The organism is Bacteroidales bacterium, from assembly GCA_023229505.1.
Taxonomy (GTDB): Bacteria; Bacteroidota; Bacteroidia; order Bacteroidales; family JAGOPY01; genus JAGOPY01.
Genome location: JALNZD010000003.1, coordinates 115,344 through 173,014, shown reverse-complemented (window position 1 = coordinate 173,014; position 57,671 = coordinate 115,344). Strand labels below are relative to the sequence as shown.

Here is a 57,671-nt window from a genome sequence, read left to right as displayed (position 1 = left end):
AAACGATCATCTGCTTTTTTGCCGGGTATCATAGCCTGCTTCCAGCCCTGTTCGGGAGGATTTTCAGTAAACCCGTACTGATCTTCCTCGGAGGTGCGGATGCATACCGTTATCCTTCATTTAATTATGGCCATTTCAATAAATTTCTCATAGGCAAATTCACCTGCCTTTCTGCAAGGCTGGCGGATTTGCTTATCCCGGTTGATGATAGCCTGATGTACTCGGAATCTGACTATTATGACGCGGAATATGCCAAACAGGGGATCAGGCATTTTTGCCGGGATCTTAAGACTCCATCTCAAACCATTAGCCTGGAATATGATCCTGATCTTTTTTACAGAAAATCTGAGAATGTAGCCGGCAATACTTTCATTACCGCGGGATTTGGCATTGAAGGCTCATCTTTTGTCAGAAAAGGAATAGATATCATTATTGAAGTTGCTAAATTGCTGCCCGATTGTGAATTTACTGTCCTGGGCTGCTCCCCGGACGTCATCAAAGTGCCATTTACCGCCAATGTGAAATTCATCCCTCCGGTGCCGTATGAAAAACTGGCCGGAATATATTCACAGAACCGTTTTTACCTCCAGTTATCTATTGCTGAAGGATTTCCCAGCGCTATTTGCGAAGCCATGCTGTGCGAATGCATCCCGATCGGTTCTAAAGTGGCTGCCATTCCTTTAATCGTGGGAGATACCGGTTTCATCCTTGAAAAAAGGGATGTAAACCAGCTTAAAGGAATCATAGAAATCGCGCTGGCAAGAGAAGATCTACCTGAACTGGGCAGGAAAGCAAGGCAAAGGATCTCTGAAAAATTTCATCCCGGCGCCAGGAGTGAAAAGATTTACGAAATCCTGTCATGATAGCCATTCAGTTATTATCCGGACAATCCTTTCTGAGGTTTTTCCGTCCCATAAATCGGGTATCCTTCCTTTTTTAATTTTTCCACCAAGGATTTCGGCAGTTTTGCTGTAAATAGCCGAAGGATCGGTGCCGACAAGGTGGTTGGTGCCAATTTCAACTGTAACGGGCCTTTCGGTGTTTTCTCTGCAAGTGATGCATTGAACACCCAGAAAAGTGCTTTCTTCCTGGATTCCTCCGCTGTCTGTGATAATTAATGAAGCATTCTTTATCAAAGCAATGAAATCGATGTAACCTACCGGATCAATGATCTGAAGTGCAGGATTCAATTGCCGGTTCAGGTTAAATGTATCAATATTGGCGCGTGTGCGCGGATGGACCGGGAAAATTACAGGCTGGATGGCTGCAATCCTGTTTAAAATATCAAGGTAATTCTTCAGCTTTTCTGTATCGTCAACATTGCTGGGACGGTGCAGGGTCACAAGGGTGTAATGGCCCGGTTTTAATTTGAATGATTCAGCGATATTGATTTTATTGATTAATGGTAAATAATTTACCAGGCTGTCAATCATGACATTACCGACCAAAAAGACGTGTTTTTCATCAATGCCTTCGTGAGACAGATTTATAATGCCTCTTGATTCGGACACAAAGAGAAGGTCGGCTATTATATCGGTCAGGATCCTGTTGATTTCTTCGGGCATACTGCGGTCAAAACTTCTTAAGCCTGATTCTACGTGAGCAACGGGAATAGATAGTTTTGTTGCAACAAGGCTTGCAGCCAGGGTTGAATTTACATCTCCCGGGACAATTACCAGGTCGGGTTTTTCCTTTATTAGTACCTTTTCAAACTCGATCATGATCTGGGCTGTCTGAACAGCATGGCTTCCTCCACTTATGCCCAGGTTATAATCAGGTTGAGGTATCTTCAACTCTTTGAAAAAAACATCAGACATATTTTTATCAAAGTGCTGTCCCGTATGACATATCAAGTGTTTGATTTTATCCTTGTATGGTTGAAATGCGCGGTGAACAGGTGCGATCTTTATAAAATTAGGCCGGGCACCTACAACGGATATTACTTTCATCACTTTATTCATCCTGTCTTTATAAAAATTTGATTAGGACAAAAATAGCTCACTTTATGATTTGCTCAATCGTTTTGGCCAATTGTACCGTGAGCTCCTGCCTTGAGTATTTATTTATCTCTAAATTTTTTAAAACTAACTTATTATTAAGATACATCTGGTAGTACTCATCAATAATTTGCCGTAATCCGGCCCTGTCATTTAAACCTGCAACTTTTCCGGCGCCGGTCTCAATTATTATCCTGGCCGCATCCCCGTCATTTGGTCCGATAACAATGATCGGGCGTTTTGCAGCAAGGTATTCAAACAGTTTGCCGGGAATAATCCCGGAGATATTAGGGGCATCATTTAACGGAAGGAGTAGTACCTGCGATAGTCCCAGTATTTCAAGGCTTTTTTTATGGCCCACAAAACCGAAATCTTCAGCAATTTCCTTCAGTTCATTTTTTTCCAATGATTGAAAAATGCTACGGTCTGTCTGCCCGACAAACCTTAACCGGAGATTTTTTCGAAAGCCGTCATCCGACTTTGCTTTGCTGTCCAGGGCTTCCCAGAACATCTCAGGATTCCTGTCTTTGTTGAATGATCCGATATGGGTAATGCTGAAGTATTGATCAGAAATACCTGGCTCAGCCTGAAAATCCTCGGGATCAAAGCCATTGGTGATCACTTCGATGTCCCTGGGAACAATACGTTTAAAATCAGCCGCCCAGCTCCATGAAACGGTAGTGACCAGATCTGCTGCCTGCAAAACCTGTTTTTCCAGTGATTTATGCTTCTTGTTCGCCCAGCTGGTAAGGCGAAGCCTGTCATAAAAATCGATGTTGGTCCAGGGATCGCGAAAATCTGCCAGCCAGGGAATGTTTAATTTTCGCCTGAGCTCCATTCCTATCAGATGCATACTGTGAGGCGGCCCGGTCGAAACGATGACATCAACCGGGTTGTCCTCCAGGTATTTGACCAGGAATTTCACTGCCGGCCTGACCCAGAATTTCCTGGGATCGGGGATCATCAGGTTGCCCCGGATAAATACGGAGAGCTTATCTTTCCATCCTTTGGAAGAGGCTTCGGCAATATACCCGGCCTTAAACTTTTCTTCCTTTTTCTTACCTGTCAGTTTCCGGTAAACATCATAAGGCTCCCAGATCGGGAGTTTAATGACAACGGCTTCAGATGGGATTTCCTGGATAAGGCTTTCATCTTTAGCGGAGGGATCAGGGTTTTCAGGCGTAAATATGACAGGCTGCCAACCCGTGGATGGGAGATATTTGGCAAATTTAAGCCATCTCATGACCCCGCCACCCCCGCTGGGAGGCCAGTAGTAGGTGATGATCAAAACTTTTCTCATTGATTTTTCCTGATCAGGTAATAAACGGACGTGGTAAACAGATTTCTGATGAAAGGCAATGTTGCTATGAACCGCGACTGCTTCCTGGGTGATAAACCGAACTTGATTTCGTAATTGGGATTAATAAAATATAAAGTCTCCTGTATAATATGGTAATCGTGTTTTTTGACGATTTTGCGGAATCGTTCGATGCTGAGGCCGGTTTGCTTGATTTCAAGCAATTCAGCAATGGTTCCCTCACTTTCGCCCCCTGTCCTGAGAACGAATCGGTATAACCACCCTGGAAGTAAATGGAAATAGGGTAATTTACTTAATATCCGATGCCTGCCTATTTGCTGGTGCCCGCCGAACGGGTTGTACCAGGGAGGAAATATCAGCAGAAATAAGCCTTCAGGTTTAAGAAACCGTTTCGCGTAACCCATAAATCTGTCCTGGTCATGAATATGCTCGATGACATCCTGCATCATAATCAGATCAAAATCCTGGCCCAGGTCTTCCGAAGAGTCATAGATATCCTTTGCCAGTAAGGTCAGGTTCTTAGCCCCCGGATGAGTTTTCAAAAATACAGCCGCATGTGATATTTTGCTTTCGGAAATATCCACTCCCGTCACACGGCATTTTTTATCAAGAAATGGAATGAGGTTCCCGCCTTCCCCGCAACCGATCTCCAGCACTTTACAACTTGCATTGAGAGGCAGAAATTTTTCGATAAAAGGAATGACATATTCCCGCGTGGTATGGATCTGTTCTTCGAAATAGGCTTTTTTATTTTGGTGTCTCTTCTGCATAGACAGAATATTGTGTTACCCTCCGGTAAAATACTTTTTAAAGGTTTTTCTTTTTTATAAAAGGATACACTAAAGCGCCCAAAAATAAAAGGATTACAATAAGGGAAGCGGCCATAGATACTTTTTGTCCCGTAAAGTAAGACCTGGGTTCAAACCTGAATTCAAGCTGATGGCTGCCTGCAGGGACAACCATTGCCCGAAGCACATAATTGACCCTGAAATATGGCATTTTCTTGCCGTCGATATAGGCATTCCAGCCTTTGTCATAATAAATCTCGGAGAATACGGCCAATTCATCCGTTTTGGCTGAGTATGTATACACCAGGTGATTAGGCGCATAGGAATTTAACTTGATAACCGCATCGCTCGTGTTAAATGATGTGAACCCTTCGAGAAAATTTTCAAAACGTTTATCAATAATCGCTATGCTATCAGGTCTGAAATCCCCAATTGCCGCAATCTCGTCATCAGCATTATCGACTATCCGGTAATCTTTCACGAACCACGCATTTCCTAAGGCAAAAGGGTTCTTCAAAGGCTCAGCATTGGCATTGACAATAAAATATCGCGTGTTAAGCATATTAAATGCTGATGACCGTTGCAGGGCTTCTTCCGGGGCTATCGTGTTCCCGTTAAATGCTTCCGCTATTTGTTGCCTTTCTTTTAAAAGACTATGGTCGATCAGTTCCTGGTACCTTCTCATTTTGGCACCATGATAACCGCCAATATTCTTATGAAAATAAGAAGTCCGGGCAGAAGCTTCAAATGCTTCACTGAAGTTATAAACCCTGTAATCGGGATCGGTATCTTTTAAAATGGAAAGGTCAGCTTTTGTAGGTTGGTAAGGGTTATTAACCTGGGACTTGCGTATGAAATCATCATCATTGAGATAACGCTTGTTTACCGGCCACATATCCGCGAGGACGAGCAGCGGGACCAGTACCAGGACATAGGTCAGTTTCAGCTTGCCTTTGGCATAAGCCCAGAGTAAGCCAAAAGTCAGCAGGATAAAAATCAGTGAACGGATGGCATCGGTTCGTAATAGTTTTAAACGGTCGGCCTGAATGGCGGATATCAGCCAGTCAGGCAGTCCGGACTGAGAATCGGTAGCTCCTGCGAAGGAAAAAATTGAGCCGGCAAACAGGATGAAAAATATTAAGATTCCTCCAACTATGTAAAGACTGAATTTCAGATATTTAAATATATTTTGGCTTGCCGGTTTATTCAGTACCTGGTTCAATGCAATAAAAGCAAGCAGTGGTATGGTCAATTCCGCCATAGTCAGTGTCATGGCCACTGCCCTGAATTTATTATAAAGAGGGAAGTAATCGAGGAAGAAATTTGTAAGTGGCATAAAATGCTTTCCCCAGGCAAGCATGACCGAAAGCACGGTAACAGATATGCCCCACCATTTTAACGGTCCTTTCAGAGAAAAAAGGGAAAACACGAAAAGGAAAAATACCAGGGCGCCGACATATACAGGACCCGAGGTAAATGGCTGGGGACCCCAGTACAGCGGAAGCGCTTTCATTACCTGATCCGTATTAGGTACGCGTTTTTGAGTCAAAACATCGTAAGTTTCGGAATTCTTTGACAGAGCTCCATGGGAAGAACCTCCCTGGAAATCCGGAATAAGCAAAGTCATGGTTTCCGGTACGCCGTAACTCCAGTCAGTGGCATAGTCCTTATCAAGCCCGCTCGTCCGGTTTTCTTTATCCGAAGTGAGCTCTGTTTTTCCCCGCAGGGAGTATTTACTGTATTCATAGGTGTTCAATAAGCTTGCAGTATTGGTCAGCACTGCAAGCAATGCTGCAGCAATGAGCAAACCGGTGGCTTTTGAGAAATCCGCCAACCGTTTTTGCTTGTAATGATCGATAAATTCAACTATTCCGTAGACCAACACCATTAAAAGAAGATAGTAGGTGATCTGGGGATGTCCGCTGATGATTTCCAGTGATAGAAAAAATGCCGTTAATATGGCGCCAAGGAAATATTTCCCCCGGTAGGTCAGGATAATACCGGCCAAAACTGGTGCCATATATCCTATGGCATAAGCTTTGGAAGTATGACCGGCCTCAAAGATGATGAAAAAGTAAGATGAAAAAGCGAAAGCAATCGCCCCTGCTATACTTAACCAGGGATTGATCTTAAGCACAAGAAGAAGGAAATAAAATCCGAACAGGTATATGATTACCATGCCTATGGGAAGATGGAAACCCAACCTGATTATTCTATGCACGTAAGTCATCAGGTTTTTCCCGTAATAAACGGATATCTGGTAGGCCGGCATCCCGCCGAACATATTATTTGTCCATAAGGCTTCATCCCCGGTTTTCTCGCGGTAATCGACGATCTCTTTCGACATCCCTTTAAAATGGACCATGTCACTGGCGGCTAATTTTTTGCCTTCCAGTATAGGGTAGAAGTAAACAGCGATGATAATGAAGAAAACCGCCAATGCAGCGGCATATGGCAGCGTTTTGCTGAAACCAGCGGACCTATGCTTATCCATGAGGAGAAGTTTTATGACTTAATGGAGATTATAGGGGCGAAATTAAGGAAAATCGACGAATCTTAATGGCTAATAATGATTTTACTGGTCTCTGTGATACTTCCTGATGTAATCCTGGCGAAATAGATACCTGCCGGGAGGTGGTTCACACCTATCTTAACACATTCTGCCGAAGCAAAATCTGCCATAGAATTTATCAATATATGGCCGCTCAGATCAAAAATAGTCAATTCAGCTCTATCATTCAGGTTGGTTGAGATGGTGAACTGGTCGCTGGCTGGATTAGGATAAATTAAAAATGAAGGAGGATAATTTTCTGAAATTGCTGCGGTTAGTGAAGAAATTATTTGACAAACCGAATCAGATCCATTTTTATTCCAGGTCATCAGGCATACTGAATAATCGCCGGCGACAGTGTAAGTGTGCCATGGATTGGTAAGATCGGAATAGTAACCGTCTCCGAAATCCCAGAAATAGTCATCGGCATTGATAGAACTGTTTTCGAAAAATACGTTTAAGCCTTCGGTTATATAAGTGAATCCTGCCACCGGCAGCATTTGATAGTTTGTGTATGTTATTTCCAGTCTGGGCCTGAATCCTGCCGTATCCATATAATCACTGGAGGCAAAAAGCAGGCAGGTATATGGATATTCATTTATTAACTTCAACATCAGCCCGTGGTAATTATCTGGATCATTAAATAATTTGCGAATGGGAATAGTTACATCGATATCAGTATAATCCTGGTAAGGATCTGTGCTGCGTGGTAAAAAAACCTGGTCCTCTTCCGTGGTCATGGGTTGCTCATTCCAGGTAACGTATTCCTCTTCCCATGGTTCGGTGATCAGTTGGAGATAAGCTTCATTTTCGCCGGTATGTCCGAAAAATGTCGGTTCAAGGCAGACAAAATATAAGTTTAATCTGGCATCCAGGATTTCTGCACCTTCAGGGATTGATGAAAGATCAAAGTCGATTATCCCCCTGTTTATTCCAGGCTCACCATAATGGGTCCACCCTGAGCAATCAAATTTTGGGATATTTCCGTAATTATTATTGGGCATAATACTCCATAATTGCGCATCTTTACCTTCAGCTCCCGGCTGAATTACAATAGTAGTCGGGGCTTCAATATATGTTATTTCCAACTTCGGCCTGAATTCGATCGTGTCATTGTAATCACTGGAAGCAAAAAGCAGGCAATTATAGGGGTATTCATTTAATAACTTCAGCATGAGCCCATGGTAATCACCGGGCTCTGCATATAATTTGCCAATAAGTGCGGTTACATCGATACCGGTATAATCCTGGTAAGGATCTGTGCTGGGCGGCAAAAAAACCTGGCAATCTTCGGTAGTCATGGGTTGTTCGTTCCACGTAACATAATCCTCTTCCCAGGGTTCGGTGACCAGTTGAAGATAGGCCTCGTTTTCGCCCGTATGCCCGAAATACGTAGGCTCAAGGTTGACAAAGCAAAAGCTTAGCCTGGCATCAATGATTTGAACATTTTCAGGGACCGAAGAAAGATCAAAGTCAATTAAAGCCCGGTTCACTCCAGGCACGCCATAATGGGTCCAGCCCATACAGACAAATTTTGGCGTATTGCCATAGTTATTATCTGGCATTATACTCCAAAGTTGTGCATCCTTGCCTTCAGCTCCCGGCTGAATTACAATAGTAGTCGGGGCTTCAATATATGTTATTTCCAACTTCGGCCTGAATTCGATCGTGTCATTGTAATCACTGGAAGCAAAAAGCAGGCAATTATAGGGGTATTCATTTAATAACTTCAGCATGAGCCCATGGTAATCATCGGGCTCTGCATATAATTTGCCAATAAGTGCGGTTACATCGATATCGGTGTAATCCTGGTAAGGATCGGTGCTGGGAGGCAGATAAAGCTGGTCAGCTTCGGTCGTCATGGGCTGTGTGTTCCAGGTAACACTATCCTCTTCCCATGTTTCAGTTATCAATTGAAGATAGGCTTCATTATTGCCTGTGTGCCCGAAATAAGTCGGCTCAAGGCAGACAAAGTAAAAGCTCAGTTTGGCGTCGGTGATTACTGCATTTTCAGGGATCACGGAAAGATCAAAGTCGATCAGGCTCCTGTTCACACCGGGTTCACCATAATGGGTCCATCCCGAACAAACAAATTTTGGTGAATTGCCGTAATTATTATTTGGCATTATTGTCCAAAGCTGGGCATCCTTGCTTTCCGGACCTGGTTGAAGCACAACAGTAGTCTGGGAATCAGCATTTTTCAAAAACGAAAACATGATGAAACCAATTAAAAAGATAGTCTTTTTCATGGCGATTTTGTTTGCTATTGGTTTGGTTTGCTAATATAGACAATCATTCGATGTAAATAGTTGCCTGGCGAAAGAATTTTTTTAACTGTTTAAGGATGATAAGCAAAAAAAAAGAAGATAACCGAAATTATCTTCTTTTTAGTCAGTATTTTATACGTAAACCGTATCTGTTTACTTATTCTCGTCGGAAACAGTCAGCTTCTTTCTTCCGGTTGCTCTCCTGTTGGATAAAACTTTTCGGCCGTTCTTGGTCGACATTCTTTCCCTGAAGCCGTGCTTATTCTTGCGTTTTCTTACCGATGGCTGGAATGTTCTTTTCATCGTCTTTTAATTTTGGAGGTGCAAAAGTACAACTATTTTTATAAATTCCAAATTCCAAATTCCAAATTCCAAACAAATTCAAAAATTTCAAATCTTAAACAACAACCTTATTACCACTTAATGACTTCTTAATGTCCATAAATAACCTTCCCGAACTTAACCCTTAACCCTCAAAACTTAACACTACCTCGCAGGGCAATGCTTAAGCGTCTCGACCAGGTACTCCCAGAATAAACCTACAGAAACGATGTGCACTTTTTCATCAGGGGAATGTGGCCCGCGGATGGTAGGTCCGAATGAGATCATATCCCAGTGAGGATATTGAGCCCCCAGGATGCCGCATTCCAGCCCGGCGTGAATGACTTTCACAGCAGGCACTTTGCCGAAATGTACCCGGTATACATCCTTCATTGCTTCAAGGATAGGCGAATGGATATCAGGTTTCCATCCGGGGTATTCACCTTCGACCATAGTTTTTGCTCCTGCTTTATTGAAAATCGCGGACATCTGATCCGAAAGCTTCATTTTGTTTGCATTTACCGAACTCCTTAGCAGGCAGGCAATGAATATCTTCCCGTCCTTCGATTTCACAATGGCGAGATTGGTTGATGTTTCAACAACTTCAGGCATGTCTTTTATCATCGAGATCATGCCGTTAGGGACTTCAGCCAGTGACTTGAATAAGCGTTTTTGTGTATCCTCATCAATCAGGTGGAAGGGCATTTTAGTTGCGTTGACCGTTATCATTAGCCCGGGATCAGCTTGATGGAACATGGTCCTGGCATTTTCTTCGAAACTGGTTACATAATCCTTGAATTCAGATTTCCTGGATTCAGGGACCACCACGGTGGCAAAAGATTCTCTCGGGATCGCATTACGCAGGTTACCGCCTTCGAAGTGGGCCAACCTGGCGCCGAATTTATCCGAAACCTCGATCAGCAGCTGGTTTAAGATCTTGTTTGCATTGCCGCGGCCCAGGTTGATATCGAGTCCGGAATGGCCTCCTTTAAGGCCGGTAAGGCTAATACGGTAGGGGACGTAAAACGGCGGTACTTCCACCTCCTTATAGGTGAATTCAGCCGTAACATCAATACCACCTGCGCAACCGATATAAAGTTCTCCTTCATCTTCAGAATCGAGATTCAGTAAAATGTCGCCTTTAAGGATAGCTGGTTTTATACCATTAGCCCCTGTCATTCCTGTTTCTTCGTCACAGGTAAAAAGGGCTTCAATCGGACCGTGCGGAATGTCTTTCGATGCCAGGATAGTCATGATGGCAGCTACCCCGATTCCATTGTCGGAGCCGAGGGTGGTTCCTTTGGCTTTCACCCATTCCCCGTCGATGACGGTCAATATCGGGTCCGTTTCAAAATCGTGCTTGGTGGCAGTATTCTTCTGAGGTACCATATCAAGGTGGGCTTGCAGGATGATGCCTTTCCGGTCTTCCATCCCTGGTGTAGCCGCCTTCCGGACGATGATGTTCCCGACCTTATCCCTGAATGTTTCCAGGCCAAGGTCATCACCAAACTGTAGCATGAAATCCTGTATTTTCTCTTCGTGCTTTGAAGGCCGCGGAACTTGAGTGAGGGAATAAAAATTCTTCCAGACAGCCTTTGGTTCTAAATTGACAATTTCATTACTCATGTGTATCTTTTTTTATGTTTAAATTCAGTTTGCCCGTTTGACAGGTTAAAATTACAACAATTTATGATTATGCATAAAAAAAGGGCTACCGAAAGACAACCCTTTTAAGTGATTTATAGTTAAACTATTTCTGGATATTTGGCTTTTCAAGGCCATATCCTTTTTTCTTGTCTTCGGCTTTTAAAAGAAAAGCAAATATCAGGGCGAGGATTCCCAGTGATGTAAAAATTATCATTGGTATAGTGTAATTGTAAAATGAGGCAACGTTATTATATTTAGTCACATTTTCACCTTTATTTGTAATAAAATGATCAATGCGCCCTTTATCTTCATAAGAATATAAAGGCACCTTTACCTCTTTTCTTTTTTCAACTTTTTTGAAAGCTTTGTCAGAAATATGAATACGTTGTATTGTGTCACCTGTAGAGACAACAATACTTGTAACGTTGCCATTTGCATCTTGAATAAATCGGTTGACCTGAACAGTTGTGTCTTTACGGCTTATTGATCCAACGGTTGTCAGGTCATAAACATTTTGGTCAAAAGTGGCGAGCTTTACAACATTATCTCCCTGATGTGTAATAAACCCAGTGCCCATTATTGCAAAATATCCAAAAAAGCAATATTTGTTTAAAACCCAGCCGATAAGAGCAGGTACACCCATCAATCCCCAGTTCTGAACCCAAAATATCAATGCATAAGCTGTACCAAGTTGTTTTTCAGGTATAATCTTTGGAACTGAAGGCCACATTGCGGAAGGTACAAGTGAAAATCCAACTCCGAGTACAAGAATTAACAATATTGCAATAAACCATTGATTTATAAAAGGAATTGCAAACATAGTATGAACGAATATTAGCAATATTGAACCAATTATCATAATCGTAGCGCCTTTACCTTTACGATCATATAAGTTGCCAAAAAGAGGTGTTAATAAAATTGTTCCGAAGGGAAGCATAGCTGGAATTATTCCAGCCACATCCTCATTTATATTAAATCTTTGAACCATTAAATCTGTGGCATATTTCAGGAAAGGGAAAACGGCAGAGTAGAAAAGCACACAGAGGATTGCAATATACCACCAGCCTTTATTACCGACAATTTTCCAAATATCTGATATGCGAAATGCCTCTTCTGTATCTACAGTCTTATTAGCTGCATCATAAACGGCTTGTGATGCATCTAATTTTTTATCCATAAATGTGTAAATGATAAATGCAATTAAACCGATACAGAGCATAATTAAGCATACCAAAATGGGCGCAGACACATTGTTGAAAGCTTTGGCAATAGGAACTGATGTACTTAGAGCAAGAGCTGTACCTAAACGTGCAGTAGCCATTTCAAGTCCCATAGCTAGAGCTAATTCTTTTCCTTTAAACCATTTTACAATTATTTTTGAAACGGTAATACCTGCAACCTCCACTCCAACACCAAAAATTGCAAAACCAAGTCCGGCCATGAATACCTGTGCCTTTGCCTCCCAAAATAAGATATGCCATGTTGTTCCGTCAAGTGAATGTGTGGATACTGCCCAATATTTAATGGCAGTACCTGCAACCATGATCATTGCCGCCATTAATCCAGTAAAACGCACACCCATTTTATCCAGAATAATCCCACCAATAATCAGCATTAAAAGAAATACATTAAACCATCCGTAAGCACTAGTAAAAAAACCAAATTCTGAGCTATCCCATTGTAATTGCCCTTCAAGAAGTCCTTTCAGGGGAGCCATTACATCCGTTAAATAATAACCGGTTAGCATAGTGAAAGCTACCACCGCAAGTGCTGTCCAGCGGGCAACTTTTGAATCACGCAACGTTTTTCTGATTGCTTCTACCATAATCGTAACTTTTAAGTTTTTCGTAAGTATTTTTAAAAGATCAGCGAAGATAAATAAATTCAAAAAGAACATAAAAAAATTATTCCGGCAGGCAGAAATAATATTAATAGATATGAATAACCTTTTTTGTCAGGAAAAATTCTTCTGTAAAGAAATCAGATAGCGGGTAGATGCTATGCTTCCCCGCTTCCATGCCTCCATGCCCCCATGCCTCCATGCTCTTCAATTCTTTATCGATATCACCGCCTTTCAGATAAAGGATCCCATTGGAGATTGCATTATTACTTACATCTGAAAGAAGGTGCGAAACCAGCCTGGAGAATTCAGGAAGTGATGTGACAGCCCGGCTGACGATAAAATCATATACACCACGGTGATCTTCCAGGCGGCTGTGTTCCGTCGTGATATTATTCAACCCGGTCTCGCCCGCAATATTTTGAACTACTGTCAACTTTTTGGCAGTGCTGTCGATAAGATGAAAATGGGCTTGCGGGAAAAGAATAGCCAGCGGGATGCCCGGGAATCCACCTCCGGTGCCAGCATCAAGGATTTTTGTCCGGGGTTTGAAATCAATGACTTTAGCAATGCCCAGGGAATGAAGTACATGTCTTTCATAAAGGTTGTCAATATCCTGCCTGGAGATGACGTTGATCAGGGCGTTCCATTCCTGATAAAGCGGCCCGAGTTGCTCAAACTGATTGATTTGATGAGTGCTCAGATCAGGAAAATAGCGAATGATTAGGTCTGAATTCAAAATTCAAAATTCAAAATTCAAAATTAACATCTTTTAATAATCCGCGGTCATCCGTTGCATTCGTGTCATCCGTGTTCTATTAAATGATAATATTCGATAAACAATGCTTTGTGAATAAAAGCAATAAATCAACTGAAATCCGTTACTAATGACCTGTATTTTTGCTGATGATTTTCATTCTATGAAGAGGTCTTATTTAATTATATTGTTTATTCTCTGTGCCGTCAGTTTTACAGGGCATGCTCAGGCTAAGCATACCGTTGAGGAATATATTGAACTTTACAAAGACATGGCCATTGAAGAGATGAAGAAGTATAATATTCCTGCCAGTATCACCCTGGCGCAGGGAATTCTCGAATCGGAAAATGGCAACAGCCAGCTGGCTCTGAAAGCGAATAACCACTTCGGCATCAAATGTCATAAGGAATGGACGGGCAAAACCTATCATCAGGATGATGACATAAAAGATGAATGTTTTCGTAAATACGGGAATGTGGAAGATTCTTACCGCGACCATTCCGAATTCCTGACCACCCGCGACCGTTATAAAACTCTTTTCGATCTTGACATAACCGATTACAAGGGTTGGGCTTATGGCCTGAAGCAGGCCGGTTATGCCACCAACCCGAGGTATCCTGAGATATTGATCCGGATTATTGAGGAGAATGACTTGTGGGAGCTCGACAAAGTCGGCAGTCGGCAGTCGGCAGTCAACAGTCAGAACTCAGAACTCAGAACTCAGAACTCAGAACTTCCATCTGTACCGCCCCAGGTATTTGAATTATCCGGACAAGGCGGGAACGACCGGTTCATTTTTATTAATAATGGAGTTAAATTTATTTTAGCCAGGGAAGGCGATGATTTTTTCAGGATTTCCGGGGAGTTTAATATTTATTCATGGCAGATCCGGGAGTATAATGATTTATCAGGCAAGGATATATTGCAGCCGGGGCAAAAAGTTTACCTGGAAAAGAAAAAGAGGAAAGCAATATATGATTTTCATAAAGTCCAGCCAGGGGAGAGCTTACATTCGATCTCCCAGGATTATGGTATCCGTCTCAAAGCGCTCTGCCGGCTCAATAACCTGAAAACAAGTGATAAATTAAAAGGCGGATTGAGACTAAGTTTGAAATAATGGATTTCAGGATTAGTTTTGCAGTATAAATTAACGAACTACTGAGCAAATAATTATCGATGAATTGAACAATACACTACCCGAAAAGACAGCAACAATATGCCTATCCTTCCTTACCAGGAGGGATAGGTTTTTATTTGGAGGGACCTAACCGGCTGACCATTACCTTAGCCCATATAAACTGCTGCTTAACCTGCAGTCGCACGACGTAAATACCTGCAGAAAGTGAGGATAGGTCAATTGTCAACAACCTGGAATCCTGGTCGGGAAATTCTTTCTCAAGTACTTTCTGGCCTATAATATTAAAGACCTCTGCCTTTATTACTACCGGTAATTCTGCCTCCAGGTAAATGTTTACAAAATCAGAAACGGGATTTGGAAAGACTTTTCCGACAACATGGATGTAATCTGTTAAAAGGAGGGTATCGTAATCGGCACCATCCGATACGATAAGTTTTGTATCAAACATGCCGCCGGCCAGATACTTTATTTCCGGCGGTTCTGCACCCGAATAAGATTCCGGATCACCACCTTCAAAGGTCCATTCCCAGGATACCGGTAAGCCGGAAGATAAATTGCTGTATTTTACTGTGTTACCGATCAGCAGAAGTGTTTTATCGGCCAGAAATGCTGCTGTTAAACTGGCATTCATACCGGTCAGGGAAGTCACCCCTGAGTTAAGAGGATCCAGCCAGTATTTTAATTGCCGGGAGGGTTCACTGCCATTCTGATCCCAGGAATAAGAGAACTTTCCATAATAGTCGGGCTGGTCCGGGCCAGTGCCGGCACCGCCGCCGTCAGAATCGCAAGCTGCCTGTCCACCAGTCAGCGTGCCGACAATCTTCCCTGCATAATCGAACAATGGTGAACCTGATGAACCACCCTCTGTGACACCCCAGCCACTCTCTGTTTCCGACCAATAAACCAGCCAATGTGTCCCTAAAGTGCCTGACCATTGGGAAGATTGAAGGGGAACCGTATAGGTGGATATCTTTTTGATATCTCCGGCAGGATGATGAATGGTAACCCCATTCGGGCTTGCCTGGTTATCAATATTCCAGCCATTGAAATAGGGTTCATAATTCTCCGGGACTTCATTATCAAAGCGGAGGAGCAAAAAGTCAGAACCATTGGTATTGGCGTTGGCCAGTTTGACCGCTCCGTCCAGGCTGTTCGGGGTGGGATTGAATGTAGGGTTTTCACAACCTGGCGCTTCGAAATTGAAATAAAATATCCATTCCGAAAGCTCTGCGGGTGTGACATCCGGTGCGCAATGATCGGCAGTCAGAAAATACGGCTCCCGGTTTTTTAGTATATTGTTAAGCAACGAACCTGTGCACCAGAAGAACCCGCCGTCATGCTTGACATAAATCCTGGCTACACCGCGTTTCTGGTTTTGCCAGTTATCACCCTCAGGGCAATTGATATTTACTTCACAGTCATCTGCGGTCCCCCGGTTTCTAACGAAATCAGGCAAATCACGGTAAACATAAGAGATTTCTGAAACCACGCAGGAAGGAAGCGCTGTAATCGCCGGGTCGGCGTTAATTTCAATGACCAGGTGGTCGCCGGGAACCAATTCGGTTGAAAATAAACGGTTTTCTTTATTATTAAAGAAAGTATATGCCCCCAGTATGACTTTTTTTGATTCATCATACACAAACATCCGGCATCCGCCAATCAGGCTAAAATCATCAAAATAAGGGCTTATAGCAAGCGCCCCATTGCATGAAACCGAAATCCGCCATATGTGGGTACCATCTGGCAGTACGTCCAATTTGCCATCGCGGATCACGTCAATACCGGCTTTGACTGCCACGCCAACACGCCTGGGAAAACCCTGCTTTTCAGCTTCATCATCTTCAGCCCTGATTTTATCAAATGCAGGAACCGGTAAAGAAACTTCAGGGATGTCAACCAGGAGTGACCTATTGAAACTGGCCGGCATCCCGCCCTGGGATATCTGGGGGAAGAGGGGAAGAGGGGAAGAGGTTAAAAAAAGAATGAATATTATAAAAGATAACTTCATTGATTAAAATCGATCTTTCCTATTTAAAGAGGGATAATTTCTTCTGAACCGAACGATCATCTGACATGATCCGGATAATGTAAAGCCCGTCTGGTTGGTCACCCAGGTCAATGGCCAGTTCACGGTCTGACAAATCATTGTTTATGGTCATGATCACATTTCCTATGGAATTAATCACAGATACCTCAACCATGCCCCCATGCCCCCATGCCTCCATGCCTCCCAACAATCTGACTCTTACTTCACCATGGCTCGGGTTGGGATATATTACCGCACCCTGGTTATGGCTCATTTCTTTCACACTGACATTACCCACAGCGATGTAGTCTTCTTTTAACATAGTGTTATTACCGAAAGTATTTTTAGTTCTGAGCTGGACATTAAAGGCACCTTCTGTCGGATAAACTATATCTATCGGGTTTTGTTGTCCTGATCCCCCGGGCGTTGCACCCTCAAAAGTCCAGGTCCACTGAGTGGGACCGCCTATGGACAGATCGAAGAAATTAACCGTATCTCCGACCTCAATTTCCGTCACATCAGCGTAGAAATCGGAAGTTGGCGGCAGACCGGCATTCACGGTGATATAATTTTCCTTGAGTTCAGTATCAGAGCCAGCGTTGTTGGCAGATGTAAGGGTTACATCAAACACGCCGGGCGTGCTGTAGACGACCGAATCAGGATTTTGGTCATTTGAAGTGATAGGCTCCCCGCCTTCGAAAACCCAGGTCCAGGCGATGGGGTTATTCACGGAAAAGTCAGTAAAATCAATCATTTCACCTTCAGTAATCTCTACCTGGCTGGCTATAAAATCAGCTTCAGGTGCTAAAACCTGGTCGACTGTCATGTAACCGGTCTTGGTTTCGGTATCAGTGCCATCAGGGTTTTCGACCGTCAGCGAAACATCGAACACACCGTATTCATTATAAGTGACGGATGGATTTTGCTCGTTGGAAGAGTCAGGTGTAGCGCCGGGAAAGGACCATGTCCATGATGTCGCCGGGTTTCCTGTCGTCAGGTCGGTGAACTGTACGGGTGTATACTGGTTTACGTGGGTGGTATCCGAAGTGAAATCGACGACCGGAGGTAAGATCTGGGAAGAAAGGCCTGGTTGTTTGGAGATTCCCGTGTTAGTCGGATCGAGCCAGTCTTTGAGCCGTGTAGCAGGTGTATTCCCGTTCTGATCCCAACCGTACCAAACCTTTCCATACCAGGCAGGGGAAGGGGTATCGCAAGAATTAGTTTCATATCCGCCAGAGAGGTCGCCCATGATATAATGATCCTGATCAAATATCGGTGAACCGGAGGAACCTGGCTGCATAATGGAACGGCCATGCTCGGTCGCCGACCATGTGATCCTCCAATGGGATGGAGTCCCGTTCCACGATGTGGAAGAGATCATCGGAGTGAGATAGGTCGAAATCTTTTTAATATCACCATTAGGATGATGAAGGCAAACCCCACTGTCAGCCGGGATATTGGTGCGGTTCCATCCATTGTAGTATACATTATAAGAGGAAGGAGGGGTGCCGTTGAGTTGTACAAGTTCGAAGTCTCCACCATCAAATCCGGTGGTGAGCGGATCTTTTGCCTTAAGTGCACATCCGGTTACAGTATTGCCGGAAGAACCATAATTTCCGGTACAGGTGGCGGACTGGTAATTAAAATAAAACATCCATTGGTTAAGATCTGATGTACTGGCACCTGTACCGCAATGCTCAGCAGTGAGCAAGTATGGAATCCGGTTGTTGCTGGTGTTATTGATTAATGAACCGGAGCACCAGTAATAATTATAGCCGATCTTGGTCAATAACCTGGCGATACCTTTGATCTGATCTCCCCAGCCATCTCCTTCTGAACAAGCCACATTGATCATACATGGCCATGATTGATCGCGCCCGTTGTTTGAGAATTCAATGAAACGATAGGCATAGGCAACCTCTGAAATGCTGATTACAGCCTCTTCAATTGTTCCTGCCGGCTCAGTGTATTCCAGTGTGACAGTTTCTCCCTGGATGAATTCGGTAGCAAATAAGCCAGACTCATGATTGTTTTGAGATGTGAAAGCTCCAATAACCTGGGTTTTAGCTTCATTGTAAAGGAACAATTTGCTTCCTTCAGGCATGTGGAAATGATCATAATATACCCCAAGTGCAAGGGCACCGGGAACTGTGATCTTTAACCGCCATATAAGTAAACCATCTGCCAGGGTTTCCCAGCTTCCGGCAGTTTTTAAATCCAAATTAACAGGAACGGAAACGGCCATCCTTTCAGGCGACGGGAATTTGGATTCAGCATTAAGCTGGTCTTCAAGGACTAACTGCGCCATGTCTGGTTTAGCAAATTCTTTCTGATCGAACTGAAAAGCCAGGTTATTCGTTGTAAAGCTCAGCGGGATTCCACCTTCACTGATCTGGGCCCATGAAGAGAATCCAAACAGGACCATGGTTATAAGAAGAGCGATAGTAAAACGTAAATGATTCAGGTTCATTTTAAAAATGATTTATAAGTTTATTGATTATTTGTCTTATTTATTTAAGGTATGGAGGGTGCAAAGATAAATAATAAATCCTCAGATGGATTCAAAAAAGTGGAGGTAGAGATAAGGATTTAGCAGATTAATTGTAATTTTGAGTATCGTTCATAACAGAGTCGAAAATGAGCAAGATCGTTGTTACAGGAGCCGCAGGATTTATCGGAAGTTGCCTTGTGGGCAAGCTGAATAACAAGGGATATAAGGATATCATCCTTGTTGATGATTTTTCGCATCCTGAAAAAGAGAACAATTATATTCACAAAGCTTACCTGGAAAAGGTAGACCGGGATCTTTTCAGCGGCTGGATAGAAAATCATGCAAATGAAGTGGAATTTGTCTTCCATATGGGTGCCAGGACTGATACTACGGAGTCTGACCGTTCGGTTTTCGACAAATTGAACCTGAATTACTCCAAATCGGTCTGGAATGCATGCGTCCGTCATGGCATCCGGCTGATCTATGCTTCATCAGCCGCGACTTACGGTATGGGTGAATTGGGCTATGATGATGACCACCGCATCGTTGAAAAACTCAGACCTTTAAATCTCTATGGGGAATCAAAAAATGATTTCGACAAGTGGGTTCTTTCGCAACATCAGTCTCCTCAGTTCTGGGCCGGGATTAAATTCTTCAACGTTTATGGGCCCAATGAATATCATAAAGGCAGGATGGCTTCAGTAATCTTTCATGCCTATCACCAGATCATGAAAACAGGGATGGTCAGGCTGTTCAGGTCGCATAATCCGGATTTTAAAGATGGGGAGCAACTAAGGGATTTTATATTTGTGAGAGATGTTATTGACGTCCTCTTTTTCCTTTTTAAAAGGGGAGAGCAAAGCGGCCTGTATAACCTCGGAACCGCCAAAGCAAGGACCTTCCTTGATCTTGCCCGGGCCACCTTCCACGCATTGGATTTTCCGGAAAATATCGTTTTTATAGATACCCCGGCAGACATTCGCGATAAATACCAGTACTTTACGGAAGCCAGGATGGAGAAACTCCGGTCGGCAGGTTATGATAATTCTTTTTACTCCCTGGAAGAAGGAATTGAAGAATACGTGGTGGAGTTTTTAAAGAATGAAAGATATTTTTAAGCCTGGGGCATTGAATTGAATGATCAGGGGAGCCCTTTCCCTACCTCGATAAGTAAGCTCCTGATTTCCTGAAGGGATTTTATAACCTCAATATTCGTTTCCGCTTCGCTTTTGTGTTTTGAAAGATGATCACGGGCACCCTGGATCGTGTATCCCTTTTCTTTCACCAGGTTATAAATCAACCGTAAGTTGTCGATATCTTTTGCAATGAATACACGGTTGCCTTTTTTATTCTTCTGAGGGTGGATTATGGTGAATTCCTTCTCCCAGAAACGGATCAATGATGGATTAACCCGGAACATCTTAGAGACTTCACCTATTGTATAATAAAGCTTTTCTGCCATTCAGTTTAGCATTAATCCATGGTTTGCGACGGGCGCTGAGATAACATGAGCATCTCCTCATATTGCTGTGGCGTGACGTCGTTGAAGAAATAATTAATAGGATTTACAGCCTGGTTACTCTTCCAGACCTCATAATGTAAATGGGGAGATGTGGATTTACCTGTACTTCCTATCGTACCGATAACCTGGCCGCGTTTAACCCGTTCTCCGGCCCTCACTTTAAATGACTGAAGGTGAGCATACATAGTTTTGTAACCAAAGCCATGGTCGATGATGATCTGGTTCCCATATCCGCCTTTTGATCGCTCACTGGTGATCACGACTCCATCCCCGGTTGCATAAATTTCGGTCCCCGGTGGAGCAGAGAAATCTACGCCTTCATGGAATTTCGGCACTTTATAATAAGGATCCGTCCGGTAACCAAAGTAGGATGACAAACGACGGAGGTCCTGGTTGCTGACAGGTTGAATGGCTGGAATACTCGCAATAAGCCGCGTTTTATCACGGGCCATTTCATAGACTTCATCAAACGATTTGGTCTGAACGTACATTTTAGCCGTGATCTGGTCCAATTTTGCAGCAGTTTGAATGAGAAGGTCAGAATTCCGGTATCCTTCAAGGTCTTTGTAACGGTCTGCTCCCCCGTAACCGGCTTTCCTGGCTTCAGAAGGTATTGGCTCTGATTCAAAGATAACACGGTAGATATTATCATCACGGTCGGCCATATCATTCAGGACAACCTGTAGTTTTTCAAGACGTTCGTTCATTAGTTTATACTGAAGCTCATATTGCCTGATCTCACGCCTCAGCATTCTTTCTTTTGGTGAATCGAAGAAGTAAGAGCCGATTACCACGAAGACCACTGTAAAAACCACGCTTGTTGATAAGTAAGAAAGAATTTTCAGAATATAATGCCTTGCCGTAAGCCTGGCATGTTCAAACGATAAGGTTTTATGGTTGAATACGTATTTTACTCTCTTGCCCATTTTATAACTTCATCATTTATAAGAATTAATATAATTCTACCTTTTTAAGTATTTAACCAGAGAGCAAAAATAAATAAAATTAATTTTGCAGTTCATTTTGAAAAAGCATATTGACGGGCAAATAATCAGAATATTAATGAAATCAGCAGAAGTCAGGAAAATATTTTTAGAATTTTTTGAATCAAAGGCTCATAAAATCGTCCTATCGGCGCCCATGGTTGTCAGGAATGATCCGACTTTGATGTTCACCAATGCAGGTATGAACCAGTTTAAAGATATTTTCCTCGGACATGCGCCGGCGAAACATCTTCGCATTGCCGATACGCAGAAATGTCTCCGGGTTTCCGGCAAGCATAACGACCTGGAAGAAGTCGGACATGACACCTATCACCATACCATGTTTGAAATGTTGGGAAACTGGTCGTTCGGGGATTACTTTAAGAAAGAAGCGATCGAATGGGCCTGGGAACTGCTGACAAAAGTCTATGGGATTTCTGAAGAAAACCTGTATGCAACGGTGTTTGAAGGGGATGCTTCAGATAACCTGGGAAAAGATATTGAGTCGTCCGCAATATGGAGCCGTATCATACCGCCCGGGCGGCTATTGCCTGGTCCTAAAAAAGACAATTTCTGGGAGATGGGTGAAACCGGACCCTGCGGCCCATGTTCCGAGATTCATTATGACCTCAGAAGTGATGACGAAAAGCTGAAAATCCCGGGCCGGGAGCTGGTCAACAAAGGTCATCCGCAGGTTGTCGAGATCTGGAACCTGGTTTTCATCGAATTTAACCGCCAGATGGACGGAAAGCTGGTTCCTTTGCCACAGAAGCATGTTGATACCGGGATGGGTTTTGAAAGACTGACGATGGTCATACAGGGGAAGAAATCAAATTATGATACAGATATTTTCCAGCCTGTTATTAATGAAATTGGGAGAATTTCAGGAATAGCTTATGGTAATAATGTAGATGAAGATATTGCGATGCGCGTGATTGCCGATCATTTGCGCGCTGTCTCTTTTGCTATTGCCGATGGTCAGCTTCCATCCAACACCGGGGCCGGATATGTCATCCGCCGGATTCTGCGAAGGGCCATCCGTTACGGTTATACTTTCCTTGATCTCAAGGAGCCGTTCATGGGCCAGCTGGTCCCGGTATTGTCCTCGAATATGGGGGCTTATTTTCCTGAGCTTCGTTCACAGGGGGAACTGATCCGCAAGGTGGTGGCTGAAGAGGAACAATCCTTCCTGCGGACTCTCTCTCATGGCATCAGGAAGTTTGAGCAATATCTCAAGGAGAATGACACAAAAAAAACGATCGGCGGCAAATTTGCTTTTGAATTGTTCGACACCTTTGGTTTTCCGGTAGATCTTACGCAGGTTATGGCAGCGGAAAAAGGCTGGTCGATTGACATGAAAGGATTCCAGGAAGGCCTGGAAGAGCAGAAAAACCGGTCGCGAAATGCGGCACAGGTGGATACGCATGATTGGGTTGCCTTGAAATCTGATGGTGAAGCCACGGAATTTTTAGGATATGATGCACTCGAGGCTGATGTGGAGATCGTGAAATACCGAAAGGTTAAAGCGAAGGGGCAGGAATATTTTGAACTGGTCCTGAACCGGACTCCATTTTATGCCGAATCCGGTGGCCAGGTTGGTGACCGGGGCTACCTGGAATGTGGCGGCCAGCGGGTCATGGTGGAAGATACTTACAAGGAGAACGACCTGGTCATTCATAAAACGACGGAGATGCTGTCTGATTTAAGTAAAAAAATCAGGGCAGTAGTGGATAGCGGGAAAAGAGGAGCGACGGCAAATAACCACAGCGCTACCCACCTTATGCATGCCGCTTTAAGGAAAGTCCTGGGGAACCATGTGGAACAAAAAGGATCACTGGTGGATGAGAATCACCTTCGTTTCGATTTTTCACATTTCACTAAAATGACGGATGAGGAGATTCGCGAAGTTGAGATAATCGTTAACAGCAGGATCAGGGAGAACATCAGCAAAGGCGAGAAGCGGAGAGTCCCGGTCGAAGCAGCTAAAAAAATGGGGGCCATGGCTTTGTTCGGAGAAAAATACGGGGAGGAAGTCAGGGTGATTACGTTTGATCCGGGTTACTCTGTCGAACTTTGTGCCGGCACCCATGTTCCCTCGACAGGCCAGATCGGCTTTTTCAAAATCATTTCTGAAGGGGCCATCGCCGCGGGTGTCAGGCGTATTGAAGCTGTTACCGGCGAGAAGGCGGAAGCTTATTTTTACGAGCAACTGGCGCTCATCGAAGAGATCCGCGAAATATTAAAGAATACCAAGGACCTGGCGAAAAGTGTAAAAAGCATGGCTGAAGAGAACAAGGCCCTGTTAAGAAAGATCGAAGAGCATAATCGTTACCGGGTTGATGCATTGAAAGTTGAACTGCTCCGGAATGCTGAAATGATCAATGGAATCTCGTTCATTGGGGCAAAACTTGACCTGGATGCAAAAACAGCCAAGGATCTGGCTTTTTCAATGAGTGACCAGCCCGGCAGCCTGTTTATTTTATTTGTCACTATCTCAGAAGATAAGGTGAACATAAGCCTGATGCTGTCCGCTGACCTGGTAAAAGAAAGGGGATTGCATGCTGGTAACCTGGTCAGGGAACTGGCCCGTGAGATCAATGGCGGGGGCGGGGGACAGCCTCATTTTGCCACAGCAGGCGGAACCAATGCCAAAGGCATTCCGGTAGTTTTGGAGCAAGCCAGGAAGATCGTTGGAAGTCTTTAATTTTTAATTTTTAATTTAATAGTCTTCATCTCCCTGGAACGAGATGATCCGGTTGACAAATTGCGAGAGATCGTAATGGTCAGTAAAAACTTTATGCAATTCATGCAGGATGGGGAAGTGTCCATTGAGATTCCTTGATGCCAGTACCTCCACTAAAACATTCACAGCGATTTTTCCTTCGAGTACCACTTTATCTGACATTTCCCTCGTAAAAAATCCTTTGCCGATAAGGAGTCCCAGGGTACGGTTCCTGCTGAGGTCGTTCAGGGCAGTCAGTGTGAAATCGCCAAATCCGCAGAATTTGAACATGGTCTGTTCGCAGCCGCCGAATTCAAGAAGTATATTCCTCATCTCCTTAAAAGCCTTTGTCAACACCAGGGAACGCAGGTTAGGTGCATCAAAACTGGCATCGGTTATACCTGCCACGATGGCATAAATATTTTTCAGGATGCTCAGGATCTCCACACCCTGGACATCGGTACTGTAATCCAGGTATATGTTCGTATCGCGGAATAATTGGCTGAATTTGGGGAAAAGGCTAGGATCATCAGATCCGACAGTGAAAGCGGTCGGTTGATTATTGATGATGTCGCGGGCAAAGGTTGGTCCTTTCATCGGGCAGACCGGGTTTGGCAGGAACTCTTTCAGGCATTTGATGATGGTGCAATTATGTTCGCCAAAACCTTTAGCAAGGTTGACAATAATACAATCAGCGGGAATGATTTCTTTATGTTTTTCCAGGTAACGGACGGTTTCAGCAGATGGGATCGCTGAAAAGATGAACCCGGCCGATTTTATCGGTTCGGTGCTGCATGTGGCTTTTAATAGTGGATTCAATGAGATGCCCGGAAAGTATTTCTGGTTGACGTGAATCTGGTTGATGGAATTCACCACCTCTTCTTCAATCGAAACCAACGTAATGTCATTTTCATTATTCTTAGCGAGAGAATTGCCCAGGGCTGTTCCAATAGCTCCTGCTCCGATAAAGACAATCTTATGATTGGTCATGAATTTTAATTGATCGTTAAATTAACGTCATAAAAAGCACAAAGTTAGCTGAAAATAATATGCATGCAAATCCACCTGGTTATGCTATGCATCACCCTCTGATCCTTCTTTATCGTTCAATTTATTCTTGCTTGCCTCGTAAATGCTGGCATTCAGTTCAAAGCCAATTAATAACATCAGGGCAGTAAGGTTGATCCACACGATGATCATGATCATGGTTCCTAATGATCCATAAAATCTGTTGTAATTGGTGAAGTTTTCAATAAAGATTGAAAACACTTTAAAGCTTAAGACGGATAACAGAGAAGCAAGTATGGATCCGGCTGAAAAGAAAGGGAAAACCCGTTTTTTAGCCGGTGCAAGGTAATAAATGCTTGAAAAAGCAATCAAAGAAGTAAGCAGGATGATGACCCACTGACCCGCCTGCAGCAAGAACAAAGTGGAATTATCACTTATTATACCTTTGCTTTCCATAAAATACAATACAATAGATGATAAGGCAAGGGCTGCACCGGAGATAATCATGTTTACCGCAAGGATAAATACCAGTAACAAAGCAATCAGTTGCTTTTTTAAAGAGGTACGCGACTCAATTGAATGGGAAGACTGGTTAAAGGCATTCATGATAGCAATTACCCCACTACCGGCAAAATAGAGAGTGATTAAAAAACTTATGGAGAGCAGGCCGGTTTGCTGGTTGGTTATGATATCTTCAATGGTTGACCGTAAAAGGATGAAGGCTTCATAGGGGATAACTTCCTGCAAGGTCATCATCATATTCTCTTTCAGGTCAGTAATTGGAATATAAGGAATCAGGGTAAATAAAAATAGAACGGCCGGAACGAAAGCAATGATGAAAGAATAGGAGATGGCGTTAGCCCGGAGGGATATCGAACTTTTCTTCATTCCACGGATAAAAAACAATCCTACTTCGTAAAGAGAGACACCTCTAAATCCCGGAAGGACAATTTTACGTGACAGAAGGAAAAGCGGAATAAAAATTAGTCTGAAAAGCTTCGTGATTAAGCCTTTAACTTTTACTGAGATTCTTATAATAAATTCCTTCATATAAAGGCTATAGTACCGCTTTAAGACTCATATCCAGACTTTTGATGTGGTGAGTCAGGGCGCCGACAGAAATGAAATCCACTCCTGTTTCAGCATATTCCCTGATATTATGGGCATTAATGCCCCCTGAAGCTTCAGTTTCAAAACGTCCACCGATCATTTTCACAGCTTTGACCAGGTCAGGAGCCGTGAAATTATCGAGCATGACCCTGTCAACCCTGCCGACGCTTAATACCTCTTCCAATTCCCGGAAATTACGAACCTCAATCTCAATTTTTAATTTTTCATTTTTAATTTTTAATTCTTCAGGCTTCATCTTGCTTAGATAGGCATTCACGGCTTCAATGGCTTGCCTGATACCTCCGGCAAAATCCACGTGGTTATCCTTGATCATGATCATATCGTAAAGTCCCATCCGGTGGTTTTCCCCGCCGCCCAGCCTGACCGCGGTCTTTTCCAATTCCCTTAAAAGTGGGGTGGTTTTCCGGGTGTCAAGGATCTTTGCTCCGGTACCTTCAATAAGTTTTACCAACTGCGAAGTAGCAGTAGCAATGCCGCTCATCCTTTGCATGAAATTGAGTGCCAGCCGTTCACCAGTGAGGATGGACCGGGAACTTCCGGATATGTAAAAGGCAATATTACCGGGCATAACGGCTGATCCGTCCGCTATCAGGATATCAAATTTAAGGGATGGATCGAGAAGATAATAAACTTGTCTGGCTATATCAACACCTGCCAGGATTCCTTCTTCTTTAATCAGCAGCTTCGACTTACCGGTTGCTTCCCCGGGGATAGTTGCCAGGGAAGTATGGTCACCATTACCAATATCTTCTTCCAGTGCTTGCCGGATAATTTCTTCAATATTCATGCGGAGGGTCCGGTTACTTTTTTTTCTCTTCAAACTTGATCTTTTGAATCAGGAAGCGGTCTTTTTCCTTGCGCAGATTGATATATACCTGGTATTGCCTGTTGCCGGTAACATAGTTACCAATTGCAAACCTGGATATGGGATCAATTGTACCCTTTTGAATTACTGTAAAAGAATCAGGCGGATATTTTTTAAAGAAATCTTTCATAATCATTTCACCCTGTGCTGCACTGTAAGTATTTTCATTGTCCGGAAGGAGCAACTCGACAGTTACGTTGAATGAAGCTGACAAACTTCTGGCATCTGATCCCTGCATAGCTTTAAAGATAGGATCGAAGGGGTCATCCTGTGCCTCTACCTTTACCCATGTTGCAAGAATGGTGAACATCATCAGGAGAATGACTTCTTTCATACCTTGAAGTTTATTGCAAATTTATCAAATAAATCCATGTCGTAATAAATATAGGAAAGCCCGGGTTGTCCCTGCAAATTGCTAAATTTGTTTTTAATTGCAAAAATTGCACCATGAATATCATTGTAACAGGCGCAAGCCGTGGAATCGGTTTTGAAACCGTTAAGAATTTCGCACAGGACCGGCAAAACAATGTCTTTGCAATAGCCCGCGGAAAAGGGGGACTGGAGAAATTGAAACAAACATGCAGGAATATAAGCGGTATTGATAATGTACATATCTTTCCATTTGACTTATTGCAAGGTAATTATCCGGCAATATTAGTGCCGGAAATTCTGAGAATAATGAATAACGTTGATATCCTGGTCAATAATGCCGGATTATTGCTCCATAAGCCTTTTGAGAATATGGAAGAAAGCGATTTTGACCTGATGTTCCATGCAAATGTAAAGAGCGTATTCAATCTGACCAGGCACCTGCTTCCTCATTTCTCCAAAAACGCCCATATTGTCAATATTGGCAGTATGGGAGGCTTCCAGGGGAGTGCGAAATTCCCTGGTTTGTCGCTTTATAGCGCCAGCAAAGGCGCTTTGGCTATATTGACTGAATGCCTGGCTGAAGAGTTCAAAGGCAGGCAGATAAAAGTTAACTGCCTTGCTTTGGGATCAGCACAAACAGAGATGCTGGAGCAAGCTTTTCCCGGCTATAAAGCGCCTCTCTCCGCCGGAGAGATGGCTGCTTTTATCACTGAATTCTCCCTCCGTGGTCACCAATGGTTCAACGGAAAGGTTCTGCCTGTGTCGGTTTCTACTCCATGAATCATTTATTCAGATTAATAGTTTATTTATGACTGACATACGGTTCTGTCGGGGGCGATTGATTTTCTGCTATCTTTGTGACCGGAAATCAGCAAACTTCTCATGGCTTCAGCCACCATTATTCATCCCGGAATTATCGAAAGCATTACCGGAGATAAAATTTTTGTCAGGATACTTTCACATTCTGCCTGCAATTCATGTCATGCGAAAGGAGCGTGCACCATTGCCGATGTTGAGGAAAAAATCATCGAAGCAGATATTGACCCTTCAGGAAACCGGAAGCCAGGGGAACAGGTAATGGTCAGAATGGAAGAATCTTTGGGGCAGAAGGCCGTATTAATGGGCTATGTACTGCCATTAGTTGTATTAGTGGGATCCATCATTCTTTTTCTGTCCGTCCTCAAACATGAAGGACTGGCGGCTTTGCTTTCCCTTTTAATGCTTGTACCCTATTATCTTACATTATATTTGTTCAGAAAGCAGTTAAGAAAAGAATTCAGGTTTCGGATCGAATGAATTGAACAACAGGGGTTTTCGGTTGTTATTAATAATTATTCATTATTCATTTTTCACACTCCCATATCTAAAATCAAAAAGAAAAACTATGAAATTTTATCACTATTTTATTTTCATGCTTGCCATGCTGATGGCAGGATTCATCCAGGGACAGGATAGCCAGGAGCAAAATGTCCCGATCGTCTCAAAAGCAGTTTATTTTGATGTTACCCCACCGCTGAGGGATATGCCTATTGTCCTCCCGGGAGAGCGTGACCGTTCCTGGAAAGATAATATCATCCAGAATAAATCCATGGAAGATGAATACAAAAACATGGAAGCAAACATCCCGGAAGATTTTGTTGATCCGGTACTGCAGCAATCATATCCTGCCTCGAGGGAAATTGCAGGACCGGTACTTAATTTTGAAGGCGTTGGAAATCTCTGCAGTTGTGCTCCACCTGATACTGAAGGCGATGTGGGTCCTGATCATTATTTTCAAATGATAAACCTTGCTTTTGCCATCTGGGATAAGCAGGGAAATTTACTTTATGGCCCAGTCGATAACAGCACATTATGGGACGGGTTCATCGGACCCTGGACAGGTACAAACGACGGTGACCCGGTTGTTTTATATGATGAATTAGCTGACCGGTGGATTGCTTCGCAATTTGCTGTAAATACGTCTAATGGAACTTATTGGCAACTGGTAGCCGTCTCATCAACGTCTGACCCCTTGGGATCTTATAACCGGTATGCTTTTCAGATGCCGGCTTTCAATGATTATCCAAAATTATCAGTGTGGCCGGATGCTTATTACGCGACATTTAATATGTTCGGCAGTTATACCCGTGTGGGTGTGGCGGCTTTCGAGCGTGATTCGATGCTTGCTGGCAGCCCGGATGCCCAAATGGTTTATTTTAACCAGCCTTCCGGAACTTTCAGTATGCTGCCGGCAGATTTTGACGGGACGCCACCTCCTGTCGGTTCCCCTTGTTATTTTGCTCACTTAAGGACATTTTCCTCACAGAATTTTGAAGTATATGAATTTGATGTTAACTGGGATTCACCATCAGGTTCTGCTTTCACGATGGTCAGCGACCTCACTACGGCTTCTTTTAACCCAAATCTCAATGGAGTGCCGCAACCTGGCACCGGCACCAGGCTTGATGACCTTGGCATGATGATCATGTTCAGACTGCAATACCGTAATTTCGGCACTTACCAGACTTTGGTGGCTAACCATACTGTCAATGCAGGCGCCGGCCGGACAGGTGTCAGGTGGTATGAATTACGTAAAGAGACCGGCGACTGGTATATATATCAACAAGGCACTTATGCCCCTGATGATGGTGAATACCGATGGATGGGAAGTATTGCAATGAACGGTAACGGAGATATCGGTCTTGGATTCAGTATTTCCAGCGCATCAACTTATCCGTCAATCCGTTATGTAGGAAGACGTGCTGATGCGACACCGGGCGAAATGAACCTTGAAGAAATACAGATCATTGGCGGAACAAGTTCTCAAAGCGGCATGGATCGTTGGGGCGATTATTCCTGCCTTTCAGTCGACCCGACTGATGATTCCACCTTCTGGTTTACGAATGAATATTACAAAAGCGGGTGGAAGACCCGGATTGCCTCGTTCAATTTCGGCCCTATTTTACCGCCTGAAGTCGATGCCGGAAACGATACCATTATCTGTGAAACTGAGCCATTCCAGGCTGATGCCCAGTCTTTTTATCAGCAATCTGTCCAATGGTACTCATCAGGAGATGGGTTCTTTGTTGATCCATCAAAAATACAGGCTGTTTATCTCAGAGGTCAGGGGGACGTTGTAAACGGAGGGATGACCCTGTGGATGGTCGGAACGGGATATTTGCCCGGACAAGAAGACTCTGACACTGTCAATGTTTCTTTAGCTAAGATAGCAAAAGCGAATGCGGGACCTGATTCTACGATCTGCGCTGATGAGACAATTATGCTTTCAGGGTCAGCGGAATACCAGGATTCGATCCTCTGGAAATCTGATGGGGACGGTACTTTCGATGATGTAAAGATATTTAATCCTTTATACACGCCCGGGACAGAGGACATTTCTAAAGGATTTGTATGGCTGAGGCTGACAGCATACGATTCACTTCCTTGTGAAAGCTCTCATACTGATAAGGTGAAGATTACAATCGATCAGTGCACAGGCATCAGAGAAGGAACGGAAAGCCAGTTTTCCATTAAAGTAGTCCCAAATCCTGCCTATTCACAACTGAATTTCCAGATCAGGGGGATTGAAAAAAACCAGGAAACCATGCTGACCATGACCAATACTCAGGGTATTGTGGTCTTTACCATGAAACTCCCTATAACTGACGGGCAATATTCCAACTCCATGAATATATCCCGGTTCCCCAAGGGTATTTATTACCTTAAAGTCAGCAATATGAAGGAGCAGGTCACGCAAAAAGTCGTCCTGCAGTGAGCTTTATTTTTGGCTTGCGATCATCAGTTGAATCAAGGTTCTTTATATACCTTACAAATAGCTTAAAAACTAGCAATTTAGAAGGTTTCTAAATTTTACAGAAACCTATGATTTTCAGAAGCTTCAATACCCTGGTATTAGAAGCTTCTTTTTTTTTCATCATAAGTTACACTAGTTCAATGCTTTACTTAAAATCCTAAATTACATTCCCATTGTTACTATTTTCACAATTGTTTTTAATTTTACTCCACCCTTCTAAAACCGAAATATTCAGGTTTTAAGGCGTAAATTTTTAAACAGTAGACTAAGGTGGACAGTATATTGATTCTTGGCGTTGTATCACTCAGTGCGATTGGTTTAGTATCCGCGGTTGTGCTATATTTCGTCGCCCAGAAATTCAAAGTCATAGAAGATCCCAGGATTGGAATTGTGGAAGAATCGCTTCCGGCTGCCAATTGCGGGGGATGTGGCTTTGCAGGCTGCCGGAATTTTGCAGAAGCATTAGTTAAAAAAGCTGAAGATGAAAAGTCGATTGAGGGATTGAATTGCCCGGTCGGAGGATCGGATGTGATGAAAAAGGTGGCAGCCATTCTTGGATTGGTGGCTTCCGAAGCAGAACCACTCATTGCGGTAGTGCGCTGCAACGGATCATTCGGGCATGCGCCGGCCAAAGTTAAGTATGATGGGCCAGCCACCTGCGCTTTTGCGCATAATTTGTATGCGGGGACCAGTGGTTGTGCGTACGGTTGCCTGGGGCTTGGCGATTGCGTGGTTTCCTGCAATTTTGATGCTATTTTCATGGAACCTGAAACCGGTTTACCGGTGGTCAAAGAAAACTGCATCGCCTGCGGGGCCTGCGTAAAAGCTTGCCCCCGTGGCATTATCGAATTAAGGACCAAAGGCAAAAAAGACCGCCGGATCTATGTTTGTTGTGTTAATGAGGAAAAAGGAGGACCAGCAAGGAAGAATTGCTCGGTTGCGTGTATCGGATGTGGAAAATGTGTTGAAGTTTGTCCTTTCGAGGCCATCACGCTAATAGAAAACCTGGCTTATATCGATTTCGATAAGTGCAAACTTTGCAGGAAATGCACCCCTGTTTGTCCGACAGAAGCTATCCATGAGATCAATTTCCCTTCCCGTAAAGAGAAGGAAGCAGAAGAATTATCAAACAAAAAAACAGGATGTGTGCATTGAAAACTTTCCGTTCAGGAGGTGTTCATCCAACCGAAAATAAACTATCAGAGGAAAGCTCCATTGAAGTTTTCCCATTACCCAGGCAGGTTAGCATACCTGTTAACCAGAACCTGGGAGCGCCCGGTATTCCGATGGTTAATAAGGGAGATACCGTGAAAGTCGGTCAGCTGATCGCTAAAGGCGAAGCTTTCATTTCATCCAATGTTCATTCATCTGTATCCGGAAAAGTACTTAAGATCGATGACATGATCGATCAAACCGGTTTTAGAAGAAAGGCTGTGGTGATTAAAGTGGAGGGAGATGAATGGGAACTTTCAATAGATCGCAGCCCCGGGATCAGGAAAGAACTTACCCTTGCGCGTGAGGAGATCATTAAAAAGATCCATGATATGGGCATTGTTGGCATGGGGGGGGCAACTTTTCCTTCTCATGTCAAATTGATGGTCCCGGATGGTAAAAAGGCCGAGTTCCTGATAATAAACGGGGTTGAGTGCGAGCCTTATCTTACGGCCGACCACCGCCTGATGCTGGAAAAAGGAGAAGAAGTGCTGATCGGCACCATGATACTGATGAAAGGCCTTGGCGTAGAAAAAGCCATTATCGGAATCGAAAACAACAAACCCGAGGCTATACGGCATATGACTGAATTGTCAAAACAATATCCCAATATTTCCATTCAGGCCTTGAAGGTCAGGTACCCTCAGGGTGGTGAAAAACAACTGATCAATGCCTTGCTGGGCCGTGAAGTCCCGTCAGGAAAATTACCCATTGAAGTCGGATGTGTGGTCAATAACGTGGGAACAGCTTTTGCCGTTTATGAAGCGGTTCAGAAGAATAAGCCGCTTATCGAACGCATTGTCACAGTGACTGGTAAAACAGTAAAAAAACCATCGAATTTCCTTGTCAGGATAGGTACCCCGGTTCAGGAGCTATTGGAAAGGGTTCAGGCAGACCTGGAAATTACCGGAAAGGTTGTCAGTGGAGGCCCCATGATGGGGAAAGCGCTGAACTCGCTCGAAGTTCCTGTTGTAAAAGGGACATCAGGGCTTTTACTATTTACCGAAGTAAATTCCTCCCGCACTGAAATGAAGGCATGCATCCGTTGCGGTCGTTGCGTAAGGGTGTGCCCAATGGGTCTCGAACCGATCCTGCTTGCCCAATACTCGGAGAATAACATGTGGGATATGGCAGAAGCCAATTTGGTCATGGATTGTATGGAGTGTGGATCATGCCACTATACCTGTCCTTCCGGACGTCCATTGCTCGATTATATCCGCCTCGGAAAAAATAAAGTCGGTCAAAATATCAGAAACAGAGGAAAAAAATAAGATATGGGCTTACTCACAGTTTCAGGTTCTCCTCACATCCACGCTGATCAGTCGGTGCCGAAAATCATGTACGGTGTTGTTATCGCCATGATCCCGGCGATGCTGGTTTCATTTTATTTTTTTGGCCTGGGCGCTGCTAAGGTCATGCTGGTGTCGGTACTGGCCTGCCTTTTCTTTGAATGGGTCATTCAGAAATACCTGCTCAAAGGCATTTTGACCATTAACGACGGATCAGCTCTTGTTACAGGCGTATTGCTTGCATTCAATGTCCCCAGCAACCTTCCCGTCTGGATGACCATTGTTGGCGCATTCGTTGCTATTGCCATCGCGAAAATGAGCTTTGGAGGCCTGGGTAAAAATCCCTTTAACCCTGCTTTGGTCGGGCGGGTTTTCCTGTTAATGTCATTTCCGGTGGATATGACCACCTGGCCGGTGCCAAAGGCGATCTTTGGCGGTACGGCCGTAACAGATGCCATTACCGGCCCGACTACTTTGGGTATCGTAAAAGAAGGACTGAGGGCAGGCAAGACAGTATCGGAGTTGTTACCCCAGATTCCGGACTATGCACGTGAATTACTGGGTAACCAGGGAGGGTCACTTGGGGAAGTATCTGCTATTGCTTTGCTGATCGGGGCGCTTTACATGTTTTATAAGAAGATCATTACCTGGCATATTCCTGTTTCTTATATTCTATCAGTCGTGGTATTTGCCGGTATTTTCTGGCTGATCAACCCCGAAAGATACCTGGACCCTTTATTCCACCTGATTACCGGTGGCATGATGCTCGGTATTTTTTATATGGCAACCGATATGGTCTCTTCACCAGTCAATACAAGAGGGATGTTGATCTTTGGCGCCGGCTGCGGGATTCTGACCATGATCATACGGCTCTGGGGAGGGTACCCGGAAGGCGTCTCATTTGCCATTCTGATCATGAATGCCTTCACACCGCTTATCAACAGGAGTTTTAAACCCAGGCGGTTTGGCCTGGTTAAGAATTAATTAAATCTTTTTCCTCATGGCAATAAAAGAATCTTCTTTAAAAAATATGATACTTTCCCTGTTGGTGATATCTTTGGTCGCTTCACTGGCCCTTGGCGGCATTTACAATATTACCAAGGAGCCGATTGCACTGGCTGTCAAAGCCAAACAGGAGAGTGCCATAAAAGAGGTACTGCCGGAATTTGACAGCCTCACTTTCTATAAAGTCATGCCCGAAAATGGGAAAGACTCCCTGGTTATTAACCTGGCTTATAAGGGAGACACGCTGGTTGGAACAGCCGTAAGTACATACTCCAATATTGGGTACGGGGCAACACAGATCCAGCTGATGGTTGGGTTTTTACCGAACTCCACTATTCAAAACATTTCTGTCATTCAGCAGAATGAAACACCCGGTTTGGGTACAAAGATGAAAGAGCCTAAATTTAAGGACCAGTTTAATGGGAAAAAGCCTGATAAATTCAAACTGAAAGTGAAAAAAGACGGCGGCCAGGTGGATGCCATAACTGCTGCTACTGTCAGCTCCAGGGCATTCTGTGATGCAGTTGACCGGGCTTATCAAACTTATCAAAAGAAAGGAGGAAACCGACCATGAACCAGTTGAAAAACTTCACAAAAGGATTTATAAAGGAAAACCCGATCCTGGTATTGCTGCTTGGGACATGTCCGACCCTTGCTGTGACTACTTCAGCCATTAACGGCATTGGGATGGGGTTGGCAACAACATTTGTCCTGGTCGGTTCAAATGTTGTGGTTTCTGCCGTTAAATCCAGCGTTCCGGATAAGGTGCGTATTCCTGCATTTGTTGTTATCATTGCATCTTTCGTTACCATTGTCCAGTTACTGATGCAGGCTTACACCCCTTCACTCTATGACGCCCTGGGTATTTTTATCCCTTTGATCGTGGTTAATTGCATCGTTCTGGGCAGGGCAGAAGCATTTGCATCCAAGCAAAGCGTTTTATCCTCCCTGATTGATGGGTTGGGAATGGGATTAGGTTTTACTATGGCCCTTTTTCTTCTTGGCTCTGTGAGGGAAGCCCTGGGTAACGGGTCCCTTTTGGGTTATAAATTCATCGAAGGCGATGGCATCCTGGTTTTTATTCTTTCACCCGGTGCATTCATTGCACTTGGATATTTTATCGCGCTGATGAACAGGATTAAAAAAACTACTTAAAATCGACGTAAAATGGAATATTTTGTCATCATCATATCGGCAATTTTTGTTTCCAATATTGTATTGTCGCAGTTTCTTGGAATTTGCCCCTTTTTGGGGGTCAGCAATAAAGTTTCAACAGCTATTGGCATGAGCGCTGCGGTGGTCTTTGTTATAGCTTTGGCTACGATCGTAACCTGGTTGGTTTATAAATATATACTTATTCCCTTTGATATAACATTTTTACAGACAATTAGCTTTATCCTGGTCATTGCTGCTTTAGTGCAGATGGTCGAGATTATCCTGAAGAAAATTTCCCCGCCGCTCTATCAGGCCCTTGGAATTTATCTTCCGCTTATTACCACTAATTGCGCGGTGCTTGGCGTAGCGCTTCTTGTCCATACTAAAGAATATAATCTTTTGCAGAGCGTTGTTTTTGGTACATCTATCGCCGTGGGATTTGGTTTCGCCATTGTCTTATTTGCAGGCATTCGAGAGCATATGGAACTGATGGGAACGCCAAAAGGCATGAAAGGTGTGCCTATTGCGCTGGTAACAGCAGGAATATTATCTTTGGCTTTTATGGGCTTCAGCGGACTGGTGAAATAATGGGAAACGAAAGCGTCATCTATTTCAGGGATGTCCCGATTTACCAACGGGATAGCATGGTTTTTTCCGGGGCTTCCCTTGAGGTTAAACAAGGGGAATTTGTTTATTTAATCGGTAAAACCGGCACGGGTAAAAGCTCCCTACTTAAGGCCATGTATGCAGAATTGCCCGTTAAAGAAGGACAGGCCATGGTTGCAGGGTTTAACCTTATCGGCATCAGGAATAAAGAAATACCATTGCTCAGAAGGAAACTGGGGATAATCTTCCAGGATTTTCAGCTCCTCAGCGACCGGAATGTGGAAGATAACCTGATGTTTGTTTTAAAAGCAACCGGGTGGAGAAATAAGAAAGATATGGCCGGGCAGATCAGGGAAGTCCTGCAAAAAGTAGGACTTTTCACCAAGGGATTTAAATTACCTCACCAATTGTCCGGCGGAGAGCAGCAGAGAGTTGCCATTGCCCGGTCCCTTCTGAATAACCCGGAGATCATCCTGGCAGATGAGCCCACAGGTAACCTTGACCCTGAAACTTCCCGTGAAATTATGAAACTGTTGATTGAGATCAGTCAATCGGGACGTGCCGTATTGATGGCAACGCATAACTATTTATTATTGAATGAGTTTTCTTCCCGAATCATCAGATGTGATGGGGGCAGGATTCACGGCTTGTAAATCAGCCCGATCATTCTTTGTCCATTAACCAGGTTATCATATCTTTCTTTGAGAAACTCCGCCCGGCTATTGACTTCATCAAGGGTGAATTCTTCACTGAAAAGTTCTTTTAGCTTTGTGCGGAGCTCTTCCGACGTATTACCGGTTTCGCACAATGCGTCCAATGAAGTGCCTTTGATCATAGGTTCATTGACCAGGCAGAACCTCCCATTGTATAATGTGTTTAATAGCTTTAGTTTCAAGCCTGTAGCCTGGAAAGTGACCAGGATATTTACCTGTGCATTCCTGATAAGGTCGAACATTTTTTCATCGTCAGGGTTGGCCACAACCATTATGTTGGGCCTGGATTCCGCCAATTTAACAAACTTATCACGTGGTTTCATGCCGGCAATGATAAGGGGAATATCAAGCCCGTCAAATACTTTTGTAACCAGGTAGGTGGCTGCAAACTCATTCTCAGGGACTTCTATATTTCCATGGTAAAGCGCATAATCACCTTTGCCTGGGAGGACGGAAACATTGTTATTTGCGTGAAAGCTGGGTAAATGATAAATGTTTTTGCCTGGAAAATGCTGTTGAAGGTAATCAGTGTCATGTTGCGAAACAGCAAGCATTAGGTCAGCATTCCGCAACACCTTCTGGTATAAACGGAGCTTGGCACTGGCCAGCAGGAAATAAATCCTGTTCCTGAAGTTCGCATCTACTTTGAACAGGTTGAAATAGTACCGGTGTTCGATGTTGCTTTCCCGGTATATCTTCATCCGGTTCCTTAGACGGGGATCATCAATGTAATAACAACTGTGAAGCCCTTCAAACAATACCGGGTAATCATCTTTCAACAGGTTGGCCATTAAAACTTCCGACTTCCTGGAAGTCACTATGTAAGGTTTAAAACTAAATGCTGAACGAAGCCCTGTTTTCCTCGGATAATAAAAAACTTCCTCGCAAAGTGAATTTAGTTCTGTCGACCGGTCACGTCCCGGGTATTCAAAACAATGCAGGTGGATTTTAATTCCGAGTCTGTGTAAAGTCCTGATCTTGTAATAAACATCAATAACACCGCCATAATTAGGAGGATAGGGTATATCGAAGGAAATAATATGTAAGTGCTTATCCGGCATAAGTTTTATAAACCTCTTTCAAGGCTTCTTTTTCATTTTCCCAGCATAGCTCTGCAGCGGCAAATTTAAGGTTTTCTTTCCATTTCGCAATGCGGACGGGGTCACGGAGCATCTCCTGTATTTTATCGGCAATATGCCGGGGGTCATGGCTCACTATCAGGGAACCTACATCGTATTTCAGGATTATTTTGCTGATCTCGGGCAAGGGCGAGGCCAGTACCGGGACCCTGGCCTGGATGTAATCAAATAGCTTGTTAGGAAGGCTGAAACGATAGTTGATATTAGTGTCCTTGTCAATCGTCAGCCCAATGTCGGCATTTACCGTATAGCAGTATAATTCATCAAAAGGCAACCGGGGAATAAACATGACCTTATCTTTCAGCAAGGGATCTTCAGCCATCTTTTTTAAATTCCCGATGACATCACCATCACCGATGATGAGCAATATTGCGTTGTCGAGATATTTCATGGCAAGGATAGCTTCTTCTGCGCCTCGCTGGATGTTGATCCCTGCTCCCTGAAGGAGTATGATCTTCTTATCTTCCGGCAATCCAAGCGCAATACGTGACTTCTCGACACGGTATTCCCTGAAATACGGAACATTGCGGACCACCTTAACATCGACCCCGTATAACTCCCGGAAAATGACTGCTAATGATTCATTGACCGTAAATACATGCCTGAGCCTGGGAAAAATCATTCTTTCGATGGCTTTCCAGACAGATTGCACCCATTTGCGATTAACCAGTTCGGGAACCTTCGTGAAATTCTCATGACTGTCGTAAACCAGGGGAAGATTTTTGAAATTGGAAATTAGAAAATTGGGCAATAAGGTGTCGAGGTCGTTAGAGACAAGCAGTTCAACTTTTCTGAAAAGCAAAAGAATAAAAAGGCGAAAGTTGAATTCGGCATAGAATAACGGCCCTTTTTCAAAAAGCAGCCGCATACGGTACATTGAATAAGGCCTTTGCGCTAATGGGATGGAGTCCTTTTTTTTTCTGCCAACTAACTTAACCTCAAAACCCATCTCCGTTAATGTCCGGCAAACCCTGTCCACCCGCTGGTCGGTGCTCAGGTCGTTAATAACCGATACGATGACTTTTTTCAAAAGGATGAAGAAATGAGAAACACAGCAATTTCCAATGGCACTAAATTAGCATAATTCGCCGACATTTGCTTAAATTTACTGTTTTCAAGAACGCACGACTAATGGAGATATTTTCACAACACCCGCTAAGATCTTATAATACATTTGGAATTAAGGCTTATGCGCGTGAGTTTGCCGAAGTGATAACGGATGATGAACTAAAACATCTTTTAAGCCAGTTTCGCTCCGGATCAAAGAAACTGATCATCCTGGGAGGAGGAAGCAATGTCTTATTCACCGGTGATTTTGCCGGAATAGTTATTAAAATCAGTACCCGTGGCATGGAGGTGTTGAAGGAAGATGAAGAGGAGGTCCATCTAAGGGTCGCAGCCGGAGAAGACTGGGATGGACTGGTTGAATTCTGCGTCAAAAAAGGATGGGGAGGCCTCGAAAACCTGTCGGGAATACCCGGTCAGGTCGGCAGCAGCCCGATACAAAATATCGGAGCTTATGGAACGGAGTTGAAGGATTATTTCGAATCATTAGAAGCGATTAACCAATGCACGGGAGAGACCATCCACTATGGGACTGAAAATTGCCAGTTTGGTTACCGCGACAGTATTTTCAAAAGAGCGCTGAAAGGCAGGGTTATTATTACCCATGTAGTTTTCCGTTTGCTGAAGAAACCCGTTTATAACCTGACCTACCAGGCATTAAATCAAAAACTGGAACATCTTTCAGCCAATGAGATCAATTTGCATAAGATCCGTGAAGCCGTTCTTCAGATCAGGTCATCCAAACTGCCTGATCCAAAGGTTATTGGTAATGCCGGGAGCTTTTTTAAGAACCTGGTTATCAGTTATTCGTTATTGGAGAGTTTGAAGGAAAGGTTTCCGGGGATCGTTTATTATGAGAGTTCGCAGTTCGCAGTTCCCAGTTCCCAGTTCGCAGTTCCCAGTTCGCTGACCGCCGACCGCGAACCGCGAACCGCGAACTGCAAACTGGCTGCTGGTTGGCTCATTGAGCAATGCGGATGGAAAGGATACCGGGAAGGCGATGCCGGCGTGCACAAAGACCAGGCGTTGGTGCTGGTGAATTACGGGAAAGCTACAGGCCGGGATATCCTCGATTTGTCCGGAAAGATACAGCGCTCCGTAAAGGAAAAATTCGGGGTTGATCTGGAGAGAGAGGTGAATGTTGTCTAGGTCTCCAATTAAAATAGTTAAAAAATGATCTGGGTAAGGAATTTCAATCCGGAAATTCATCACCGTCGATCTATCCGATTACCGGATTACAATTATTCCCGGCCAGGATTCTATTTCATTACCTTGTGTTGCTCCTATAGGGAATATTTATTTGGTGAAATTAAAGACAATATAATGATTTTAAACGATTTTGGCAGGATTGCCTATGATGAATGGATTCAATCCGCAATCATCCGTTCCGAAATTGAATTGGATGAATTTGTTGTTATGCCCAATCATTTTCATGCGATCGTTTTGATACGTGATGATGGTCGATATGACGATGGTCGACGTAGGGGCGACCGGCCGGTCGCCCCAACCAATTCGGAAAATCCGGTCGCCCCAACCAATTCGGAAAATCCGGTCGCCCCAACCAATTCGGAAAATCCGGTCGCCCCAACCAATTCGGAAAATCCGGTCGCCCCAACCAATTCGGAAAATCCGGTCGCCCCCACAGATTGGGCACAAAACCAATTGGGCGACCCACCGGTCGCCCCTACAAGACCGACGGGACCTAAATCGAAATCCATTGGTTCGTTGATGGCGGGTTATAAATCATCTGTGACGAAAAAAATTAATCAATTACGGCATAAACCTGGCGAACCGGTTTGGCAGCGCAATTATTTCGAACATATTATCAGGGATGAAAAATCCCTTGCGCAGATTCGACAATACATCCTTGACAATCCAGAAAATTGGGGCAAGGATGAATTTTATCGTTAAGTAATTTTTAACGTGATTTTGTCTTATATTTGGCCTTAAGTGAAATCAGGCCAACAATGATGAAGAACTTCCCATTGAAATATTTTGCCTTATGGCTCTGGCAAAAGAAAGAAGCCCTGATTTGGATTGTAGCCCTGATCTTTCTGGCCTTCAGCAACCCGGCTGTTCATCACTATACCCTTTGTCCGCTAGATAACCTTGGAATTTCTTATTGCCCGGGTTGCGGGTTGGGACGCTCGATCGGATATTTCTTCCGCTTAGATATAGAATCTTCATTCCTTGCCCATCCATTGGGAATTCCGGCTGTTTTTCTTTTGGTTTACAGGTCGCTTAAAATCTTGATTAAACCTTCTGCATTGAATTTATCAACCACTTAAATTATTTATTATGGCAAATTTTTTCCAATTTCTTCCAGAGCTCCAGGGCCGTGAATTGATGTTCGTTCAGGGCCTGACCAAGGATTATACCGAGGCTCAATTGATGAACTTCGCTAACATATACCGCAGCAGGAGAAGGGATCCACAGATCATTCTCCTGACTACCCTGCTGGGATTTGTTGGTTTTGCCGGCGTTCAGCGGTTTCTCATCAACCAGATCGGTATGGGTATTCTTTACCTGTTTACGGCTGGCCTGTGTTTTATCGGAACGATCATTGACCTGATCAATTACCAGGACCTTGCCATGGAGTATAACATGCGCATGGCCAACGAGGTTGCTATGCTGGTCAAAGGAATGTAATAATTCAGGGAGTCTTTAAATCTTCATCGCTCCGATCAGTTCCGTCACGGATTTCACGCCATGACGAGTCATGTAATTTTCTATGCCGTCCAGAATTTTAATGGAAACGGCCGGATCAATGTAATTGGCCGTACCAACCTGAATTGCGCTGGAGCCGGCAAGGATAAACTCTATCGCATCCATTGCATTCATAATTCCTCCCATTCCTATAACGGGGACTTTTACAGCTCTGTATACATCCCAGACCATTCGCAGAGCAATGGGTTTTATAGCAGGTCCCGATAACCCCCCGGTGATGGTGCCCAGGATAGGCCTGCGGGTTTCGGCATTAATGGCCATTCCAAGGAAAGTATTGACCAACGACACCGAATCGGCACCGGCATCTTCTACAATCCTTGCCATTTCAGCGATATCGGTCACATTCGGTGAAAGTTTGACGATCAGGGTACCGTTGAAAACATCACGGACAGCCCGGGTAGCTTCCTTTGCTGATTTAGGATTGATACCGAACGCCATGCCGCCGGCTTTCACATTCGGACAGGATATGTTCAGTTCAATGGCTTTTATCCCTTTCAGTCCGTTTAATTTCGAAGCCACGGTAACATAGTCCTCTATAGTGGAACCATTCACATTAGGGATGATGTGGGTATCAAAATTACGTATCCGTGGATAAATTGTATCAATAAAGTAATCTACCCCTTTATTTTGCAAACCGACAGAATTAAGCATGCCGGAAGCGGTTTCAGCCATCCGGGGGTAAGGATTGCCTTCCCGGTTCTCCAGTGTGATCCCTTTCACAAAGATGGCAGCCAGACGGTTCACATCCATGAAATCGATGAACTCCTCGCCATAGCCGTAAGTCCCTGAAGCGGTAGTCACCGGGTTCTTCAGTTCCAGCTTGTGTATTTTTACTTTGAGGTTTACCATTTCAGATCTTTGATATTAAAAACAGGGCCTTCCGTGCAAACACACTTATTTCCATTAATTGTCGGGACGATGCAGCAAAGGCAAGCGCCAAAACCGCAAGCCATTGTGTTTTCCAGCGATGCTTCACAAGGAATATTTCTTTCAGTGGCAATCTTTCCTATCGCCTTCATCATCGGCTCCGGGCCGCAGGTGACGATAAGATCAAAAGGAAGTTTTTTATTGCTGAAAAGGCTGTGTTGGGTAACCAGGCCTTTTTCTCCCAGTGAACCATCCTCCGTGGTGATCAATACATTCCCCAAGGTTTTGAACTGGTCTGTCAATACAATTTCATCTGCCGACCTTGCCCCGAAAAGAAAGGTGATCTCAGTCCTGTTATTTTGTAATTCTTTGCCATAAAGGATGAAAGGTGCAATACCCGATCCGCCGGCGACTGATAAAACCCGGCCTGAAACCGGCTTCGAAAAGGAATTTCCGAGAGGATAAATCACACTTAATTTATCGCCTTTACGGGTTTCACCAAGTAATCGTGTCCCTTCACCTATGACTTTGACAAAAAAACTAAGCGTATTGGAGGCTGGATTTACATCGTATATCGAAAAAGGCCGCCGGAGAAAAACTTTCGGAGAATTCGAGATCTCTATTTCTGCGAAATTCCCGGGTTGGATTATTGGCAGAGGATTGGGAGCTTCAAGTTCGATAATAAACGAACTATAATTCAGCCATTTGTGATTAACAACGATAAAATCCCCGACTCTTTTCATTCGGTTAATTCCGCAGCTGGTGCGTCAGTTTCATTTGTTTCATTAGTCTCAGAAGCCTCAGGTTCCTCTTCCCTGAACTCCAACATCTCTTTTTCCAGAAGCAAATTATACCAGGCCAGGGTTTTCTTTATATCAGAGACATATACCCTTTCCTGGTCATACGCAGGGATGGTCTCAAGGAAGAAACTTTTAAGGGTCTTGCTATCGGCTGTCGGATCCAGGCCTGGTTTTCCTTCGAGTTTATCAAAAATTTTCCTGAAAACTTCCTTCAGGGGCATATCATCCTCACCGGCAATGAAAATGCTGATCTCTTCCAGCGTGCTTACTCTTTCATGGGCAAAAACGGGGAACCTTTTTTCATCGACCAGGGATTCTACTATAAATCCCGCCTTAGTTTGTGATAACATCTTGTAAAGGCCTGGTTTGCCTGATATGGCTAAAATTTTACTGAGTTCCATCTTGGATATTTTGGACAAAATTACGAATTTCCGTCAACCGTGCTGTCATCCCTAAGGAACTTAATGGAATTATTCCAAATATTTTCTTCCATTCTGTCGTCCTTATGTTAATTTCTATAATTATCTCTTGGTTTTAATTATTATTCATAACTTTAGACTTTTGAGATTATTAACCAAAGATCTTGTTCATTATGAAAAAATTTGCTTTCGTAAGTGAAATTTCCGCATGTCTGATCATTCTTGCCGTAATAATGTTCAGCTACAGAGTCCAATCACAAATTATCATGATTGAAAGTACGTTTACTCAAGACGGAGAGTTTTACCCTTTTTTCTCTGTAGATAATATTACTGGCCTTTCTCTGAATGCTGATGTTGAGTTGAATAGTGACACCAGTTTGGTCAGAATTGTGCTAAAAACAGCTGATAGCATTGAGTATTTGGTTTATGAGGCTTATCCACTCATTGTTGAAATGACAGATTTTGAAATACATGATGCTTGCGATGAAACTTGCTTTTTAGATGAAGTCAAACCTGTTTCTTGTAAAGTATTGCTTATAGATGCTTCAATAAAAATACATTCTTTAAAATATTCCACTGATTTGGTTGAAAATCTTTCGTCCTTGCAATTAAAGCGAAAACTGGAAAATGACACAGTTAAGTCTGAAACAATGAATAAAAAGATCGTTGATTTTAACATGTACTGGCAAAGTGGGGTGTCTTCAATCGTTCAATTGATGTATAATGAAAAGAAGGAGTCATATGGAGAAAAATACAATTTTCGCGGATGGGATTATTATCAGGGAGGAGTATTTGAACTTCTCGGACACCGAAATTATATCCCTGAATCGACCTCATTAACGAAATCATTTGACTGGAGATCCAGGCATGGTGCTAATTGTCCTCTTTCTGTTTATTATTATGATGGTGATGAACTTGGTTCCGGATGGATGACGGATGTGAGGGCCCAATTTTCATGCGGTGCTTGCTGGGCATTTTCAGCTAATGGTGCTGTTGAATCTATGTTTAATCTGTATAATAACAGCCATCTTGATTTTTCTTTATCTGTAAAAGAATTTTTATGCTTTAATCCACCGGTAGGAGATTGTGAAGGTGGTTTAAATTACGAGGCTATTCATCATCTTATGAATTTTGGTGTGCCAACTGAATATTGTTTTAAATACATGCAACCACCACCACCAAGTTGTAACGGCAGGTGTGATCACGTGGATACTATTTATAAAATCAATTCGTATGAAGAAATAAATTTTACAGGTAATGACGTTGTAAAAACCGCACTAATTCAAATAAGGACCTTTGAGTGTTGCTTTACCGGATTTAGGGCATGCGGTGGTCCTGAATGGGTACACATTTGAAAATGACCAAACTATATGGATTATAAAGAACAGTTGGGGACCAGCATGGGGGAATTATGGATTTGGTTATCTTGAAGATTATCCAAATATTATGAATAATATTTTCGCAATTCATACGCCTAAGTTATATGTAAACGGTGTTTTAAAGGATTTAACATCTGAACCGCATGATTATGACGGAGATGGTTATTGTAATTGGGGACTCGGTCCTGTCCCTTTAAATCATCCGGAGTGTACGAATCGTCCTCAGGATTGTGATGATTCAAATCCCTATATTGGACCTTATGATGAAGAATTTAATTGTACCTGTCTGTTAACATTTGATCCTGAAGTAGAATATATCGACCACGAAGGTCACTGGGATTCACCTATCTCAATAGATCATATTGTCGATATTGTAAGCGGGTGGAGTCTCGAGATTACTTCAACTGCTTATTTTGGACCAGGTGCAAAAATAATAATAGAACCCGGAGCCATCTTAATTATTGATGGTGGAAGGTTAACAAAAGCTTGTAATGAGCTTTGGGAAGGCATTGAAGTTTGTGGAAATCCTGAGTTACGGCAAACATATGCAGATCAGGGAGTGGTAGAAATAAAAAATGGTGGAACGATTGAATTTGCAAAAACAGCAATAATTACTGGTAGAAGGGACAATGGGATAATAATTAATGGTTATGAAGGAGGGATTATAATAGCTGAAGATGCAACATTCAAAGATAATGAATATGACATTGAAATGTTACCATATTATGACAAATGGGTCGTACCTCCCTTTGAGTTTCCAAATCGAAGCAGTTTTAGAGAATGCATTTTTATAACTGATGCAATGCTTTATGAATATTCTTACCCATCAGCTCATATCAAACTTGATGGAATACATGGCCTTCAAATTTTCGCAAGTGAATTTAAAAATGATGTGGGCTTTGAAAAATGGACTGTTAATAATTTAGGAATTGGTATATCATCTTTTAACAGTACTTTTTCCCTCAATCAATTATGTTCCATACCGATCAATCCTTGTCCTGAAGAATACTTAATACCTTGCAGATTCGAGGGTTTGAATTATGGTATTAGGGCATTTAATTGGTTGAATAATAATTGTTTATCTATTAATAAAGTCAATTTCGTAAATAATGTTGTCGGAATTTACCTTTCATCTGTAAATAATGCGGAAATAATTAGAAATGTATTTTATTGTGTTTCTAATATTGAGGAGGATTACAATGGGAATTTTATCGGAGGTATATATCTTGACGGGTGCACAGGTTATAAAATTGAAGAAAATTCAATACTTGGTCCACTAAATAATTATCATCTAAGTGGTGATGCCAGTATTGGAATTTATATAAGAAATTCGGGGGAGAATGATAATGAAATATACAATAATACTATCCATAGCCAACATATTGCTATTCAAGCTGAAGGGATAAATAAAGGAGAAAGAACCGGCCTATGTCTTAAGTGTAATAAATTGATTGAAAATGCAAATGATTTCGTTGTAACTCCTGATCAGCGAATTCAATCACTTAGCTGGGGAATAAAAGAGCTTCAAGGTTCTTTTGAAAATCTGCCTGATGCTCCTGCAGGCAATGAATTTAGAGAATTTACCGCAGATGGAGAAAACAATAATGGTTATTTAAAGAATTGGAATTATTATAATGATGGTGATCATTTATTGTATATTCACCACACTTCACCTCCTTACAAATATAGGCCTGGAGATAATAATTATTATAACGATAATACTTTTCGTAGATGGCGAACAACTGTTGATTACGAAGAAAATCTTTCATGTCCGTCACATATTCAGGATCCAATCTATAAAGATTTATATGACCCACGTCATTCTATGGAAACAGCCGGTGTTCAAGCTGATTTTTATCAAACACTTCTTGACACTCTTGTTGATGGTGGAAACACATATTCCTTGAATCAGGATGTACTGACGGGATTCCCTGATGAAGCGCTTGAATTGAGGCAACGACTTATGAATGAGTCGCCTTATCTTTCTGATACAGTAATTAAATCGGCTATTTATAAAGAAAATGTTTTACCAAACGCAATGATCCGGGATATCATGGTGCTTAATCCACAGACTGCAAAATCAGATGAATTTATTAATTTATTGGATTACAGGATGGTGCCGATGTCTGATACTATGATGGGTGAGATTATGCAAGGGCAAAACATACTTGGCTCTAAAGAAATGCTTGAATCGCATCTCAGTTATTGGAATGAAAAGAAGGCATCCGCCAGAAATGACCTTATACGATTGTGGCTCTCTGATACGACTATAAATCATCCCTTTGATAGCCTTATTTCATTGTATCAAAACGAAAATGAAATTGATGCTAAATACAATCTGGCCTCTTGCTATTTAAATAAAAATCAAATAATCCAGGCAATAGCTACTTTACAGCAAATACCCACTGGATTTCAACTTACGCAAGAGAAAGAGGAGATTTATGAAGATTATCTGGCTTATTATGATGTATTAAAAAAGATGAACGATAGCTCACGTACTATATACGAATTGGATTCCATCAGTATAACTGAATTGTTGAAGATAATGGATCATGGTTATCCACAAGTTAGCGGCTATGCACGGGGTATGTTGGTGAATGGCGATTATATAGATTTCTTTGAAGATGTGGCACCTGCTAATGGTTATAAATCATCGAAAATTCCTGCAACCGCATATACCAATCAAAATAATGTTAAAAATGACAACTTTAAATTATTCCCAAATCCCGCAATAGATTATGTTATAGCTGATTTTAACACAGTTGCATTCATCGATTACGGAGAAATTGTAATCATTGATTTGAATGGAAAAATTTGTAAAAAAATCAATCTGATGAAACATCAGGATCAAATTGTCATCAGCCTTGAAAATTTAACTTCCGGAGCATATACTGTTTTGCTTCAGGTTGATAATAAAATAATTGCCAGCAAAAAACTCGTAAAAGTCAATGAATGATGAATCCGATGAAAAACTTTTTAATTCTTTTAAATCACCGAATACCATTTATTAAGTGTCTGATATTTTTTACAACATCCGTTTTTTATTTGATAAACCCCTGTTCAGGTCAGGTTTGGCACAGAGTCTATAATTATGATTACCATGTATATGTTAAAAACGTGCAAGAAGCTTATGATAAAGGTTATCTTTTAGGTGGTTCTCATTTACTGAATGTCAATACTTTTCACTTCGGATTGATCATTAAGACAGATATTAATGGAAATAAGCTCTGGGAAAAAAGGTATGGTGATGTCGATGAGAGCACCTACTTCACCCATATGGAAAAAACTTCCGATGGAGGAGCAATTTTTTCCGGAGCAACTACTGATAATGATGTCAATTATAATCCGTTGTTTTTGAAAGTCAATGCCTGTTTTATAGTCGAGTGGTGCAAAATCATAGCATCGTATAGCTATAACGTAGGTTCATACGTAAAGGTATTGCCGGATGGCTCTTATCTCGGTATGATGCGGTATTATAACTACAACGGCGAGGAAATTCGTATAAGCCTGATCAAGTTAGATGCAACAGGTGAGCCAGTCTGGATAAAATACCTTGTCCGGGAAGATACGACGATTAATAATGCGGAAGGTTACCACCTGCTTGTGACTTCCGATACTAATTTCCTGGTTTCCGGAGATGATGGCGGCCCAACGCCGTTGTTTGTATTAACGGATTCTGCCGGCGCGCAAGATTGGGAGCTAAAATGGGGAGGAGAACAATACATTTGGGGCGGAGCCTTTTGTTCTGTTGAAAAAGAAAATGGCATCTTTTATTCTGCAGGAACAAGGATATGTGAGAACGGCCCGCCCGGGCCTGCCATCTTTAAATTCAACAGCGCCGGGGAACAATTGGATGATTTTTGCCTACTTGGCGATACGATTTATTATGGTTGGGCGCTTCCAATAAGCGTTTACAATGATTCGACACTTTTAGTCGGCATAGAATGGGAAAATTATACTTATGATGAAGGATTTAGCGAGGTATTCATGATCGATACTGTTGGCACAATTAAGTACAGAAGGCTATTGCTCGATGAAAAAAGAGCTCCCGATGATATTATTAATACCTTCGACGGTAAAATACTTGTTGGTGGCACTTATGCTACCTCGGATTCCTGGGATATTCATTTATTCAAACTGAATGACAATTTGGAGGATGATACATTATATCCCTATCCTTTGAATTACGACACATTATGTTCTTACCAGATACCATCGGATACCATAGGACTGAATTGCGGGGTATTTGTCAATATTGATGAGATCCCAACGAAGGAGGAACATGAATCCACAATAAAAATTTCCCCGAATCCAGCCCGGGAATGGATTACAATAAGTTTGCCTCTAATAGTATCACCTGAAATATCCGAATTCAGAATCTATGACATCTTTGGCCGTGAAGTCCTGAAAAACAGAATTGGTCCAGGAAACAAGACGCTTTCCCTGGATATTTCTAATTTGTCTCCGGGATTTTACATGATTATTTGCATGGGGTTAGATAAGAGAATCCTGAAAGGCAAATTTGTCGTGGCGAAGTAGGAAGCAAGCTGCACTGTTGTCAAAAGTCAATACTTATCGGAACTTAAAAAGCTGCGTCGTGGCAATAGTATGGTTTTTCAGGCAAAAGTCTGCAAATCAAACAACCTTTTGTAAAGCCCCCCTTTTTGAATAAGCTGTTCATGATTGCCGTTTTCAACGATCTTACCCTTTTCCAGGACGATGATCTCATCAGCGAATTTTATTGTCGACAACCGGTGGGCAATGACAATTGAAGTGCGGTCCTTCATCACTTTTAAAAGCGCATCCTGAACCTGTCTCTCCGATTCGGAATCAAGAGCGGAAGTAGCTTCGTCGAGGATCAGGATGGGAGGGTTCCTGAGTATGGCACGTGCAATGCTGAGGCGCTGCCGTTGCCCTCCTGACAGCTTTGCTCCGCGATCACCGATATTGGTTTCATAGCCTTCTTCCATTGCCATAATGAACTCATGTGCATTGGCCACTTTCGCAGCTTCGATAACTGCTTCATTGGTTACGCCGGGTTTTCCGAAGACAATGTTGTTATATACAGAGTCATTGAAAAGGATCGATTCCTGGGTAACGATAGCCATGAGTGACCGGAGGTCATCAATACGGTAATCCCGGATGTCGGTGCCGTCAAGCAGGATTTCACCACCAACAGTATCGTAAAAGCGGGGTAAAAGGTCGACGAAGGTAGTTTTACCACCCCCGGAAGGCCCAACAAGGGCTATGATTTTTCCCTTTGGGATCACTACACTGATATGGCTGAGCACCTCTTCGGCCTGATAGCTGAAAGAAACGTCCCTGTATTCAATTTCTTTCCTGAAATTGTCAATACGCACAGGATTTGGCTTTTCCATGATAATCTCTTCAGCATCAAGTATTTCAAAGACTCTTTCGGCTGAAGCAATACCTTTCTGAATGCTGTAATATCCTGTAGTAAAGGTTTTTGCCGGGGGGATAATCTGTGAGAAGATGAGGATGTAAGTGATGAAAACCGCCGCTGAAATGGTGCTAGAGTCGCCCAACACCAAACGGCCACCATACCAAAGCACGATAATGATTATTACTGAAGAAAGGAATTCGCTCATTGGGGATGACAAATCACGTGTACGAAAAATCTTTACCATCAACCTTGAATAAGTCCTGTTCAGATCTTTGAACCGTGCATCTGAAAATCCGATGGCAGTGAAAGCTTTGATGATCCGCAACCCGCCAATGGTTTCCTCAACTACCGAGAGAAGTCCTGAAAAACGTGCCTGCCCGACTTTGGATTCTTTCCTGAGGTTCCTTCCGATTACACCTATCACATATCCAGTCATTGGTAAAAGGATGGTGACGAAAAAAGTCAACTCAGGGCTCATTATCATCATTGTCACATAATAGGCAATGATCGTAATCGGGTCGCGGAAAATGATCTCCAGGTAATTCATGATTGAAACGTCAATCTCCTGAACATCAGTAGTGATCCGTGACATAATATCCCCTTTTTTTCGCTGATTAAAATATGATAAAGGAAGGATGAGGATTTTATGGTAGATTTCGTTACGGATATCCATGACGGCTTTTACCCTGACTTTCGCAAGAAAGAACATGGCCAGGAACCGGAAAAGGTTACGGAAAAAGAAGGTGGAGAGCAGGAATACGCATATAAAGATCAAGGCCTCGACTTTCCCATTTTCAATAATGGTCTTACTGATAAAATAATTTAAATACTCAATAAATGATTCTGCATTAAAATGGAAAACCGGCTTGATCATGACCAGTTCTTCTTTCCCGAAAAGAAGGTTCAGGAAAGGGATCAGCATGACAAATGATACCAGCGAAAATACAATAACCAGGATATTGGAGATGACATTAAGCATGGCATGCACCCAGTATGGTCTTATGTAGGCAAGTATCCTTAGAAATTTCTTCATTCTATAGTATTTCCATTATCATATAATGTCGATGCCGGTATAATTCTCAGGTGTGATACTTTTTAATTCCGTTTTGACTTTTTGAGAAATTTTCAGGCCGTCTATAAAATCATGAAGAGTTTGTTTATCAATCTTTTTATTGGTGCGGGTAAGTGTTTTCAGCGATTCGTAAGGATCAGGATAATTTTCCCTGCGGAGGATGGTTTGTATTGCCTCAGCAATGACGGCCCAGTTATCCTGAAGGTCGCTGCGTATCTTATCCTGATTCAGGATCACTTTATCCATCCCTTTAATGAGTGATTTAATTGCGATCATAGTGTGGGCAACAGGAACCCCGATATTACGGATCACCGTGGAGTCTGTAAGATCCCTTTGCAGCCGGGAAATGGGCAGTTTTTCAGAAAGATGCCCGAATACGGCATTGGCCATTCCAAAGTTCCCCTCGGCATTTTCGAAATCGATGGGATTTATCTTATGGGGCATGGCTGAAGACCCGACTTCTCCTGCAGCGATTTTTTGTTTGAAGTAATCCATGGATATGTAAGTCCACATATCGCGGCAAAGATCGATCATTATTGTATTGATCCGTCTCAGATTATCAAACAGGGCTGCCAGGTTATCATAATGTTCGATCTGGGTCGTCACTTTTTGCCGTGAAAGTCCCAGAGAACAACTGACGAACTGATCGCCGAATTCTGCCCAGTCGATATCAGGATATGCTACCTTGTGGGCGTTGAAATTGCCGGTAGCCCCGCCGAATTTGGCACCGAAGGGGATGGTCTTCAGCAGGCTTAGCTGGCTTTTAATGCGGTCAACAAAAACATAGAGTTCTTTGCCGAGCCGGGTGGGCGAGGCCGGCTGGCCATGTGTCCGGGCAAGCATCGGTATATCTTTCCATTCTTTGGCTTTCCGCGTAAGCATATCTTCCACCTCATTGATCAGCGGAAGGAGCACTTCGTGCAAAGCCAGCCTGGTGGCATAAGGTATGGCCGTGTTGTTGATGTCCTGCGATGTGAGCCCAAAATGCACAAATTCCTTATACTGCTTAAGCTTCAGCTTTTCAAAACGTTTTTTTACGTAATATTCCACTGCCTTGACATCGTGATTCGTGGTTTTCTCGACCTGCTTGACCTCTTCGGCATCTTCAAAAGTGAAATTCCTGCTGATCGACCGAAGTTCCTCGAAAAGGCTCTTGTCGAATTCTTTCAGCTGTGGCAAAGGTATCTCACAAAGCGCTATAAAATATTCGATCTCAACGAAAACGCGATAGTTAATATAAGCCGCTTCGGAAAAATAAAATGCCAAAGGCTCGGTTTGCTTGCGATACCTGCCATCGACCGGCGAGATGGCATTGGATGTCGTTAATTCCATTGGTTCGGTTTTAAATAATTCAATGGGTAAATTTATATACAAACGATCCGAAATGTCAATTATTTACAAATTTTTTTGAAAATATTTTTTAAACTCTTCAGAATATTGCAGATTTTACTTTTACCCTATCCACATACCCCTCTTCTGTCAGCAGTGGAGAGGTATGTCCGGATTTGAAAAATGTGCTTTTGTAAGTATAAGATAATTAATTAATTAAAAATTAGGGGGTAAAATTAGGTTATTAGAAAACTATCCTGTACTTTTGTATCTAAACCGGCATCATATAAAGTAGTTTTTAGAGGTGCCCTCAGTCCATTCGCCGAAATCAATCACCAATTAAAATTTAAATATTATGAAAATGAAAAATCTGATGAAGCTGCAAACTTTGTTGCTTATGTTGATTGTTAGTTCAGTCATGATCCTTGGATCATGCAAAGACGATGAAGAAATCATCGAGGGAGACAAAACCGCTCTCAATGCATTAATTACAGAGGCTGAAGCGCTTGCAGATGCCGCAACCACCGCTGATTACCCACAAACAGCCATTGATAATTTCAAGACTGTTCTACAGACAGTGAAAACTGCTTCTGCTGATAAACTTACACAGGTACAAATCAATAACCTGGTTACACAGTTAACCGAAGCCATAGCCACTTTTAACTCACAGGCTTATGGTTTTATCGACGAGTCCCTGTATCTGAATGCCGGCTGGCACTTCGATGAAGGAACCGGAACTACTGCCACAGCTTACTCTACCGTTAAACACGTAGGAACCTTTTTCCCGGGAAATGCAGTAATTCTTGGCGCTGATGCCATGTCGCCCAGCTGGGTTGCAGGCGTAAAAGGTGGAAACGCTGTTTATCTGAATAAAGGAGCTCACCTCGAAGTTCCTTATACAACCGCCTTCCTGCCTGTTAACATATCCATCGCAGTCTGGGTTAAGCCTATTGAACTGTATGAGCACAACTATATCATTTCACAAAACTACTGGAACGGATATAAACTGCAGACTCAGGGCGGAGGAAAACCATTCTTTACTTACAAAAAGGTAGATGGCGGAATTATTGATGCCGATAATGAAACGGATAACTCTATTCAAGTCGATCAGTGGAATCATATTGTGATTACGGTGAACGGAACAGCCAAGGAACTGAAGTTCTACGTTAATGGTACACTTACCAAAACCTGGACAGAGGCCGACAAAGGCATAGGACCTCTTACACAAATCCTTACCGCTCCCGACCCCCAGCCGTTTATTATTGGTTGTGTGGCAACAGATGCAGAACTTGCCGCCAATTTCATGGAATGGACAACAGCCGATAACCTTGGCTACTTCAAAGGTGCCATTGACGAGCTGAAAATCTATAACATTGCATTGGTTGAAGGACAGATTATGAAACTTTACAACGACGAAAAGCCATAATTGTTTGGTTTGGTTTAATTGTTAATGTGTGTTAAGGGGTAAGGCTCAATGTTTCCTGCATAGTGATTGGCGGGAAATTGAGCCTTCCCTTTTTTCAACTGAACTGTTTATTAGTTGATCTTGTTTCTTCTAATTTCTGCCGTTCCCTTGATCTTTTAAAACCCAGCTTAAATGACCCGATTTATACTTGCACTGCAGCTATGTATCTTCACAATGCAGTCATTCCCTCAGCAGGGACAATTAAGTATTTCGCGAATTGATCAAATGCCCGATTCACCGGTACCGCTCCAAATCAGGGACTGGAATACTGTAGCTCACGATTACGACAACTATGTCTTCAACTTAAATAAAACAGGACAATATTTGCCGTTGTCACGCCTGGGCACACCGGGACAATTCAATTATACCGATAATACGCCTTTGTTTCTCGATTCTTATGTGGGTGTTGATGGCCATCTCAATCAGGCAGAAGCTATCAACATCATGCCGGCCATTGTCGGAGCCTCGCTTGCCGGCATAGATAAAAGCAACCAGAACGGGATGAACTGGGTAGCCATGGCCAAAGATTTTTTTAACCTGGAAAACGGTCAGAATGTCTATCTGAACAACTATTCAACGACTTCTGGCGACGACTGGTGGTATGATGTAATGCCCAATGTCTACTTTTATCAGTTGAGGTCATTATATCACGATGCCGCTCCTGAATTCAGCACTCAGTTTACGACTGTGGCCGACCGCTGGCTTTATTGTGTAAACCAATTGGACGGAAGTTCAACACCCTGGACATTGCCCTACATGAACTACCGGGCTTTTAACCTGGCCACCGGGCTACCGCTGACAACAGGCGTTCCGGAGCCCGAATCAGCTGGAAGTATCGCCTGGCTGCTCTATAATGCTTACCTCGAAACCGGGAGCAGAAAATATTTCGAAGGCGCCCAGCTTGCCATGGATTTTCTGACGGGTTTTGAATCAAACCCAGCCTATGAACTTCAGCTACCTTACGGGACGCTTGCTGCAGCCCGCATGAATGCTATTGAAGGCACATATTACCCCCTGCAGAAGCTGCTCGACTGGTGCTTCGACCGGGGCGCCCTCAGGGAATGGGGCTCTATAGTGGGGACATGGGGCGGTTATGATGTCTCGGGCCTGATCGGCGAAGCCAACGATGGCGGTAACGATTACGCTTTTGTAATGAATGGCTTCCAGCAGGCTGCCGCGCTGGCGCCACTCCCCAAATACGACAAGCGCTATGCCCGTGCCATTGCCAAATGGATACTGAATATAGCCAATGCCAGCCGGCTGTTTTACTGGAATGCCCTTCCTCAAACGCAACAGGATTCCTATACATGGGCTTCAGTAAACGACCCTACGGCTTGTATCCCTCATGAATCGATGAAAGAAGTATACCAGGGCAAAACCCCGTTTGCCACCGGCGATGCCATCAGTGGCGGCTGGGCGGCCACAAATCTGTCGCTATACAGCGGTTCAAGTGTGGGATATCTTGCCGCAGTGACACAAACAACCAATGTTCCTGAAATCCTTCAGATAAGCCTCAATAAAACTGATTTTTACGGAGATAATTCCCTGGTCTCTTACCTGTATTTCAACCCAACACAGGCCGTCAAACAAGTTAACGTTAATCTTCCATCAGGCACATTCGGGGTGTACGATGCCATCACCGAAATCATTCTGTATGCAGTGGCCTCAGGTTACATCCAGTTAACAGTACCGGCCGGGGAAGTAAGACTGATCAGACTTTATTCAGCGGGACAGGAACCTGAAGCCAGCGATGGCAGGCTATATGCCGGCGATGATATCCTCGACTATCATTATCAGTACGATTATTCTGAACACCTCCGTATAAAAGCTCTTTCGACGGATCAAAACCCAATTATCACAAATTCAGTGTTCACGGCATATTGCGAACCGGGAAATATCAACCCGGGCGATCAGGTGCAGTTTGATTGGTTTTGGGATGATGTGTTAATTGAGGGGCAGAATCAGTCGCAGGTGCAGCTTACTGCACCAGGCACCCCATCACAGCCTGTGCTCAAATGCAGGATAAGTGCCAATGGCCAGACCGCTGAAGATACGCTGCACCTTCAGATAGTCGAGCACATTCCCATGCCACCGGTGGTGAATGGCATACAGGCCGGTTCAAAATACACCGTTACGGGAGATCAAAACACTTTTACTGCACTTGTTGAACCGGCGCCGGGCGAAATCCTTGAATATGCCTGGAGCGCTTCAACTGGCGTCTTAAACCAAACCATAGGGAGTTTCGTCACCTGGCAAGCGCCGGAAACGCCGGTTGTGGGCACCATCACAGTGCAGGTTACCAACCAGGATATGCTTTCCACCACGGTGTCCACCGGGGCATTGGTAAAAGATACAAGCCTTTCCTTTCAATCTCCGCTGATATGGTATCCTTTTGATTCAGATAATCGCAACGCTGCTGCCGACCGGTTCCATGCCACAGTGTCCGGCGTAACCAAAACTGAAGATGCACGGGGCATGCCATCACTGG

General features: G+C 43.2%; 47 protein-coding genes (2 of these 47 cut by a window edge). 23 read left to right on the top strand and 24 right to left on the bottom strand.

Annotated elements, in window-relative coordinates; genetic code table 11:
* A protein-coding gene (locus M0Q51_02185) for a glycosyltransferase family 4 protein (GenBank protein ID MCK9398788.1) crosses the window boundary here: on the top strand, window positions 1-863 show its 3' portion. Its footprint begins 196 nt before the window's first position; only the last 863 of its 1,059 coding nucleotides appear in the window; its start codon lies beyond the left edge, outside the window; the stop codon is at window positions 861-863.
* Here M0Q51_02185 and wecB read toward each other — a convergent pair.
* From wecB to rsmG, 9 genes are all read right to left on the bottom strand, one after another.
* Window positions 858-1,961 (bottom strand): UDP-N-acetylglucosamine 2-epimerase (non-hydrolyzing), encoded by a 1,104-nt coding sequence (wecB, locus tag M0Q51_02180; protein MCK9398787.1) that lies wholly within the window; start codon window positions 1,959-1,961, stop codon window positions 858-860. The genes M0Q51_02185 and wecB overlap by 6 nt on opposite strands.
* A 37-nt stretch (window positions 1,962-1,998) precedes the next feature.
* Complete coding sequence (locus tag M0Q51_02175; protein ID MCK9398786.1) at window positions 1,999-3,297, bottom strand: glycosyltransferase family 4 protein; 1,299 nt, start codon at window positions 3,295-3,297, stop codon at window positions 1,999-2,001.
* Window positions 3,294-4,085, bottom strand: a complete 792-nt coding sequence (locus tag M0Q51_02170; GenBank protein MCK9398785.1) for a methyltransferase domain-containing protein — start codon at window positions 4,083-4,085, stop codon at window positions 3,294-3,296. The genes M0Q51_02175 and M0Q51_02170 overlap by 4 nt, the downstream gene beginning before the upstream one ends.
* Window positions 4,086-4,122: 37 nt before the next feature.
* On the bottom strand, window positions 4,123-6,597 hold the full coding sequence (locus M0Q51_02165) for a YfhO family protein (protein ID MCK9398784.1): 2,475 nt from the start codon (window positions 6,595-6,597) through the stop codon (window positions 4,123-4,125).
* Between the two features lie 62 nt (window positions 6,598-6,659).
* Window positions 6,660-8,903, bottom strand: coding sequence for a DNRLRE domain-containing protein (locus tag M0Q51_02160; protein MCK9398783.1), 2,244 nt, complete (start codon window positions 8,901-8,903; stop codon window positions 6,660-6,662).
* A gap of 171 nt (window positions 8,904-9,074) precedes the next feature.
* Complete coding sequence (gene rpmH / locus M0Q51_02155; protein ID MCK9398782.1) at window positions 9,075-9,224, bottom strand: 50S ribosomal protein L34; 150 nt, start codon at window positions 9,222-9,224, stop codon at window positions 9,075-9,077.
* A 183-nt stretch (window positions 9,225-9,407) separates the two neighbouring features.
* Window positions 9,408-10,868: an aminoacyl-histidine dipeptidase gene (locus tag M0Q51_02150; protein ID MCK9398781.1), complete on the bottom strand. Its 1,461-nt coding sequence runs from the start codon at window positions 10,866-10,868 to the stop codon at window positions 9,408-9,410.
* A gap of 124 nt (window positions 10,869-10,992) precedes the next feature.
* A complete protein-coding gene (locus tag M0Q51_02145) occupies window positions 10,993-12,714 on the bottom strand; it encodes an MFS transporter (protein ID MCK9398780.1) in 1,722 nt (573 codons plus the stop codon).
* 103 nt (window positions 12,715-12,817) lie between these two features.
* The gene (rsmG, locus tag M0Q51_02140; protein MCK9398779.1) at window positions 12,818-13,468 is read right to left on the bottom strand and encodes a 16S rRNA (guanine(527)-N(7))-methyltransferase RsmG; all 651 of its coding nucleotides are present in this window, start codon (window positions 13,466-13,468) and stop codon (window positions 12,818-12,820) included.
* A gap of 148 nt (window positions 13,469-13,616) precedes the next feature.
* Here rsmG and M0Q51_02135 point away from each other — a divergent pair, with 148 nt between their 5' ends.
* On the top strand, window positions 13,617-14,603 hold the full coding sequence (locus M0Q51_02135; protein MCK9398778.1) for a glucosaminidase domain-containing protein: 987 nt from the start codon (window positions 13,617-13,619) through the stop codon (window positions 14,601-14,603).
* A 133-nt stretch (window positions 14,604-14,736) separates the two neighbouring features.
* On the opposite strand, the gene M0Q51_02130 is transcribed toward M0Q51_02135, so the two are convergent.
* Window positions 14,737-16,632, bottom strand: coding sequence for a T9SS type A sorting domain-containing protein (locus tag M0Q51_02130; protein ID MCK9398777.1), 1,896 nt, complete (start codon window positions 16,630-16,632; stop codon window positions 14,737-14,739).
* A 19-nt stretch (window positions 16,633-16,651) separates the two neighbouring features.
* Window positions 16,652-19,120 carry a PKD domain-containing protein gene (locus M0Q51_02125; protein MCK9398776.1) on the bottom strand — a complete coding sequence of 823 codons (2,469 nt, stop codon included), beginning with the start codon at window positions 19,118-19,120 and terminating at the stop codon, window positions 16,652-16,654.
* 167 nt (window positions 19,121-19,287) lie between these two features.
* Here M0Q51_02125 and rfaD point away from each other — a divergent pair, with 167 nt between their 5' ends.
* Window positions 19,288-20,259, top strand: coding sequence for an ADP-glyceromanno-heptose 6-epimerase (gene rfaD, locus M0Q51_02120; protein ID MCK9398775.1), 972 nt, complete (start codon window positions 19,288-19,290; stop codon window positions 20,257-20,259).
* A 23-nt stretch (window positions 20,260-20,282) separates the two neighbouring features.
* Here rfaD and M0Q51_02115 read toward each other — a convergent pair whose 3' ends face one another.
* Complete coding sequence (locus M0Q51_02115) at window positions 20,283-20,603, bottom strand: MerR family transcriptional regulator (GenBank protein ID MCK9398774.1); 321 nt, start codon at window positions 20,601-20,603, stop codon at window positions 20,283-20,285.
* 11 nt (window positions 20,604-20,614) lie between these two features.
* The gene (locus tag M0Q51_02110; GenBank protein ID MCK9398773.1) at window positions 20,615-21,589 is read right to left on the bottom strand and encodes a M23 family metallopeptidase; all 975 of its coding nucleotides are present in this window, start codon (window positions 21,587-21,589) and stop codon (window positions 20,615-20,617) included.
* A 136-nt stretch (window positions 21,590-21,725) separates the two neighbouring features.
* Here M0Q51_02110 and alaS point away from each other — a divergent pair, with 136 nt between their 5' ends.
* Window positions 21,726-24,350, top strand: a complete 2,625-nt coding sequence (gene alaS / locus M0Q51_02105; protein ID MCK9398772.1) for an alanine--tRNA ligase — start codon at window positions 21,726-21,728, stop codon at window positions 24,348-24,350.
* 15 nt (window positions 24,351-24,365) lie between these two features.
* Here the strand turns inward: alaS and M0Q51_02100 are convergent, their stop codons facing one another.
* The 4 genes from M0Q51_02100 to M0Q51_02085 form a co-directional block, all read right to left on the bottom strand.
* Entirely contained in the window at window positions 24,366-25,358 is a 993-nt protein-coding gene (locus tag M0Q51_02100; GenBank protein ID MCK9398771.1) for a hypothetical protein, read from the bottom strand.
* Between the two features lie 84 nt (window positions 25,359-25,442).
* Entirely contained in the window at window positions 25,443-26,426 is a 984-nt protein-coding gene (locus M0Q51_02095; protein MCK9398770.1) for a YihY/virulence factor BrkB family protein, read from the bottom strand.
* A 7-nt stretch (window positions 26,427-26,433) separates the two neighbouring features.
* Entirely contained in the window at window positions 26,434-27,294 is an 861-nt protein-coding gene (nadC, locus tag M0Q51_02090) for a carboxylating nicotinate-nucleotide diphosphorylase (GenBank protein MCK9398769.1), read from the bottom strand.
* A gap of 13 nt (window positions 27,295-27,307) precedes the next feature.
* Window positions 27,308-27,706, bottom strand: coding sequence for a DUF4783 domain-containing protein (locus M0Q51_02085; protein ID MCK9398768.1), 399 nt, complete (start codon window positions 27,704-27,706; stop codon window positions 27,308-27,310).
* Between the two features lie 113 nt (window positions 27,707-27,819).
* Here M0Q51_02085 and M0Q51_02080 point away from each other — a divergent pair, with 113 nt between their 5' ends.
* The 10 genes from M0Q51_02080 (at window position 27,820) to M0Q51_02035 (ending at window position 37,457) form a co-directional block, all read left to right on the top strand.
* The gene (locus M0Q51_02080; GenBank protein MCK9398767.1) at window positions 27,820-28,524 is read left to right on the top strand and encodes an SDR family oxidoreductase; all 705 of its coding nucleotides are present in this window, start codon (window positions 27,820-27,822) and stop codon (window positions 28,522-28,524) included.
* Window positions 28,525-28,626: 102 nt separating this feature from the next.
* The gene (locus M0Q51_02075; protein MCK9398766.1) at window positions 28,627-29,040 is read left to right on the top strand and encodes a SoxR reducing system RseC family protein; all 414 of its coding nucleotides are present in this window, start codon (window positions 28,627-28,629) and stop codon (window positions 29,038-29,040) included.
* A gap of 88 nt (window positions 29,041-29,128) precedes the next feature.
* A complete protein-coding gene (locus M0Q51_02070; protein MCK9398765.1) occupies window positions 29,129-31,498 on the top strand; it encodes a T9SS type A sorting domain-containing protein in 2,370 nt (789 codons plus the stop codon).
* Between the two features lie 309 nt (window positions 31,499-31,807).
* Window positions 31,808-32,692: an RnfABCDGE type electron transport complex subunit B gene (locus M0Q51_02065; protein ID MCK9398764.1), complete on the top strand. Its 885-nt coding sequence runs from the start codon at window positions 31,808-31,810 to the stop codon at window positions 32,690-32,692.
* A complete protein-coding gene (gene rsxC, locus M0Q51_02060; GenBank protein MCK9398763.1) occupies window positions 32,680-34,020 on the top strand; it encodes an electron transport complex subunit RsxC in 1,341 nt (446 codons plus the stop codon). Before M0Q51_02065 ends, rsxC begins: the two co-directional genes overlap by 13 nt.
* 3 nt (window positions 34,021-34,023) lie before the next feature.
* On the top strand, window positions 34,024-35,022 hold the full coding sequence (locus M0Q51_02055; protein ID MCK9398762.1) for an RnfABCDGE type electron transport complex subunit D: 999 nt from the start codon (window positions 34,024-34,026) through the stop codon (window positions 35,020-35,022).
* A gap of 16 nt (window positions 35,023-35,038) precedes the next feature.
* Window positions 35,039-35,617: an RnfABCDGE type electron transport complex subunit G gene (locus M0Q51_02050; protein ID MCK9398761.1), complete on the top strand. Its 579-nt coding sequence runs from the start codon at window positions 35,039-35,041 to the stop codon at window positions 35,615-35,617.
* Entirely contained in the window at window positions 35,614-36,198 is a 585-nt protein-coding gene (locus M0Q51_02045; protein ID MCK9398760.1) for an electron transport complex subunit E, read from the top strand. The genes M0Q51_02050 and M0Q51_02045 overlap by 4 nt, the downstream gene beginning before the upstream one ends.
* A 12-nt stretch (window positions 36,199-36,210) precedes the next feature.
* The gene (gene rsxA, locus M0Q51_02040) at window positions 36,211-36,786 is read left to right on the top strand and encodes an electron transport complex subunit RsxA (protein MCK9398759.1); all 576 of its coding nucleotides are present in this window, start codon (window positions 36,211-36,213) and stop codon (window positions 36,784-36,786) included.
* A complete protein-coding gene (locus tag M0Q51_02035; protein MCK9398758.1) occupies window positions 36,786-37,457 on the top strand; it encodes an ATP-binding cassette domain-containing protein in 672 nt (223 codons plus the stop codon). Before rsxA ends, M0Q51_02035 begins: the two co-directional genes overlap by 1 nt.
* Here the strand turns inward: M0Q51_02035 and M0Q51_02030 are convergent.
* Window positions 37,445-38,578 carry a glycosyltransferase family 1 protein gene (locus M0Q51_02030; GenBank protein ID MCK9398757.1) on the bottom strand — a complete coding sequence of 378 codons (1,134 nt, stop codon included), beginning with the start codon at window positions 38,576-38,578 and terminating at the stop codon, window positions 37,445-37,447. The two genes, M0Q51_02035 and M0Q51_02030, sit on opposite strands and share 13 nt — an antisense overlap.
* Window positions 38,568-39,686, bottom strand: coding sequence for a glycosyltransferase (locus M0Q51_02025; GenBank protein ID MCK9398756.1), 1,119 nt, complete (start codon window positions 39,684-39,686; stop codon window positions 38,568-38,570). Before M0Q51_02025 ends, M0Q51_02030 begins: the two co-directional genes overlap by 11 nt.
* Before the next feature lie 101 nt (window positions 39,687-39,787).
* Here M0Q51_02025 and murB point away from each other — a divergent pair, with 101 nt between their 5' ends.
* The 4 genes from murB (at window position 39,788) to M0Q51_02005 (ending at window position 42,370) form a co-directional block, all read left to right on the top strand.
* Window positions 39,788-40,870: a UDP-N-acetylmuramate dehydrogenase gene (murB, locus tag M0Q51_02020; protein MCK9398755.1), complete on the top strand. Its 1,083-nt coding sequence runs from the start codon at window positions 39,788-39,790 to the stop codon at window positions 40,868-40,870.
* 174 nt (window positions 40,871-41,044) lie between these two features.
* Window positions 41,045-41,632 (top strand): hypothetical protein, encoded by a 588-nt coding sequence (locus M0Q51_02015; GenBank protein ID MCK9398754.1) that lies wholly within the window; start codon window positions 41,045-41,047, stop codon window positions 41,630-41,632.
* Window positions 41,633-41,688: 56 nt separating this feature from the next.
* Window positions 41,689-42,009 carry a DUF2752 domain-containing protein gene (locus M0Q51_02010; GenBank protein ID MCK9398753.1) on the top strand — a complete coding sequence of 107 codons (321 nt, stop codon included), beginning with the start codon at window positions 41,689-41,691 and terminating at the stop codon, window positions 42,007-42,009.
* Between the two features lie 10 nt (window positions 42,010-42,019).
* On the top strand, window positions 42,020-42,370 hold the full coding sequence (locus M0Q51_02005; GenBank protein MCK9398752.1) for a TM2 domain-containing protein: 351 nt from the start codon (window positions 42,020-42,022) through the stop codon (window positions 42,368-42,370).
* A gap of 15 nt (window positions 42,371-42,385) precedes the next feature.
* Here M0Q51_02005 and M0Q51_02000 read toward each other — a convergent pair whose 3' ends face one another.
* Genes M0Q51_02000 through M0Q51_01990 form a run of 3 tightly spaced genes read right to left on the bottom strand, consistent with a single transcriptional unit; the run spans window position 42,386 to window position 44,516 of the window.
* Window positions 42,386-43,297 carry a dihydroorotate dehydrogenase gene (locus M0Q51_02000; GenBank protein MCK9398751.1) on the bottom strand — a complete coding sequence of 304 codons (912 nt, stop codon included), beginning with the start codon at window positions 43,295-43,297 and terminating at the stop codon, window positions 42,386-42,388.
* The gene (locus M0Q51_01995; GenBank protein MCK9398750.1) at window positions 43,291-44,058 is read right to left on the bottom strand and encodes a dihydroorotate dehydrogenase electron transfer subunit; all 768 of its coding nucleotides are present in this window, start codon (window positions 44,056-44,058) and stop codon (window positions 43,291-43,293) included. Before M0Q51_01995 ends, M0Q51_02000 begins: the two co-directional genes overlap by 7 nt.
* The gene (locus M0Q51_01990) at window positions 44,055-44,516 is read right to left on the bottom strand and encodes a DUF5606 domain-containing protein (GenBank protein ID MCK9398749.1); all 462 of its coding nucleotides are present in this window, start codon (window positions 44,514-44,516) and stop codon (window positions 44,055-44,057) included. The genes M0Q51_01995 and M0Q51_01990 overlap by 4 nt, the downstream gene beginning before the upstream one ends.
* Before the next feature lie 191 nt (window positions 44,517-44,707).
* Here M0Q51_01990 and M0Q51_01985 point away from each other — a divergent pair, with 191 nt between their 5' ends.
* The 3 genes from M0Q51_01985 (at window position 44,708) to M0Q51_01975 (ending at window position 50,452) form a co-directional block, all read left to right on the top strand.
* On the top strand, window positions 44,708-45,889 hold the full coding sequence (locus M0Q51_01985; GenBank protein ID MCK9398748.1) for a hypothetical protein: 1,182 nt from the start codon (window positions 44,708-44,710) through the stop codon (window positions 45,887-45,889).
* Window positions 45,831-48,869, top strand: a complete 3,039-nt coding sequence (locus tag M0Q51_01980) for a T9SS type A sorting domain-containing protein (GenBank protein ID MCK9398747.1) — start codon at window positions 45,831-45,833, stop codon at window positions 48,867-48,869. The genes M0Q51_01985 and M0Q51_01980 overlap by 59 nt, the downstream gene beginning before the upstream one ends.
* Window positions 48,870-49,030: 161 nt before the next feature.
* Window positions 49,031-50,452, top strand: coding sequence for a T9SS type A sorting domain-containing protein (locus tag M0Q51_01975; protein MCK9398746.1), 1,422 nt, complete (start codon window positions 49,031-49,033; stop codon window positions 50,450-50,452).
* A 77-nt stretch (window positions 50,453-50,529) separates the two neighbouring features.
* Here the strand turns inward: M0Q51_01975 and M0Q51_01970 are convergent, their stop codons facing one another.
* Window positions 50,530-52,350: an ABC transporter ATP-binding protein/permease gene (locus M0Q51_01970; protein MCK9398745.1), complete on the bottom strand. Its 1,821-nt coding sequence runs from the start codon at window positions 52,348-52,350 to the stop codon at window positions 50,530-50,532.
* Window positions 52,351-52,368: 18 nt separating this feature from the next.
* Complete coding sequence (purB, locus tag M0Q51_01965) at window positions 52,369-53,721, bottom strand: adenylosuccinate lyase (protein ID MCK9398744.1); 1,353 nt, start codon at window positions 53,719-53,721, stop codon at window positions 52,369-52,371.
* 352 nt (window positions 53,722-54,073) lie between these two features.
* Here purB and M0Q51_01960 point away from each other — a divergent pair, with 352 nt between their 5' ends.
* Window positions 54,074-55,144, top strand: coding sequence for a LamG domain-containing protein (locus M0Q51_01960; GenBank protein MCK9398743.1), 1,071 nt, complete (start codon window positions 54,074-54,076; stop codon window positions 55,142-55,144).
* A 171-nt stretch (window positions 55,145-55,315) separates the two neighbouring features.
* Window positions 55,316-57,671 carry the 5' portion of a T9SS type A sorting domain-containing protein gene (locus tag M0Q51_01955; protein ID MCK9398742.1) on the top strand. It continues 761 nt past the right edge of the window, so the window shows 2,356 of its 3,117 coding nt (coding positions 1-2,356); its start codon is at window positions 55,316-55,318; the stop codon falls past the right edge of the window.

Excerpts from the sequence above, each read along its gene's own strand:
- wecB (MCK9398787.1), bottom strand. The coding sequence starts at position 1,961 with ATGAATAAAGTGATGAAAGTAATATCCGTTGTAGGTGCCCGGCCTAAT.
- M0Q51_02175 (MCK9398786.1), bottom strand. The coding sequence starts at position 3,297 with ATGAGAAAAGTTTTGATCATCACCTACTACTGGCCTCCCAGCGGGGGT.
- M0Q51_02170 (MCK9398785.1), bottom strand. The coding sequence starts at position 4,085 with ATGCAGAAGAGACACCAAAATAAAAAAGCCTATTTCGAAGAACAGATC.
- M0Q51_02165 (MCK9398784.1), bottom strand. The coding sequence starts at position 6,597 with ATGGATAAGCATAGGTCCGCTGGTTTCAGCAAAACGCTGCCATATGCC.
- M0Q51_02160 (MCK9398783.1), bottom strand. The coding sequence starts at position 8,903 with ATGAAAAAGACTATCTTTTTAATTGGTTTCATCATGTTTTCGTTTTTG.
- rpmH (MCK9398782.1), bottom strand. The coding sequence starts at position 9,224 with ATGAAAAGAACATTCCAGCCATCGGTAAGAAAACGCAAGAATAAGCAC.
- M0Q51_02150 (MCK9398781.1), bottom strand. The coding sequence starts at position 10,868 with ATGAGTAATGAAATTGTCAATTTAGAACCAAAGGCTGTCTGGAAGAAT.
- M0Q51_02145 (MCK9398780.1), bottom strand. The coding sequence starts at position 12,714 with ATGGTAGAAGCAATCAGAAAAACGTTGCGTGATTCAAAAGTTGCCCGC.
- M0Q51_02135 (MCK9398778.1), top strand. The coding sequence starts at position 13,617 with ATGACCTGTATTTTTGCTGATGATTTTCATTCTATGAAGAGGTCTTAT.
- M0Q51_02130 (MCK9398777.1), bottom strand. The coding sequence starts at position 16,632 with ATGAAGTTATCTTTTATAATATTCATTCTTTTTTTAACCTCTTCCCCT.
- M0Q51_02125 (MCK9398776.1), bottom strand. The coding sequence starts at position 19,120 with ATGAACCTGAATCATTTACGTTTTACTATCGCTCTTCTTATAACCATG.
- rfaD (MCK9398775.1), top strand. The coding sequence starts at position 19,288 with ATGAGCAAGATCGTTGTTACAGGAGCCGCAGGATTTATCGGAAGTTGC.
- M0Q51_02115 (MCK9398774.1), bottom strand. The coding sequence starts at position 20,603 with ATGGCAGAAAAGCTTTATTATACAATAGGTGAAGTCTCTAAGATGTTC.
- M0Q51_02110 (MCK9398773.1), bottom strand. The coding sequence starts at position 21,589 with ATGGGCAAGAGAGTAAAATACGTATTCAACCATAAAACCTTATCGTTT.
- alaS (MCK9398772.1), top strand. The coding sequence starts at position 21,726 with ATGAAATCAGCAGAAGTCAGGAAAATATTTTTAGAATTTTTTGAATCA.
- M0Q51_02100 (MCK9398771.1), bottom strand. The coding sequence starts at position 25,358 with ATGACCAATCATAAGATTGTCTTTATCGGAGCAGGAGCTATTGGAACA.
- M0Q51_02095 (MCK9398770.1), bottom strand. The coding sequence starts at position 26,426 with ATGAAGGAATTTATTATAAGAATCTCAGTAAAAGTTAAAGGCTTAATC.
- nadC (MCK9398769.1), bottom strand. The coding sequence starts at position 27,294 with ATGAATATTGAAGAAATTATCCGGCAAGCACTGGAAGAAGATATTGGT.
- M0Q51_02085 (MCK9398768.1), bottom strand. The coding sequence starts at position 27,706 with ATGAAAGAAGTCATTCTCCTGATGATGTTCACCATTCTTGCAACATGG.
- M0Q51_02080 (MCK9398767.1), top strand. The coding sequence starts at position 27,820 with ATGAATATCATTGTAACAGGCGCAAGCCGTGGAATCGGTTTTGAAACC.
- M0Q51_02075 (MCK9398766.1), top strand. The coding sequence starts at position 28,627 with ATGGCTTCAGCCACCATTATTCATCCCGGAATTATCGAAAGCATTACC.
- M0Q51_02070 (MCK9398765.1), top strand. The coding sequence starts at position 29,129 with ATGAAATTTTATCACTATTTTATTTTCATGCTTGCCATGCTGATGGCA.
- rsxC (MCK9398763.1), top strand. The coding sequence starts at position 32,680 with ATGTGTGCATTGAAAACTTTCCGTTCAGGAGGTGTTCATCCAACCGAA.
- M0Q51_02055 (MCK9398762.1), top strand. The coding sequence starts at position 34,024 with ATGGGCTTACTCACAGTTTCAGGTTCTCCTCACATCCACGCTGATCAG.
- M0Q51_02050 (MCK9398761.1), top strand. The coding sequence starts at position 35,039 with ATGGCAATAAAAGAATCTTCTTTAAAAAATATGATACTTTCCCTGTTG.
- M0Q51_02045 (MCK9398760.1), top strand. The coding sequence starts at position 35,614 with ATGAACCAGTTGAAAAACTTCACAAAAGGATTTATAAAGGAAAACCCG.
- rsxA (MCK9398759.1), top strand. The coding sequence starts at position 36,211 with ATGGAATATTTTGTCATCATCATATCGGCAATTTTTGTTTCCAATATT.
- M0Q51_02035 (MCK9398758.1), top strand. The coding sequence starts at position 36,786 with ATGGGAAACGAAAGCGTCATCTATTTCAGGGATGTCCCGATTTACCAA.
- M0Q51_02030 (MCK9398757.1), bottom strand. The coding sequence starts at position 38,578 with ATGCCGGATAAGCACTTACATATTATTTCCTTCGATATACCCTATCCT.
- murB (MCK9398755.1), top strand. The coding sequence starts at position 39,788 with ATGGAGATATTTTCACAACACCCGCTAAGATCTTATAATACATTTGGA.
- M0Q51_02015 (MCK9398754.1), top strand. The coding sequence starts at position 41,045 with ATGATTTTAAACGATTTTGGCAGGATTGCCTATGATGAATGGATTCAA.
- M0Q51_02010 (MCK9398753.1), top strand. The coding sequence starts at position 41,689 with ATGATGAAGAACTTCCCATTGAAATATTTTGCCTTATGGCTCTGGCAA.
- M0Q51_02005 (MCK9398752.1), top strand. The coding sequence starts at position 42,020 with ATGGCAAATTTTTTCCAATTTCTTCCAGAGCTCCAGGGCCGTGAATTG.
- M0Q51_02000 (MCK9398751.1), bottom strand. The coding sequence starts at position 43,297 with ATGGTAAACCTCAAAGTAAAAATACACAAGCTGGAACTGAAGAACCCG.
- M0Q51_01995 (MCK9398750.1), bottom strand. The coding sequence starts at position 44,058 with ATGAAAAGAGTCGGGGATTTTATCGTTGTTAATCACAAATGGCTGAAT.
- M0Q51_01990 (MCK9398749.1), bottom strand. The coding sequence starts at position 44,516 with ATGGAACTCAGTAAAATTTTAGCCATATCAGGCAAACCAGGCCTTTAC.
- M0Q51_01985 (MCK9398748.1), top strand. The coding sequence starts at position 44,708 with ATGAAAAAATTTGCTTTCGTAAGTGAAATTTCCGCATGTCTGATCATT.
- M0Q51_01970 (MCK9398745.1), bottom strand. The coding sequence starts at position 52,350 with ATGAAGAAATTTCTAAGGATACTTGCCTACATAAGACCATACTGGGTG.
- purB (MCK9398744.1), bottom strand. The coding sequence starts at position 53,721 with ATGGAATTAACGACATCCAATGCCATCTCGCCGGTCGATGGCAGGTAT.
- M0Q51_01960 (MCK9398743.1), top strand. The coding sequence starts at position 54,074 with ATGAAAATGAAAAATCTGATGAAGCTGCAAACTTTGTTGCTTATGTTG.